This is a genomic window from Leisingera sp. ABM4_060, assembly GCF_056158765.1.
In genome coordinates this window covers 2241195-2298865 of record NZ_JBSWTX010000001.1, presented here as the reverse complement: position 1 = coordinate 2298865, position 57671 = coordinate 2241195, and the positions used below count along the sequence as shown (strand labels likewise).

Annotated in this window: 46 protein-coding genes (2 of these 46 cut by a window edge); 37 read left to right on the top strand and 9 right to left on the bottom strand. The window is 63.7% G+C overall.

Going from position 1 to position 57671, the window contains the following annotated elements; translation table 11 throughout:
• A protein-coding gene (locus ACXAEH_RS11150) for a LysR family transcriptional regulator (RefSeq protein ID WP_475032800.1) crosses the window boundary here: on the bottom strand, nt 1-323 show its beginning. It extends 652 nt beyond the left edge of the window; only the first 323 of its 975 coding nucleotides appear in the window; it begins with the start codon at nt 321-323; its stop codon lies beyond the left edge, outside the window.
• A gap of 182 nt (nt 324-505) precedes the next feature.
• Here ACXAEH_RS11150 and ACXAEH_RS11145 point away from each other — a divergent pair, with 182 nt between their 5' ends.
• The 7 genes from ACXAEH_RS11145 (at nt 506) to ACXAEH_RS11115 (ending at nt 8643) form a co-directional block, all read left to right on the top strand.
• Nucleotides 506-1468: an ABC transporter substrate-binding protein gene (locus ACXAEH_RS11145; RefSeq protein ID WP_475032798.1), complete on the top strand. Its 963-nt coding sequence runs from the start codon at nt 506-508 to the stop codon at nt 1466-1468.
• Nucleotides 1469-1534: 66 nt separating this feature from the next.
• Nucleotides 1535-2563 (top strand): ABC transporter permease, encoded by a 1029-nt coding sequence (locus tag ACXAEH_RS11140; protein WP_475032796.1) that lies wholly within the window; start codon nt 1535-1537, stop codon nt 2561-2563.
• Between the two features lie 9 nt (nt 2564-2572).
• Nucleotides 2573-3637: a quaternary amine ABC transporter ATP-binding protein gene (locus ACXAEH_RS11135; protein ID WP_475032794.1), complete on the top strand. Its 1065-nt coding sequence runs from the start codon at nt 2573-2575 to the stop codon at nt 3635-3637.
• A 387-nt stretch (nt 3638-4024) separates the two neighbouring features.
• Nucleotides 4025-5149, top strand: coding sequence for an extracellular solute-binding protein (locus ACXAEH_RS11130; protein WP_475032792.1), 1125 nt, complete (start codon nt 4025-4027; stop codon nt 5147-5149).
• Nucleotides 5150-5304: 155 nt separating this feature from the next.
• Nucleotides 5305-6417, top strand: a complete 1113-nt coding sequence (locus ACXAEH_RS11125) for an ABC transporter ATP-binding protein (protein WP_475032790.1) — start codon at nt 5305-5307, stop codon at nt 6415-6417.
• Nucleotides 6418-6430: 13 nt separating this feature from the next.
• Nucleotides 6431-7351, top strand: coding sequence for an ABC transporter permease (locus tag ACXAEH_RS11120; protein WP_475032788.1), 921 nt, complete (start codon nt 6431-6433; stop codon nt 7349-7351).
• Entirely contained in the window at nt 7348-8643 is a 1296-nt protein-coding gene (locus ACXAEH_RS11115; RefSeq protein WP_475032786.1) for an ABC transporter permease, read from the top strand. Before ACXAEH_RS11120 ends, ACXAEH_RS11115 begins: the two co-directional genes overlap by 4 nt.
• A gap of 68 nt (nt 8644-8711) precedes the next feature.
• Here ACXAEH_RS11115 and ACXAEH_RS11110 read toward each other — a convergent pair whose 3' ends face one another.
• The 7 genes from ACXAEH_RS11110 to lpdA form a co-directional block, all read right to left on the bottom strand.
• Complete coding sequence (locus tag ACXAEH_RS11110) at nt 8712-9716, bottom strand: helix-turn-helix domain-containing protein (protein WP_475032784.1); 1005 nt, start codon at nt 9714-9716, stop codon at nt 8712-8714.
• 93 nt (nt 9717-9809) lie between these two features.
• Entirely contained in the window at nt 9810-12668 is a 2859-nt protein-coding gene (gene gcvP / locus ACXAEH_RS11105) for an aminomethyl-transferring glycine dehydrogenase (protein WP_475032782.1), read from the bottom strand.
• Nucleotides 12669-12786: 118 nt separating this feature from the next.
• On the bottom strand, nt 12787-13152 hold the full coding sequence (gene gcvH, locus ACXAEH_RS11100; protein ID WP_475032780.1) for a glycine cleavage system protein GcvH: 366 nt from the start codon (nt 13150-13152) through the stop codon (nt 12787-12789).
• A 21-nt stretch (nt 13153-13173) separates the two neighbouring features.
• Nucleotides 13174-14271, bottom strand: a complete 1098-nt coding sequence (gene gcvT, locus ACXAEH_RS11095) for a glycine cleavage system aminomethyltransferase GcvT (protein ID WP_475032778.1) — start codon at nt 14269-14271, stop codon at nt 13174-13176.
• A 68-nt stretch (nt 14272-14339) separates the two neighbouring features.
• Nucleotides 14340-15710 carry an alanine/glycine:cation symporter family protein gene (locus ACXAEH_RS11090; RefSeq protein ID WP_039168471.1) on the bottom strand — a complete coding sequence of 457 codons (1371 nt, stop codon included), beginning with the start codon at nt 15708-15710 and terminating at the stop codon, nt 14340-14342.
• Nucleotides 15711-15735: 25 nt separating this feature from the next.
• Nucleotides 15736-16680, bottom strand: coding sequence for a lipoyl synthase (lipA, locus tag ACXAEH_RS11085; protein ID WP_475032776.1), 945 nt, complete (start codon nt 16678-16680; stop codon nt 15736-15738).
• A gap of 18 nt (nt 16681-16698) precedes the next feature.
• The gene (gene lpdA / locus ACXAEH_RS11080; protein WP_475032774.1) at nt 16699-18081 is read right to left on the bottom strand and encodes a dihydrolipoyl dehydrogenase; all 1383 of its coding nucleotides are present in this window, start codon (nt 18079-18081) and stop codon (nt 16699-16701) included.
• 173 nt (nt 18082-18254) lie between these two features.
• Between lpdA and ACXAEH_RS11075 the strand changes: the two genes are divergently transcribed.
• Nucleotides 18255-18869 carry a helix-turn-helix domain-containing protein gene (locus ACXAEH_RS11075; RefSeq protein WP_475032772.1) on the top strand — a complete coding sequence of 205 codons (615 nt, stop codon included), beginning with the start codon at nt 18255-18257 and terminating at the stop codon, nt 18867-18869.
• An 89-nt stretch (nt 18870-18958) separates the two neighbouring features.
• On the top strand, nt 18959-19627 hold the full coding sequence (locus ACXAEH_RS11070) for a GntR family transcriptional regulator (protein ID WP_475032770.1): 669 nt from the start codon (nt 18959-18961) through the stop codon (nt 19625-19627).
• A gap of 9 nt (nt 19628-19636) precedes the next feature.
• Here ACXAEH_RS11070 and ACXAEH_RS11065 read toward each other — a convergent pair whose 3' ends face one another.
• The gene (locus ACXAEH_RS11065; RefSeq protein WP_475032768.1) at nt 19637-20530 is read right to left on the bottom strand and encodes a LysR substrate-binding domain-containing protein; all 894 of its coding nucleotides are present in this window, start codon (nt 20528-20530) and stop codon (nt 19637-19639) included.
• 108 nt (nt 20531-20638) lie between these two features.
• Between ACXAEH_RS11065 and ACXAEH_RS11060 the strand changes: the two genes are divergently transcribed.
• The 28 genes from ACXAEH_RS11060 to ACXAEH_RS10925 form a co-directional block, all read left to right on the top strand.
• Nucleotides 20639-22183 carry a trimethylamine methyltransferase family protein gene (locus ACXAEH_RS11060; RefSeq protein ID WP_475032767.1) on the top strand — a complete coding sequence of 515 codons (1545 nt, stop codon included), beginning with the start codon at nt 20639-20641 and terminating at the stop codon, nt 22181-22183.
• Nucleotides 22183-23643: an aldehyde dehydrogenase family protein gene (locus ACXAEH_RS11055; protein WP_475032765.1), complete on the top strand. Its 1461-nt coding sequence runs from the start codon at nt 22183-22185 to the stop codon at nt 23641-23643. Before ACXAEH_RS11060 ends, ACXAEH_RS11055 begins: the two co-directional genes overlap by 1 nt.
• Nucleotides 23644-23651: 8 nt before the next feature.
• Entirely contained in the window at nt 23652-24947 is a 1296-nt protein-coding gene (locus tag ACXAEH_RS11050) for an aspartate aminotransferase family protein (protein ID WP_475032763.1), read from the top strand.
• Nucleotides 24944-27370 (top strand): GcvT family protein, encoded by a 2427-nt coding sequence (locus ACXAEH_RS11045; protein WP_475032761.1) that lies wholly within the window; start codon nt 24944-24946, stop codon nt 27368-27370. The genes ACXAEH_RS11050 and ACXAEH_RS11045 overlap by 4 nt, the downstream gene beginning before the upstream one ends.
• A complete protein-coding gene (locus ACXAEH_RS11040; RefSeq protein WP_475032759.1) occupies nt 27363-29774 on the top strand; it encodes a GcvT family protein in 2412 nt (803 codons plus the stop codon). The genes ACXAEH_RS11045 and ACXAEH_RS11040 overlap by 8 nt, the downstream gene beginning before the upstream one ends.
• Nucleotides 29775-29777: 3 nt before the next feature.
• Nucleotides 29778-31442 (top strand): thiamine pyrophosphate-binding protein, encoded by a 1665-nt coding sequence (locus ACXAEH_RS11035; RefSeq protein WP_475032757.1) that lies wholly within the window; start codon nt 29778-29780, stop codon nt 31440-31442.
• 8 nt (nt 31443-31450) lie between these two features.
• Complete coding sequence (tcuA, locus tag ACXAEH_RS11030) at nt 31451-32827, top strand: FAD-dependent tricarballylate dehydrogenase TcuA (protein WP_475032755.1); 1377 nt, start codon at nt 31451-31453, stop codon at nt 32825-32827.
• A complete protein-coding gene (tcuB, locus tag ACXAEH_RS11025; RefSeq protein ID WP_475032753.1) occupies nt 32820-33908 on the top strand; it encodes a tricarballylate utilization 4Fe-4S protein TcuB in 1089 nt (362 codons plus the stop codon). The genes tcuA and tcuB overlap by 8 nt, the downstream gene beginning before the upstream one ends.
• Before the next feature lie 173 nt (nt 33909-34081).
• Nucleotides 34082-35458: an aminotransferase gene (locus ACXAEH_RS11020; RefSeq protein WP_475032752.1), complete on the top strand. Its 1377-nt coding sequence runs from the start codon at nt 34082-34084 to the stop codon at nt 35456-35458.
• A gap of 11 nt (nt 35459-35469) precedes the next feature.
• Nucleotides 35470-36960 (top strand): aldehyde dehydrogenase family protein, encoded by a 1491-nt coding sequence (locus ACXAEH_RS11015; RefSeq protein ID WP_475032750.1) that lies wholly within the window; start codon nt 35470-35472, stop codon nt 36958-36960.
• Nucleotides 36957-38219 (top strand): PLP-dependent aminotransferase family protein, encoded by a 1263-nt coding sequence (locus tag ACXAEH_RS11010; RefSeq protein WP_475032748.1) that lies wholly within the window; start codon nt 36957-36959, stop codon nt 38217-38219. Before ACXAEH_RS11015 ends, ACXAEH_RS11010 begins: the two co-directional genes overlap by 4 nt.
• A gap of 159 nt (nt 38220-38378) precedes the next feature.
• Nucleotides 38379-39392, top strand: coding sequence for a glutamate cyclase domain-containing protein (locus tag ACXAEH_RS11005; RefSeq protein WP_475032746.1), 1014 nt, complete (start codon nt 38379-38381; stop codon nt 39390-39392).
• Nucleotides 39393-39414: 22 nt separating this feature from the next.
• On the top strand, nt 39415-40674 hold the full coding sequence (locus tag ACXAEH_RS11000) for an aminotransferase class V-fold PLP-dependent enzyme (protein ID WP_475032744.1): 1260 nt from the start codon (nt 39415-39417) through the stop codon (nt 40672-40674).
• A 177-nt stretch (nt 40675-40851) separates the two neighbouring features.
• Nucleotides 40852-42279, top strand: a complete 1428-nt coding sequence (locus ACXAEH_RS10995) for an aldehyde dehydrogenase family protein (RefSeq protein ID WP_475032742.1) — start codon at nt 40852-40854, stop codon at nt 42277-42279.
• A gap of 3 nt (nt 42280-42282) precedes the next feature.
• A complete protein-coding gene (locus tag ACXAEH_RS10990) occupies nt 42283-43692 on the top strand; it encodes an FAD-binding oxidoreductase (RefSeq protein ID WP_475032740.1) in 1410 nt (469 codons plus the stop codon).
• Between the two features lie 117 nt (nt 43693-43809).
• Nucleotides 43810-44631, top strand: a complete 822-nt coding sequence (locus tag ACXAEH_RS10985) for a transporter substrate-binding domain-containing protein (RefSeq protein ID WP_475032738.1) — start codon at nt 43810-43812, stop codon at nt 44629-44631.
• Nucleotides 44632-44704: 73 nt separating this feature from the next.
• Entirely contained in the window at nt 44705-45460 is a 756-nt protein-coding gene (locus ACXAEH_RS10980) for an amino acid ABC transporter ATP-binding protein (RefSeq protein ID WP_475032736.1), read from the top strand.
• A 4-nt stretch (nt 45461-45464) separates the two neighbouring features.
• A complete protein-coding gene (locus ACXAEH_RS10975) occupies nt 45465-46136 on the top strand; it encodes an amino acid ABC transporter permease (RefSeq protein ID WP_475032734.1) in 672 nt (223 codons plus the stop codon).
• A 10-nt stretch (nt 46137-46146) separates the two neighbouring features.
• Entirely contained in the window at nt 46147-46812 is a 666-nt protein-coding gene (locus ACXAEH_RS10970) for an amino acid ABC transporter permease (RefSeq protein ID WP_475032732.1), read from the top strand.
• Entirely contained in the window at nt 46809-47543 is a 735-nt protein-coding gene (locus ACXAEH_RS10965; protein WP_475032730.1) for an SDR family oxidoreductase, read from the top strand. The genes ACXAEH_RS10970 and ACXAEH_RS10965 overlap by 4 nt, the downstream gene beginning before the upstream one ends.
• Nucleotide 47544: 1 nt before the next feature.
• The gene (locus tag ACXAEH_RS10960) at nt 47545-48294 is read left to right on the top strand and encodes an SDR family NAD(P)-dependent oxidoreductase (protein WP_475032728.1); all 750 of its coding nucleotides are present in this window, start codon (nt 47545-47547) and stop codon (nt 48292-48294) included.
• 10 nt (nt 48295-48304) lie between these two features.
• Entirely contained in the window at nt 48305-49036 is a 732-nt protein-coding gene (locus ACXAEH_RS10955; RefSeq protein WP_475032726.1) for an aspartate/glutamate racemase family protein, read from the top strand.
• A gap of 105 nt (nt 49037-49141) precedes the next feature.
• A complete protein-coding gene (locus ACXAEH_RS10950) occupies nt 49142-50812 on the top strand; it encodes a thiamine pyrophosphate-binding protein (protein ID WP_475032724.1) in 1671 nt (556 codons plus the stop codon).
• A complete protein-coding gene (locus ACXAEH_RS10945) occupies nt 50809-52896 on the top strand; it encodes a hydantoinase/oxoprolinase family protein (RefSeq protein ID WP_475032722.1) in 2088 nt (695 codons plus the stop codon). Before ACXAEH_RS10950 ends, ACXAEH_RS10945 begins: the two co-directional genes overlap by 4 nt.
• A gap of 3 nt (nt 52897-52899) precedes the next feature.
• A complete protein-coding gene (locus ACXAEH_RS10940; RefSeq protein ID WP_475032720.1) occupies nt 52900-54516 on the top strand; it encodes a hydantoinase B/oxoprolinase family protein in 1617 nt (538 codons plus the stop codon).
• Entirely contained in the window at nt 54513-55715 is a 1203-nt protein-coding gene (locus tag ACXAEH_RS10935; protein WP_475032719.1) for a pyridoxal phosphate-dependent aminotransferase, read from the top strand. Before ACXAEH_RS10940 ends, ACXAEH_RS10935 begins: the two co-directional genes overlap by 4 nt.
• Before the next feature lie 10 nt (nt 55716-55725).
• Nucleotides 55726-56538 (top strand): NAD-dependent epimerase/dehydratase family protein, encoded by an 813-nt coding sequence (locus ACXAEH_RS10930; RefSeq protein ID WP_475032717.1) that lies wholly within the window; start codon nt 55726-55728, stop codon nt 56536-56538.
• Nucleotides 56538-57671, top strand: partial view of an NAD(P)/FAD-dependent oxidoreductase gene (locus ACXAEH_RS10925; RefSeq protein WP_475032715.1) — the 5' portion only. It continues 69 nt past the right edge of the window; 1134 of the gene's 1203 nt are visible here — the first part of the coding sequence; it begins with the start codon at nt 56538-56540; its stop codon lies off the right edge, out of view. The genes ACXAEH_RS10930 and ACXAEH_RS10925 overlap by 1 nt, the downstream gene beginning before the upstream one ends.

Here is a 57671-nt window from a genome sequence, read left to right as displayed (position 1 = left end):
TCGATGGTGCCAAGCCGCAGGTAGCTGGCTTCGGAGATATTGCCGGCTGAGGCTTCCGCCTTGGCCTTGCGGATCGCATGCAGCGCATCATCGATATTGCGCAGGAAGACCTGGCCCTTGGGGGTCAGCACCATTGGGCGGCGGCTGTGGTTGAACAGCTCCACGCCCAGGTGATCCTCAAGATTGCGCAAATGGTGCGAGATGGTGCTGACCGACAGGCCGGTCTCCTCGGCGACGTCCTGCAGCGAGCCCTTGCGGGCGGTAATCTGAAACAGTTCCAGCCCCTTGAGGCTCAGGTCTTTGCGGGCGGTTTGGCTTGGCATGGCGCATCTCTTCCACAGACAAGGGGCTGCGTCATGAGGTTTCGCAAAAATTCTGAATAATGATAGCAAAAACTTGGAGCAGTGCGTTCTGTGTCTGCTGCTGTCGCGAAATGTGGAAGCGTTCCCTCCCATGACAACCTGCCGGGCCGCGGTGCCCCGCCAGCTGTTTCAGGGAGATCAGAATGAAAAGACTGCTGTTATCATCCGCATGCGCCTTGGGCTTTGCGGTGCCTGCCTGGGCCGAAGGCTGCGGCGAGGTGACCATCACGCAGATGGACTGGGCCTCGGCCAATTTGGTGACCTCGGTGTCGAAGTTTCTGATGGAGCAGGGATACGGCTGCAAGGTGACCACGGTGCCGTCCTCGACGCCGACTGCGCTGACCTCGGTGGCAGAGACCGGCACGCCGGATGTGCTGACCGAGCTATGGGTCAACACTGCGCCGGCCTATGCCGAGCTGGTCGCAGAGGGCAAGCTGGTGGAACTGGCCGACGTGCTGTCCGACGGCGGTGTCGAGGGCTGGTGGGTGCCGCAGTATGTGGTGGATGCCAACCCCGAAGCGGCAACGCTGGACGGGATCCTGGCCAATCCGGCGCTGGTTGGCGGCCGGTTCGACAACTGCCCGGACGGCTGGGGCTGCCGCACGGTCAATGACAATATGAACAAGGTGATTGGCCTGGAAGGCAAGGGCATCGAGGTGTTCAACCACGGCTCGGGCGAGACCCTGGCCACCGCGCTGGCCTCTGCCTATGCGGATGAAAAGCCCTGGTTCGGCTTCTACTGGGCGCCGACAGCGGTGCTGGGCAAATATCCGATGGTGCTGGTCGACATGGGCGGGCACGACGCGGAGACCCACACCTGCAACGGCGACAAGGACTGCGCCGCGCCCGGAGTTTCGGCCTATCCCAGCGCGGCGGTGAAGACCGCGGCCACCGCCAGCTTCCAGGAGCGCGAGCCGGAGATTGCTGAACTGATGTCCAAGGTCACGTTCACCAATGCGCAGATGAACGGGATCCTGGCCTGGATGGAGGACAACAACGCCTCGGCCGAGGAGGGGGCGGTGTATTTCCTGACCACCCACAAGGACGTCTGGCCCGCTTGGCTGAGCGACGGCGCGCGGGAAAACGTCTCGGCGCTGCTGAAGTAATTTGACCTCTGGAGAGGCCCTGCTGCGGCGGGGCCTTTTGCAGACGACGGAACGGGCACGGCAGTAATGGCATTTTACGACACCGCAATTGACCGGCTGGGGCTGCGCAGCTGGTGCGACGACGGCGCTGCCGATACACCGATGAGCATGGCGCAGCTGCTGGCCCAGGCAAATGGCAGCGCCGAGAAGGGTGAGGCGCTGCCGTTTCCGTCGCTGGACACTTTGCACGAGGCTTGCGGCGCGATCCCTCAGACCCGGGACATGACCGCAGGTGTCGAAGCGGCCTTCCTGGCGGTGAAGGACGGGCTGAAATTCGTTCTGGATCCGCTGACCCAGCCGTTGTCCTGGCTGCTGGAGGCCGCACTTTATGTCTTTGCCGCGGTGCCATGGTGGGTGCTGATCCCCTTGCTGATATGGGCCACCTGGGCCGCGACCCGGCGCCGGGCGGTGACCGGGTTCGTCGCGGTGGTATTCCTGTTCTTCGGGCTGATCGACCATCTGGATGTGGCGTTGCAAACGCTGTCGATCATCTTTGTCTGCACCGGATTGTGCGTGTTGTTCGGAGTGCCCATCGGCATCCTGATGTCCCGCTCCGACCGCACGCAAAGGGTGATGCTGCCGGTTTTGGACATGCTGCAGACCCTTCCCAGTTTTGTCTATCTGATCCCGTTGATCTTTCTGTTCTCGGTGACCGAGCCGAAGCTCTACGGTATTGCCATCATCCTTTATGCCATCGTGCCGGTGATCCGTCTGACCGATCTGGGCATCCGCCTGGTAGACCGTGATGTGATCGAGGCAGCTGATGCCTTTGGCATGTCCGAGCGGCAGAAACTGTTCGGGGTGCAGCTGCCGCTGGCGCTGCCCAACATTATGGCCGGGGTGAACCAGACCATCATGATGAGCCTGGCAATGGTGGTCATTGCCTCGCTGGTCTCAGCGCCGGGGCTGGGCGTTCTGGTCTTGCGCGGCATCCGCAATCTGGAGCTGGGCGTCGGTCTGGTCGCGGGCTTTGGCATCGTGTTGCTGGCGGTGGTGCTGGACCGCTGCTCCAAGGCGGCGCTGCAACGCATCGACCCAGCTTGCAAGAGCCAATAGGAGCCGGCGATGAGCACACCCAAGATCAGCATACGCAATCTCTACAAGATCTTTGGCGCCCGGCCTTCTGAGGTGCTGCCGCTGGTGCGCGAGCAGGGCCTGGGCAAGACGGCGCTCTTGGAGCAGCATCAGCATGTGCTGGGGCTGCAGGACATCAGCATCGACATGCAGGCGGGCGGGATCACGGTGATCATGGGGCTGTCGGGCTCTGGCAAATCGACCCTGATCCGGCACCTGAACCGGCTCATCGAGCCCACCGCCGGAGAGATCCTGCTGGACGGGCGGGACGTGATGGCGATGGGCGCGGCAGAGCTGCAGGCCTTGCGCCAGAACGCCATGTCGATGGTGTTTCAGAAATTCGCCCTGCTGCCGCACAAGACAGTGCTGGAGAACGCCGCAACCGCCTTGAAAATCCGAAGGCTTCAGCGGGAGGCCTGCGAGGCGGAAGCCCGCAGGTGGCTGGCCCGGGTCGGGCTCGAGGGCTTTGAGAGCCGCTACCCCAGCCAGCTCTCGGGCGGCATGCAGCAGCGCGTCGGGATTGCCCGGGCATTGGCGGCAGACAGCGACATCCTTTTGATGGACGAGGCGTTCTCGGCCCTGGACCCGCTGATCCGCACCGACATGCAGGATTTGCTGCTGGAGTTGCAGACGGAACTGCACAAAACCATCGTCTTTATCACCCACGACCTGGATGAGGCGCTGAAGCTGGCGGATCACCTGGTGATCCTGAAGGACGGCGCCGTGGTGCAGCAAGGCGCACCGCAGCATATCGTGATGACCCCGGCCGATCCCTACATCGAGGCTTTTGTCGGCGACATCAACCGTGCGCGGGTGCTGCGCGCAGGCACCATCGCACGGCAGGATACGCTTGCGAGCCCGGCGACTGGCGAGGTGGACTGGAACGATCCTCTGGAGGTGGTGATCGAGCGGGTGAATGGCCGCCCTGACGCCATCATTTCGGTGACCTGTGAGGGTCGGCCCGCAGGGGTCATCGGTGCACAAGACCTGCTGGCAGCGCTGCTGCCGTACCGCTCCACCCCGGCCGCTGCAGAGAACGCTGCACGCGCCTCCTGACGGCTCTGCACTGCTCTTTGCAGGCGGCAAATCCGGCATCTACCAGTCTTTTCAAATGGCTGCGGACCACCATGCACCAGCCGCGGGAAATTGTGTTTCCCTGGCGGAAACTTTGAGGCTCTCTGCCCGGAACCCGCGGCAGGGACGTTGACGCCTTGCTCTGACGGGCGCACACTGCAGCCACAGCGATGGTTTTCAAAGCACGAGCAAAATTTGCGGATAGTCTTACCTTCTGCCGGAACTGGCACCATGTTGCACAGAATGGCGGGCAATCTGGCCTTATCAATTTTTGAAACTGTCACTGTAGGAGACCGGGAAGCATCCGCAAGGTTTCACAGTTGGAACAACAAGAACAACAAATCACAGTCCAAAGGGAGATAATTACAAATGACTGTAAAGACGAACGTTTCGCGCCGCACGCTGCTGAAGAGCGCCGGTGCTGCTGCGCTGGCGGCGCCGCTTTATTCGAAAGGCGCGCTGGCGTCTTCGGGCGAGATCAACATCCTGATGTGGTCGGACTACCTGCCGCCGGAGTTCATTTCCGGGTTTGAAGCCAAGACCGGGATCAAGGTGAATTACACCGGCATCGGCTCGAACGAGGAAATCATCAACAAGATGAAGGCCACCAAGGGCCAGGGCTTCGACATCGTGTCGCCGACCAACAACCGCTCGCTGCAGTGGGGGCCGCTGGAGCTGCTGAAGCCCTTTGACATGAACAAGGTCAACATCGACGCGGTGAACCCGGCGATGGCGAAGATCGGCACCGATGCCTGGAACTTTGAAGGCGCGGGCGTTCATTGGCTGCCGCATATCTGGGGTACTGAGGGCATCGCCTACAGGACCGACAAATGGCTGCCGGCAGGCGATGCGCCGTCTTATGGCGATGTCTGGTCGGAGGAGAACGCAGGCAAGACCATGGGCCGGGCGCATTCGATGATGCTGGGCGCAGGCCTTTACATGGAAGCCTCGGGCGAGATGGAGCCGGGCTCGATCTGGGCCGCCTATGACGACGAGGAAACCATGCGCAAGGTCTGGGGCCAGGTCACCGATTGGTGTGTGGCGCGCAAGAACCGGATCAAGCTGATCTGGAACGATGCGGACACCCAGAAAAACGGCCTACTGAATGAAGGCGTTGTGGTCGGCCAGACCTGGGACGGCCCGCCGCTGGCGCTGAAGTCCGCAGGCGAGCCGGTGCACTACCAGGCGCCGGTCGAAGGCGCGATGGCCTGGGTCGACGGCATCTCCATGCCCGTGGGCGCGCAGAATGAAGAGCAGGTTTACGCCTTCATTTCCTACGCTTACGAGCAGGAGCCAGCGGGCAAGGCGATCGACAGCCACGGCTATAACTCGCCGGTTCTGGGGGCGGATGGCTTCTCAGGCGATGTCTACAAGAAGAACTTTGCCGAAGCCTATCCTGGCAGCTCGCTGGCCAATCTGAACCCCTGGCCGGCCGAGGCGCCCTGGTATGCGGATGTGCGGACCGAGTTTGTCAACAAGTTCAAGAGCGCCTGATCTGAGCGTTTGAACAAAACCGGCCCCCGGCGGATCTTCCGGGGGCCGGCCGCGTATTTGCGGCGCAATCATAAAAGAACGGAAAACAGGAAGCAGGCCTTGCGGGGCCGGCGCGCGGCGCCGGATTGGGGACCTGTGCCCTGGGGAGAAGCCAAATGAGTGCTGGGGTCGGCGTTGATCTCGAGAATCTGTGGATCCGCTTTGGCGATTTTGTCGCCGTGCGCGATGCCAATGTGAATATCAACGGAGGGGACTTCTTCTCCTTCCTGGGGCCGTCGGGCTGCGGCAAGACCACCATCCTGCGCGCCGTCTCCGGCTTTCTGGAGCCGAGCGGCGGCAAGGTGCTGATCGGCGGCAACGACATGAAAGGCATCGGGCCGAACAAGCGCCCGACGGCGCTGATCTTCCAGAACCTGGCGCTGTTTCCGCTGATGAAGATCTGGGAAAACATCACCTTCTCGATGGAGATCAAGGGCGCCAGCGCCAAGGAACGCCGCAAGCGCGCCGATGAGCTGTTGGACATGATCGCGCTGCCCGGCCAGGGCGACAAGCTGCCGAGCGAGCTGTCGGGCGGCCAGCGCCAGCGGGTGGCCATCGCGCGGGCGCTTTGCGCCGAGCCGGATGTGCTGCTCTTGGATGAGCCGCTGTCGGCGCTGGATCTGAAGCTGCGCCAGCACATGCGCACCGAGCTCAGGGAGATCCAGCAGCGGGTCGGCATCACCTTCATCTACATCACCCACGACCAGGGCGAGGCGCTGACCATGTCCGACAATATCGCGGTGATGAAGGCGGGCGTGATTGACCAGATCGCCGATGGCAAGACCATCTACAACGATCCCTCCACCGCCTTTGCCGCCTCTTTTGTCGGCGAAAACAATGTCTTCCGCGGCCGTGTCAAGCGCGTCATGGGCAATGAGGCGCTGATCGCCACCAACCGCTCAGGGGAGCTGGTGGCGCGGATCTCCTCCGCCAACCAGGGCCGCATGAAAGAAGGCGACGAGGCGATGATGTTCATCCGGCCCGAGGCTTTTGCGCTGGCGCCCCAGGGGGCCTCCGGCGATCATTTCGTGACCGCACGCGTCAACCACGAGGAGTTCGAGGGCAATGTCTTCAACATCTTCATGGAAGGCGAGGGCGGCAAGGAGCTGAAGGTTTCCATCCCCAATCTGGGCCAGTCGTTCGAGGACCACACCGGCCAGACCATCACCCTGGAATATGCGGCGGACAATGCCGTCATCGTGCCGGCCGGTGAGCTGGCCGCGGAATGAGGGAGGCCACGCCATGCCAAGCTTCCTGAGGGAGTTCTTCAAACGCAACGGCACCGGCATGGGCAGCCTGATGCTGGGGCTGGTCCTCTTTTGGACCATCGGCCTCATCATCCTGCCGCAGCTGTCGATGCTCGACTTTTCCTTCCGTCCCAACCTGCCGCCGCCGGAGATCGGCGGCCCCAAGGACGTCTATACGCTGGAGAATTACAAATACCTGATCTACGGCCCCGAAGGCGGCAGCCAGGACTATAACGCGGTCGACCTCAAGGTGTTCTTCCGCACCCTGGTGGCGGCGGTCTGCGTCACCCTCTTCAACCTGATCCTGTGCTATCCGATCGCCTATTACCTGGCCCAGACCAAGGGCAATCACATCCGCATCTTCGCGCTGATGCTGATCATCCCCTACTGGATCAACGAGATCCTGCGCGCCTTCGCCTTGCGGATCATCTTCGGCGAGACCGGGGTGCTCAATAACATGTTTGTCGGCCTTGGCATCTTCGACACGCCCTTTGACTTCATCCGCAATGACATCGCGCTGTATGCGGGCCTGGGCTATGCCTACATCCTCTTGATGATCTTCCCGATCTACAATGTGATCGAGAGCCTGGACCGCAACCAGATCGAGGCGGCGCGCGACATGGGCGCGAGCTGGGCCAAGATCCACCAGCGGGTGGTCATTCCCTACGCCAAGCCGGGGATCTCCTCGGGCTGCACCATGGTGTTCATGCTGTCGGCAGGCGCGCTGGCGGCGCCGCAGATCCTCGGCGGTCCGTCCTCCCTGTGGTTCACCCAGCTGATCTATCAGCAGTTCAATGACAACTCCGACTGGCCGCAGGGCGCAGCCTATGCGGTGGTGCTGCTGGTCACCTGTATCCTCTTGGTTCTGGCGGTGATGCGCCTGTTCAAAGTGAACATGGGGGATATCGGCAAATGAAGAACTTCTCCTTTATGCGCGTAAGCCTCTGGGTCTACCTGGCAATCTTCTTTGCCTACCTCCTGGGGCCGCTGGTGATCATGTCGGCGACCGCCTTCAACTCGCCGTCGTTCCCGCGGATGACCCCCTGGGAGTGCCTGACGTTCGAGTGGTTCTCGGCCCTGTTCCGGGACGAGCGGATCCTGAACGGCATCTGGAACTCGATCCTGGTGGGGGCGGGCACGGTGGTGCTGTCGGTGGCGATGGGCCTCGCGGGCGCCTTGATGCTGACCCAGATCTGGCCCAGGCTGCGCGCCACCTATTACACCATCATCATCGCGCCGATCCTCATTCCCGGCGTGGTGCTGGGGATCTCGACCCTGGTGTTCTGGGACCGGATCAACCGGCTGCTGGGGCTGGGGGCGGACAGCTGGCTGTCCAATGGTTTGTTCCTGACCATCATCGGCCAGTCCACCTTCATCGCCAGCTATTGCATGCTGGTGCTGGTGGCCCGCCTGCAGCGCTATGACATTGCGCTGACCGAGGCGGCGCTGGATCTGGGCGCCACCCATGCCCAGGCCTTCCGCAAGGTGCTGCTGCCGTTCATGCGGCCTGCCATTGCCTCCGCCGCGGTGCTGGCGTTTCTCGCAAGCTTTGAGAACTACAACACCACCACCTTCACCTTCGGCGAATACCCGACGCTGACCATCGAGCTGGCGCAGAAGGTGCGCTACGGCATCACCCCTGCGATCTCGGCCCTGGCCTTCATCATCGTGGTGCTGACGGTGTTTGCCGCCCTTGCCAACGAGGCCTCGATCCGCCGCAAGGAGCTGGTTGCGGCGGCGCGCAAGAAGGCGACGGTGGAAGAGCTGGAAAGCGGCAAGCTGCGGCTGCCCGGTTTCCTCAGCTCCAACGCCGCGGCGGTGGCGCTGGTGGTGGTGGCCTGCGCCACGGTTGCGGTGGTCGGCACCGCCTCGGTCTACAGCCCGCAGCAATGCATTGCGGATGTCCAGGAGCAAAAGCGCCTGGAGACCGAAGAGCGCATCCAGGAGCTCCGCCGCCAGCGCGAAGAGCGCCGCCTGCAGCAGCAAGAGCAGCAGGGCGAGGCCACACCGCAGGCCACCCAGCCCGCAGGCAACAACTCCGGCTTCGGCGGCGTCTTCAACCCCGGCAACCTGTCTGGTGAAGAGGATGATGGCGCTGAGGCGGAGCAGCAGCCTCAGGACAGCAGTCAGGGCAGCAGCTCCGGCTTCGGCAACGTTTTCGATCCCGGCACCCTGTCAGGAGACGGGGAGGAAGGGTCAGGAAACTGATATCCAAGCAAAAAACAGCAAAGGCGGCCAAACGGCCGCCTTGTTCGTTAGATGTGACTGAACCCTTGTCAGGCGGGGGACGCTGCCAGATTCCGGTCAGCGTAATATTGTTTGCGGAAAGCCTGCGGGCTGGTCTTGTATTCCCGCTTGAACCACTCGGTCAGATTGCTGCGTGAGCCGAAACCGGTGGCGGCAACAATTTCGGCCAGCGGCAGAGTAGTGTGCAGCAAGAGCTGGCGCGCCTTTTCGATGCGCAGCTTGCGGTAGGCGGTCAGCGGGCTGGTGCGGGCTTTCTGCTGAAACCGGCGCTCCAGCTTGCGGGGGGAGACGCCGGCCTGCTGGGCGATGTCGCGGATCAAGAGCGGCTCTTCGATGTTGCGCTGCATCAGATCGAGGATCTTGACCACCAGCGCGTCGCCCCCTGCGGCCTGGCGCAATTGCAGCGAGACCTTGGATTGCTCCGCTGCAGGACCCAGGGCGAGGCCGAGGTAGTCGCAAACCGCATCGGCGATGAAGGGGCCGCGGTCGCTGCGCAGGAAATCCACCAGCAGGCGCAAGGCGGCAAAGCTGCTGATCGCTGTGCTGATGCGGCCGGAGGCGGTGGTCAGCGTGCCGGCGGGCGCGCAGGCGAGCTGCTCTTCCTGAGCGGCAGCGGTGAAATTGGAATGGACAGCGGTCTCAAACTCGGCCTGCAGGCCGGTTTCGGGCAGCAGGAAGATGGCGCTGCCGGCAAACAGGCAGCGCGGCGCCTGGCGGCAGATCCGTTGCAGGCTGGCTTTCTCGCCCGCATTGGGCGTCCAGCGGCTGGCGATGCCGCCGAGGAAAATCACGGTATGGGGTTTCCAGCTTGCGGGCGCTGTGCGCATCGTCGAGGCCAGGTTGCGCACGCCGATACGGTAGCCGCTGTCGGGAAACAGGTCATTGGCGGCGCGGAACACATCGCAGATCATCTGGGCCGAGGCGGGCGGTTCGGTCTGCGGCAGGATGACTTCAACATCATGAAAGCGGGCTTGTGCCGCGCTGTCAGCGGATTGCTGGGTAGCTGGCACGGTCAGCGGTTCGAGACGGGACATCATTCTCTCCTCTGAGCGGGTCATGCGGGGGCGCCGCGCGGGGCGGCGGAGGTGCCCCGCCGGAAAACCCGGCGGGGCGGGAGGCCTGAAGGATCAGGCCTCGTTTTCTTCGTAGTCCGACATCGGCGGGCAGGTGCAGATCAGGTGACGGTCGCCATAGGCGTTGTCGACCCGGTTCACGGCCGGCCAGTATTTGTCGACGCCGAGGTTGCCCGGCGGGAAGCAGGCCTGCTCGCGGCTGTAGGGACGGTCCCATTCACCCACCAGGTCGCGCACCGTGTGCGGTGCGTGCTTGAGCGGGTTGTTTTCTGCGTCGATCTTGCCGTCGATCACGTCCTGGGCCTCCTGCCGGATCGACAGCATAGCATCGCAGAAGCGGTCCAGCTCGTCCTTGGGCTCGGATTCGGTCGGCTCCACCATCAGCGTGCCGGCCACCGGCCAGGACATGGTCGGGGCGTGGAAGCCCGAGTCGACCAGGCGCTTGGCGATGTCGTCAACGGTGACGTTGCCTTCATCGGCCAGCGGGCGGGTGTCCAGGATGCACTCATGCGCCACACGGCCCGTTTTCGAAGTGTAGAGGATCTTGTAGCCGTCCTTCAGGCGCGCCGCGATGTAGTTGGCGTTCAGGATCGCAACCTTGGTTGCCTGGGTCAGGCCGGAGCCTCCCATCAGCAGGCAGTAGGCCCAGGAAACCGGCAGGATCGAGGGCGAGCCGAACGGAGCCGCCGAAACCGGGCCTACGGCGGTGCCGTATTCCGGGTGGCCAGGCAGGTGTTCAGCCAGGTGCGCCTTGACGCCGATCGGACCCATGCCGGGGCCGCCGCCGCCATGCGGAATGCAGAAGGTCTTGTGCAGGTTCAGGTGCGAGACGTCGCCGCCGATCTTGCCCGGCTGGGCGAGGCCCACCATGGCGTTCATGTTGGCGCCGTCGATATAGACCTGGCCGCCGTGATCATGAGTGATCTGGCAGACTTCCTGCACAGTTTCCTCGAACACGCCGTGGGTCGACGGGTAGGTGATCATGCAAGCCGCGAGGTTGTCGCTGTGCTGCTCGGCCTTGGCGCGGAAGTCGGCGACGTCGATGTTGCCGCTGTCATCCGATTTCACCGGAACAACCTTGTAGCCCACCATCTGCGCCGACGCCGGGTTGGTGCCGTGTGCAGAGGTCGGGATCAGGCAGATGTTGCGGTGCGCGTCGCCGCGCGATGCATGGTAGTTGCGGATCGTCAGCAGGCCCGCGTATTCGCCCTGGGCGCCGGAGTTCGGCTGCTGGGAGATCGCGTCATAGCCGGTGATCTGGCAAAGCTTGTCGTTCAGATCGTCGATCATCTGGTGGTAGCCCTGCGCCTGGTCTTCCGGGCAGAAGGGGTGCAGGTTGCCGAATTCCGGCCAGGTGACCGGGATCATTTCGATGGTCGCGTTCAGCTTCATGGTGCACGACCCCAGCGGGATCATTGCACGGTCCAGCGCCAGGTCGCGGTCGGCCAGACGGCGCATATAGCGGGTGATTTCTGCCTCGGCCCGGTTCTTGTGGAAGATCGGGTGGGTCAGATACTCGCTTTCACGCAGCGCATAGTCGGGCAGGCGGTAGGCTCGGTTGGCAACGCTGTCGTCTTTCTTGTCGATGCCAAAGGCACCCCAGACGGCTTCGATGGTTTCCGGGCGGGTCTGCTCGTCCAGTGAGATGCCGACATGGGCTTCGCCGATCTTGCGCAGGTTGACGCCGCGGGCAACTGCTGCCTCCATGACGGTCTTCTGCAGCGGGCCGACTTCAACAGTAATGGTGTCGAAGAAGACGTCCGGCTGCACCTTGAAGCCGTGCTCTTCCAGCCCAGCAGCCAGGCGCGAGGTCTTGCGGTGCACCGACTGGGCAATTGCCTTGATGCCGTCGGGGCCGTGATAAACAGCGTACATCGACGCGATCACGGCCAGCAGCGCCTGTGCGGTACAGACGTTGGAGTTGGCTTTTTCGCGGCGGATGTGCTGTTCGCGGGTCTGCAGCGCGAGGCGGTAAGCCTTGTTGCCGCGGGCGTCGACGGACACACCGATGATCCGGCCGGGCATGGCGCGCTTCAGCTTGTCGGTGGTCGCCATATAGGCCGCGTGCGGGCCGCCATAGCCCATCGGAACGCCAAAGCGCTGGGTGGAGCCGATGGCAATATCCGCACCCATCTCGCCGGGCGACTTCAGCAGGGCCAGCGCCAGGATGTCAGCGGCGACAACGGCGATGCCCTTGTGCTCGTGGATGGCTTCGATTTCCTTGGTGAAATCGCGCACATGGCCGTAGGTGCCAGGGTACTGGAAGATGGCGCCAAAGACGGCACCCGGATCCAGATCATCCGGATCGGCAACCACAACGTCGATGCCCAGGGGCTCGGCACGGGTCTGGATCACCGCAATGGTCTGCGGGTGGCAGTTTTTGTCGACGAAGAAAGCGGCGTTGTTGGCCTTGGACCGCGAGCCGCGGTGCGCCATCGACATGGCTTCGGCCGCAGCAGTGGCTTCGTCCAGAAGGGAGGCGTTGGCGATGTCCAGGCCGGTCAGGTCGCTGACCATGGTCTGGTAGTTCAGCAGCGCTTCAAGACGGCCCTGAGAGATTTCCGGCTGATACGGGGTATAGGCGGTGTACCAGGCGGGGTTTTCCAGGATGTTGCGCAGGATCGGCGCCGGGGTGGTGGTGCCATAGTAGCCCTGACCGATCAGCGAGGTCAGAACCTTGTTCTTGGACGCCACTTCTTTCATGTGGAAGAGAGCGTCGCGCTCGGTCATTGCCGGGCCCCAGTCCAGCGCCTCTTTCTGGCGGATGGCGGGCGGCACGGTGGCGTCGATCAGCTCGTCCAGAGTTTTGAAGCCGATCACCTGCAGCATTCCTGCCATCTCCTGCGGAGACGGGCCGATGTGGCGCCGGTTGGCGAAGTCATAGGCTTCGTAATCGGTAAGTTTGAAGGCCATTTACAAGCGCTCCTGTTTGAAGGTCACGCCCGGCCGGAAGTGCGGGAGCCTCCGGCGGGGATATTTTTAGCCAGATGAAGTGCGGATCCGGGCAGCGTGCGGCGGATCCGCAGGAGGTTTAGCCGATCAGGGCTTTGTAGCCGTCCAGGTCCATCAGATCGTCCAGCTGGGAGGCGTCTGCGATCTTGATCTTGTAAATCCAGGCGTCGCCTTCCGGGCTTTCGTTCAGGGCGCCGGGGTTGTCGGCCAGGGCCTCATTTGCCTCGATCACTTCGCCGTCCAGCGGCGCGTAGATTTCTGAGGCTGCTTTCACCAACTCGATGACGCCGATCTCGCCGCCTTTTTCGAACTCGTCGCCGGCTTCGCGCTGCTCGACGAAGACAACTTCGCCCAGCTGGTCGGCGGCGTGCTGGGTAATCCCCAGGGTGGCGGTGTCGCCTTCAACGGTGATCCACTCGTGGTCTTCGGAGTAATAGGTGGCCATTTTGACTCTCCTGATGATGTCTTAGCGTTTGTAGTTCTGGGTGACGAAGGGCAGAGCGACGATCTCAGCCGGCTGCGCCTTGCCGCGGATGATGAGGTTCACTTTTTCGCCCGGCTCGCCGTGGCCTGCCGAGACATAGCCCATGGCGACGGGGCCGCCGACGGTCGGTCCGAAGCTTCCCGAGGTAATCGCGCCAATAGTATTGCCTTCGGCGCATTGGATTTCCACACCCTGGCGGGCCGGGGCGCGGCCTTCGGGCTTGATGCCGACCAGTTTCTTGGCGGCACCTTCGGCCAGTTCCTTCTGGACGCGGGCGGCACCGGGGAAGCCGCCTTCTTCCTTGCGGCGCTTCTGGATTGCCCAGGAGAGCGACGCCTCGATCGGCGAGGTCGACTGGTCGATGTCGTTGCCATAGAGGCAGAGGCCGGCCTCCAGCCGCAGGCTGTCGCGGGCGCCGAGGCCTGCGGGCGCGCAGTCGTCATGGGCCAGGAACAGTTTGGACACACGGATCGCGTCCGCTTCCGGGATCGAGATTTCGTAGCCGTCTTCGCCGGTGTAGCCGAGGCGCGAGATGCGGCATTCGACGCCGCCGATGTCTGCCAGGGTGGTTTCCATGAATTTCAGCTCACGGGCAGCGGGGCACAGCTCGCCCACCACGTCCTCGGCCTTGGGGCCCTGCACGGCAACCAGCGCGCGGTCGAAGATCTCGGTCACTTCGACGCCGTCCAGGTTCGCCTGCATGTGCGGGATGTCCTGGTGGCGCAGCGCGGCGTTCACCACCACGAAATAGTGGTCGCCTGCGTTGGAGACGATCAGGTCGTCCATGATGCCGCCGTCCTCATTGGTGAAGAAGCCGTAGCGCGCCTTGCCCACTTTCAGGGTGGCATAGGCCTGCGGGCAGAGCGTTTCCAGCTTCTCGCCCACGTTGTCGCCGCGCAGGATCACCTGGCCCATGTGGGAGACGTCAAACAGCGCGGCCTTCTCGCGGCACTGCTTGTGCTCGCCCATGATGCCCATGGGATATTGCACCGGCATTTCCCAGCCGGCGAAATCGACCATTTTGCCGCCAAGCTCGACGTGCAGGTCATAAAGCGGGGTGCGTTTGGGTGCGTCGGTCATCCTGTGCAGCCTTTGAATTGGAATGGGTTTGGGAGGGGAGGGCGCGGGAAACGCGCCCTCCGCGGGAGTTATTCAGCGGCGGTGCCAGCTTCTTCCGATTTGCCGCCAGTGGCAAAGAACTCTTTCGTCACTTTGAAGACGATCGGGCTCAGCAGGGCCAGGGCGATCAGGTTCGGGATGGCCATCATCGCGTTCAGCGTATCCGCCAGCAGCCAGATGAAGCCGAGGTCGGCGGTGGCACCGAAGTAGATCGCAACGATCCACAGGATGCGGTAGCCGATCAGCACCTTGGCACCCAGCAGGTAGCCGACGCATTTCTCACCATAGTAGGACCAGCCCAGGATGGTGGTGAAGGCGAAGATCGACAGCGCGATGGCGATCAGGTAGCCGCCGAAGCCGGGCAGCGAGGTCTCGAACGCGAGCGAGGTCAGCGCCGCACCGGATTCACCCGAGGTCCAGGCGCCGGAAGCGATGATTGCCAGGCCGGTGATCGAGCACACGATGATGGTGTCGATGAAGGTGCCCAGCATCGCGATCAGGCCCTGGTTGACCGGACCCTTGGTCTCGGCTGCTGCGTGCGCGATCGGAGCGGAACCCAAGCCCGCTTCGTTCGAGAACACGCCGCGGGCCACACCAAAGCGGATCGCTGCCCAGACTGCCGCGCCGGCAAAACCGCCTTCGGCTGCCGAGGGGGTGAAGGCATGGGTGAACACCAGGCCGATTGCGGTGCCGATGGCATCGGCATTGATAACCAGAACAATCAGGCCGGCGATGATGTAGCTGACCGCCATGAACGGAACCAGCTTACCAGCCACCGCACCGATGCGCGTGATGCCGCCCAGGATCACGGCGCCGGTCAGAACCATCAGGACAATACCGGTGACCGAGGGGTTGAAGCCGAAGTTGGTTTCCAGAACCTGCGCCACGCCGTTTGCCTGCACACCGTTGCCGATGCCGAAGGCTGCGATTGCGCCGAACAGGGCAAAGGCAACGCCCAGCCAGGCCCATTTTGCGCCGAGGCCGTTCTTGATGTAGTACATCGGGCCGCCGACATAGTTGCCTTGTTCGTCACGCTCGCGGAACTTCACGGCGCAGACGGCTTCGGAGTATTTGGTGGCCATGCCGACCAGCGCGGTCATCCACATCCAGAACAGCGCACCAGGGCCGCCGAGGAAGACCGCGGTGGCCACACCTGCGATGTTCCCGGTGCCGATGGTGGCCGACAGAGCCGTCATCAGCGCGTTGAAGGGGCTGATCTGGCCTTCGCCCTGGCCTTCACGGCCCTTGAACAGCAGGCCGAAGCCCACGCCCAGTTTCATAATCGGCATGAACTTCAGGCCGACCTGCAGGAAAAAGCCGACACCAAGTATCATGATGAGCATGGGTACGCCCCACACGATACCATTTAGCCAGCCTACTGCTGTATTTAACGCTTCCATGGGTCTCCTCCCGCTTGCGTTAAGGTTAAATGCCCTTTGCCAAGGCCATCTGACGGGCCTCTTTCAGGGCGGCAAAATCTTCATCCGCGTGGAACGATGAACGGGTCAGCGGCGTCGCCGACACGTGCAGGAACCCTTTTGCGCGGGCGATCTGTTCCAACTGCTCGAATTCTTCCGGCGACCAGAAGCGGTCGATCGGGTGATGTTTGGGGGTGGGCTGCAGGTATTGGCCCACGGTCAGGAAATCGACTTGTGCGGCGCGCAGGTCGTCCATCACCTGGCGCACATCGTCGAGGGACTCGCCCAGGCCGACCATGATGCCGGACTTGGTGAACAGCTGCGGGTTGGCGCGCTTGGCGTCGTCCAGCAGCCGCAGCGAGGTGTAGTAGCGGGCGCCGGGACGCACACGCGGGTAAAGCCGCGGCACGGTCTCCAGGTTGTGGTTGAAAACGTCCGGTGCGGCCTCGAATACCGCATCAGCGGCTGCGCCCTTGCCAAGGAAATCCGGGGTCAGCACCTCAATGGTGGTGCCGGGGTTCTGATGGCGGGTGGCGCGGATGGTCTGGGCGATGTGCTCAGCGCCGCCGTCTTCCAGATCATCCCGGTCCACGCTCGTGATCACCACATGCCGCAGGCCAAGTTTCTTGACCGCCGCCGCAACCCGGCCCGGTTCAAAAGCGTCCAGCGTGTCCGGCCTGCCGGTGGTCACGTTGCAGAAGGAACAGCCGCGGGTGCAGACCTCGCCCATGATCATCATGGTGGCGTGGCGTTTGGACCAGCATTCGCCGATGTTGGGGCAGGCGGCCTCTTCGCAGACGGTGGCCAGATCATGCTCCCGCATCAGCTTGCGGGTTTCATAATACTCGGCGCTTTCGATCTTCTTCTTGCGGATCCACCGCGGTTTGCGCGGGATGGCGCTGTCGGCCTTGTGGGCCTTTTCCGGGTGGCGGGGTCTTAGCTGGATCGTCATCTGGCAGCTCCCTCCAGATCAGGCGTGGATGGCACGGCCAAGCGCATCGAGGCAGGCTTCTTTCACCGCCTCACCCATCGCAGGGTGCGCGTGGCAGGTCCGTGCAACCTCCTCGATAGTAGCACCTTTTGTCATCGCGAGCACCAATTCTGCAATTAAATCACCGCCATGCGCGCCGCAGATATGGGCGCCGAGGATTTTGCCCTCGGGGCTGGCCAGCACTTTGACAGCGCCGTCGGTCTCGCCAATCGAACGGGCACGGGAGTTGGCCATGAAGGCAAACTTGCCAGAGATGTAGTCGGTGCCCGCCTCTTTCAGCGCTTCTTCGGTCTGACCCACCGAGGCGACCTCGGGGTCGGTGTAGACCACGCCGGGCACGGTGTTGTAATCCACATGGCCGTGCTCGCCGGCCATGATTTCCACGCAGGCGACGCCGTCCTCTTCGGCTTTGTGCGCCAGCATCGGACCGGGCACGCAGTCGCCGATGGCAAAGATGCCGGGGATGGAGGTCTGGAAGGTTTCATCCACTTCGATGAAGCCGCGGGCGTTGATGGAGACGCCGAGCTCTTCCAGGCCCAGGCCTTTCGTCACCGGGCGGCGGCCGATGGCGACCAGCACCTTGTCGGCTTCGATCTGCTCTTCCTTGTCCTTGCCGACCCGGTCGAGGGTCAGGGTCAAACCGTTCTCGCCTTTTTCAATGGTCTTCAGCGCGCGGCCCAGCTGGAACTTCAGCCCGCGCTTGCTGAGCGCCCGCTGAGACAGCTTGGCGATTTCGCCATCGATGCCGGGCAGGATGCGGTCGAGGTATTCCACAACCGTCACCTTGGAGCCGAGGCGTGACCAGACCTGACCAAGTTCAAGCCCGATCACGCCCGCGCCGATCACCACCAGATGCTCTGGCGCGGCTTCTAGAGCCAGCGCACCGGTGCTGCTCAGCACGTCCACCTCGTCGGTCTCCACGCCGGGGAGGAGGCTGGGTTCCGAACCGGTGGCGATGAGGATGTTCTTTGCAGTGTAAATGTCGCCGCCCACCTGCACCTGGCCGGGGGCCGGGATGCTGGCCCAGCCTTCGATGTGGTCGACGCCGTTCTTCTTGAACAGGAAGGCGATGCCCTTGGTCAGGTCGCCGACAATCTTGTCCTTGCGCGCCATCATTGCGCCTAGGTCCAGGCTGACCTCCCCGGCCGAAATGCCATGCGAGGAGAGATGGGAGAGTTCGGCATATTTGCCCGAGGAGGTCAGCAGGGCCTTGGAGGGGATGCAGCCAACGTTGAGGCAGGTGCCGCCCAAAGAGCCGCGGCCTTCGACGCAAGCCACCTTCAGGCCCAGCTGCGCAGCCCGGATTGCTGCGACATAACCGCCCGGCCCGGCCCCAATCACGATCAGATCATAAGCGCTCATTTGGTTTCTCCTCCGAAATGCGGTCCAGGACCGGCACGTATGCTGCCGTATACGACGTTGCGTCTCCTATAGGAAACTTTTTCCCTCTTGCAAACAAAAAGTACTGTGATGGAAATTTTGACCCGCAGATGTATCAAAGCTAAGCTGTTTGCAGCACAGGAGAATTCACGCAAATGGAACCAATTCCCTCAGAGGAAACAGGGCTGGGTCCCGAGGCCATGGAGGCTCCGGACGGCGAAATCCTTGGAAAAATGATTCGCGACGCCCGCAAGGAAAAGGGGCTGACGCTGGAGGAAGCGGCCCGCGCCGCGGCTATCGGCCGGTCCACATTGTCGAAGATCGAGAACAACCAGACCCGCCCCAGTTTCGAGATCATCCGCCGCCTGATGCAGACGCTGGAGCTGGAAACGCCGCAGCTGTTTGTGCAGTCGGGGCAAAGCGGTGTGACCGGGCGCCGCGACTTCACCCGCACGGGGCTGGGCGAACACAAGGAAACCTCGACCTATGATCATGAACTTTTGTGCAGTGAGCTGACCAGCAAGCGCATGGTGCCCTATATCAGCACCATTAAGGCCCGCGATGTGACCGAGTTCGACAATTGGGTCCGGCACCGCGGCGAGGAGTTCATGTTTGTCTTGAGCGGCGAGTTGATCCTTTATACTGAGCACTACCGGCCTTTGCGCATGGGTCCGGGAGATTCTGTCTATTATGACAGCGGTATGGGGCATGGCTGCGTGTCGGTCAGCGAGGAAGACGCCAGGGTGCTGTGGGTCTCGCTGGAGGTGTGACTGCATTGCCGGCTGCCTGAATTTCCGGCTCGGCCCGCTTTTCTGCCCGTCCAGGTTCCAATAGACCTGTGGCAAAGGAGGCCTGCGCAATGAATCTGGATCCGGTTGATATCTCCAAAGCGGCTTCGGCCTCTGCCGCCGTGTTTGAGGCTCTGCGCCACGCAATTATTGACGGGCGGCTGGAGGAGGGCGCGCCGCTCCGGCAGGAGGAGATTGCGCGCCGTTTCAACACCAGCCGTATTCCGGTGCGCGAGGCAATCTCGCGGCTGGAGGAATATGGGCTGGTCAAAACCCAGCGGTTCAAGGGCGCGGTGGTAGCCGGGCTATCGGCGGATGAGGCGGCAGAGATCTTCGACTTCCGCGCGCTGCTGGAGCCGGAGATCATCCGTGATGCGGTGCCGCGGATGGGGCAGGAGCTGCTGGCGCAGGCGCGGCAGAACTGCGAGGCCTTTGCCGGCTGCAAGAACCCGATGGAATGGGGCGTCCTGAACCGGGAGTTTCATGGTGCGCTTTACAGTGCCAGCGTGCTGAGTTTCCACCGCGAGGCAGCGCGCGGGGCGATGGACCGCATCGACCGCTATATCCGGGCGCAGCTGGTGATGAGCGACGGCATGGCGCGGGCCGAGCGTGAGCATCTGGAAATCCTGGCGGCCTGCGAAGAGGGCGATGCCCGCCGGGCTGCGGAACTGACACGGGCGCATGTGCTGGAAGCAAAGGCCTCGCTGCTGGCGCATTTTCCGGTGCTGACCCGGACCTGACCAGCCCGGTCAGGCAGCCGAAGCCGGGGATGCCTGCGCCAGCAGCCAATCGCAAATGGCGCTGGTGATACCCTCGTTCGGGCCGCTTTCAGGCCGGACCAGGTAATAGGCGCGGTTTTCGCTGACGGTTGTGTCGAACAGCTGCACCAGAACCCCGCTTTCCAGATCAGTGTCGATCAGCGGAATCCATCCCATCACGATGCCTTGCCCGGCCGCAGCGGCTTGCAGCACCACATTGGTGTCTTCGATGACCGGGCCAGGCAGGGGGCCGGTCAGGCTGACACCGGCCTCCATGAACCAGGCACTCCAGCCCAACGTATCGCGCTGGTGGATCAACGGATAGATCTTGAGGTCCGCGGGCGACTGCGGCTGCCCCAACCGCTGAAGCAGCGCAGGGCTGGCCACCGGGGCGGACAGAACGCTGACCAGCGGCTCTGAGATCATGCCCGGAAAGCGGCCGTCGCCCCATGTGATGAAGATATCGGCATCCACATTCTGTGGCGACACCAGCAAAGGCGTCTGCACCAGTTTCAGCTCCACATCCGGGAAGGCAGTACAGAAATCAGCAAAGCGCGGCAGCAGCCAGCGGGTCGCAAAGCTGGGGCCGAGTGCGATACGGACCGTGGTTTTTTCCGGCCAGCGGGCCACGGAATTCACGGTGGCTTCCAGGATCCGGAACGCCTTGGAGGCACCATCCGCCAGCCGCGCACCCTCGTCTGTCAGATGCACTTGGCGGCCGTCCCGGGTGAACAGCTGAATGTTCAGATAGGCCTCAAGCCCGCGGATGTGGTGGCTGACGGCGGTGGGCGACACGCCGATTGCCTCAGCCGCCGCCCGGAAGCTGCCAAGGCGGGCTGCGGCTTCGAATGCGCGCAAGGCGGGGAGGGAAGGTAGATTGGCCATGCGGAAGTTAAATGAGTTTTTCTCATCAGCAGCAAGAGAAACTTGTTTTTGTGCAACAGGCCGCCCCTGCGTAGCCTTCGCGCAAAGGAAGTCCGTCAGGGGAACACAATGGCTGCCAGATCACGCCGCCGCGGCAGGGAAGCCCGGATCGAAGCCGAGAGCGCACCGGCAGAGGACAACCCGCCGGTTTGGGGCGGTATCGAGGGCGGACGTTTTCGGCCCCTGAGCGATGCGGATGAGGTTGAGGTCAACGAGGCGGTTCTGTCGCTGCTGGAAACGCTTGGGCTGAGCCAGGCAACGCCCTCGATGATCGAAAGGGTCTGCGCGGCGGGCGGCAGCTACACGCAAGACAAGCGCCTGCTGTTTCCGCGCGATCTGGTTCTGAAAACCGTGGAGGCAGCCCGCCGCGACGTGGTGCTTTACGGCCAGGACCCGCGCCATGATCTGGACCTGTCCGGCACGCGGGTGCACATGAGCTCGGGAGGCGGGGCGCCCGGGGTGTTTGACATCGAGGACGGGCGCTACCGGGACGGCACGCTGCAGGACCTCTATGACGCCGCGCGCATCTGCGACGCGATGGAGAATATTCACCATTTCAGCCGCTCGGTGGTTGCCCGCGACATCGAAAACGTGGCGGATATGGACCTGAACACCGCCTATGCCTGCCTGATGGGCACCTCCAAGCATGTGTCGGTGTCGGTCTCCGAGCCTGAGAACGTGCAGCAGCTGGCGGAGATGTGCTATGCGCTGGCCGGGTCCGAAGAAGCCTTTCGCGCGCGCCCCTTCCTGACGGTGATGGTCTGCCACGTGGTGCCGCCGATGCGTTTCGCCGAGGAGGCGCTGGACACGCTGGAGGCTGCGGTTCTGGCAGGCTTTCCGGTGCAGCTGATTTCGGCGGGCCAGGCCGGTGCCACCAGCCCCGCGACCATTGCAGGGTCGCTGGTGCAGGCGGTGGCTGAAACGATTGCGGGCCTTGTGTTTGCCCGGCTGGTTGACCCGAATGTGGCGGCAATCTATGGCGCCAAGCCGCTGATTGCCGATCTGCGCACCGGTTCCATGTGCGCAGGCGGCGGCGAGCAGGCGATCCTGATGGCCGCTGCAGCGCAGATGGGGAGGTTCTACAACCTGCCGGTCACCTCGATTGCCGGCATCACCGACTCCAAGACGCTGGATGCGCAATACGGCAGCGAAAAGAACCTGGCGGTGTCTTCCGCGGCCCATGCCGGCTCCAACCTGATCACCCAGGCCTGCGGCATGCAGGCGAGCCTCTTGGGCGTGTCGCTGGAGGCCTATGTGGTCGACAACGACATGATCGGCAATATCCTGCGAACTCTGCGCGGGGTGGAGGTGAACGCCGAGAACATCGGCGCTGAGGTGATTGCCGAGGTTTGCCGCGGCGAGGGGCATTATCTGGGCCACCGCCACACCTTCAGCCGGATGAAGTCGGACTACTTCTACCCGCACTTCGGCGACCGCCAAACCCCGCGGGAGTGGGAGGAACAGGGTTCGCGCCCGATCGGCGACGTGGCCAAGGACAAGGCGCGGGAGCTGCTGGCTGGTCACTTCCCTGACCACATCGCGGACAGCAAGGACCTGGAACTGCGCGAGCGCTTCAACATCTGCCTGTCGCGCCGGCAGATCGGGCGGGCGTGATGCAGGATCATCCGCTTTACCCCCGGCAGTTGGACCTTATCCCGCATTGCTGGATTGATGGTGCGGGCCAGGCCGGATCGGGTGCCGCACGCAGCTTGATTGACCCGGCGCTGGGGGAGAGTTTTGCCGAGGTTTCGGACGCGGACACCGGTCAGGTGGAGCAAGCCGTCGCCAGCGCAAAGGCAGCGCTGCCGCGCTGGGCGGATACACCTCCGTCAGACCGGGCTGGGGTTCTGTTCCGGCTGGCAGAGCTGCTGGAGAAACATGCTGACCGGCTGGCTGCCGTCGAGAGCCTGAACGCAGGTAAACCCATCAGCCAGGCAAAACGCGACGTCGGCCGGGCGGCGGACTACTTCCGTTTCTATGCCGGCGCCTGTGACAAGCTGAATGGAGAGACCATCCCGCTGGGCCCGGACCAGACCGCCTTTACTGTGCTGGAGCCGGTGGGGGTGACGGCGCATATCCTGCCATGGAATTACCCGGTCTCGACCCTTGCGCGCGGGGCGGCTCCGGCTTTGGCTGCAGGTGCCACAGTCGTCGCCAAACCATCAGAGCTGACGCCGCTTTCCACAATCCTGACCGCTGAGCTGGCCACTGAGGCGGAGCTGCCCGCCGGGGTGTTCAACGTTGTAACCGGCGCAGGCGACATCGGTGAGGCACTGGCCAGCCACAAGGATGTGGCGCATGTGACCTTCACCGGCTCCACCGCGACCGGGCGCAAGATCCTGCAATCCGCTTCTAAGCCCGTTGCCGGCACCACGCTGGAGCTGGGCGGAAAATCCCCGGTGGTTGTTCTGGCGGATGCGGACCTGGAGGCCGCAGCCGCAGGCGTGGCTCGTGGAATATTCTTCAACGCAGGCCAGGTCTGCGCGGCCGGCGCGCGGCTGATTTGCGAGGCCCCGGTGCATGACGTGCTGGTCGAAAAGGTGGCTGCCAAGGCCAAGGCAATGACTATCGGCCATGGGCTGGATGACCCAGACCTGGGGCCGTTGATCTCGGCAGGTCAGCTGGAACGGGTGCAGGGTTTTGTCGACCGTGCCAATGCGGAAGGCTTGACTTGCGTCACCGGCGGGCGGCGGAGTTTCCCGGAAAAGTTGTCGGCTGGCAATTTTTTCGCCCCCACCATCTTTGCCGATGTCCCAGCAGAGGCCGAAATTGCTCAGCAGGAGGTCTTTGGCCCGGTGCTGGTGACGCAGACCTGCCAGTCGCCTGAGGAAGCCCTGGAGCTGGCAAACGGCACGGCCTTTGGCCTCGTCGCCGGGATCTACACCGCGGATACCACCCAGGCTATGCGCTTTGCCCGCAGGGCGGAGGCCGGGCAGGTGTTTGTGAACGGCTTTCTCAAGGGCGGCGATACCCTTCCCTTCGGCGGCGTCAAGGAAAGCGGCATTGGGCGCGAGAAAGGCCTTGCGGGCCTCAGCGCCTATTGCGCCATCAAATCCATCGTTTTGAACCACTAGGAGCGGGCATGAACACCAGCCAATCCCTCGCTGAACGCGCAGGCCGTGTCATGCCGGGCGGGGTCAGCCACGAGCTGCGCTACAAAACCCCGCATCCGGTCTACTTCACCCGCGCCAAGGGCGCCGAGAAATGGGACGCGGACGGCAAGCGCTATATCGACTTCAAGCTGGGCGCCGCCAGCCAGATCCTGGGCCATGCCCATCCCGAGGTGGCCGGGGCCGTCGCCGCTCAGATGCAGCAGATGCCCTATACCGGCGACTGCCACCCGCTGGAGGTGGAATGGGCGGAATGGCTGAACCGCCTGTTCCCATCGGCGGAACGGGTGCGCTTCACCGGATCCGGCACCGAGTCCACAATGCTGGCGTTGCGGCTGGGCCGGGCGTATTCAGGCCGGGACAAGGTGCTGCGCATTGATGGCCATTTCCATGGCTGGCACGACATGCTGATCAAAGGCGCCAAACCCGGCGCCAATACCGCGCCTTCGCTAGGGGTGCCGCAGGCGGTCAGCGATCTGACCATTGTGGCGCCGCCGGATCTGGAGGCCATCGCCGCATTGTTGGACAGCGATGCGCAGATCGGCACGGTGTTTGTCGAGGCCTCGGGCGCCAACTACGGCTCGGTGCCGCTGCCCGAGGGTTTCCTGCAGGGGATCCGCGCCCTGGCCGATCAAAGCGGCCATGTGCTGATCTTTGATGAGGTGATCACCGGCCTGCGCTGGTCGCCCGGCGGACGCCAGGCCCGCGATGGCGTGGTGCCGGACCTGACCACGCTTGCCAAGGTTGTGACGGGCGGCCTGCCCGGCGGCGCCGTGGTTGGAAAGGCCGGGATCATGGACCTGCTGAGCCCGGGCGAGACCCGCGACGGCCTGTCGCCTCCGGTCAGCCACAAGGGCACTTTCAACGCAGCCCCGATGGTGGCGGCAGGCGCCATCAAAGCGATGGAGATCCTCTCTACCGGGGAGGTTCAGACCCATGCCGATGCCATGGCGGCGCGGCTGCGCGACGGTTTCAACGCCGTGTTCCGCGAACAGGACGTGCAGGCGCTGGCCTATGGCGACAGCTCCACCTGCCACATCTATTTCGGCGGCACCTCGATTGACGGGCTGGACGCCGCCGCCATCCGCAAGACCCCGCCCGCCATCGTCAAGGGTCTGCGCGACGGGATGCTGGAGCGGGGGGTGGACTTCATGTCCTTCACCTCCTGCGTCACCGGCCTGCCGCATACCCCCGATCTGATCGACGAGGCCGTGGAACATTTCCGCGGCACGATTTCCGCGCTCATCCGTGACGGAGTACTTCAATGAGCCTCCCTTCCCACGCCCGCACCGTCATCATCGGCGGCGGCGTCATCGGCTGTTCCATCGCCTACCACCTGGCCCGCGAAGGGCGGAAGGATATCGTGGTGCTGGAACGCTCCAAGCTGACCTCCGGCACCACCTGGCACGCCGCCGGTCTGGTGCGCCGCCTGCGGCCCTCGGCGACGCTGACCAAGCTGATCAACTACTCGATCGACCTTTATGGCGAGCTGGAAGTGGAAACCGGCCAGGCCACCGGATGGACCCAGACCGGCTCCCTGACGCTGGCCACCAATCAGGACCGGCTGACCAACATCAAACGCCAGGTCAGCTTGGGCCGTGCCTTCGGGCTGGAGGCCGAGGTGGTGGATGCCAAACGTGCCAAGGAGCTGTGGCCGCTGATCGAAACCGATGATGTGATCGGTGCGGTCTGGTCGCCTGCGGACGGCCGTGTGAATCCCTCTGACGTTGCGCTGGCACTGTCCAAGGGCGCACGGGCGCGTGGTGTGCAGATATTTGAGGATACCGCCGTCACCGGCCTGCAGAAGAAAGGCGGGCGGATCTCTGGCGTCGAGGTCGGCGATCATCTGATCGAGGCCGATGAGGTGGTTATCGCCTGCGGCCTCTGGTCCCGCGAGGTGGCCGCCATGGCGGGCGCTCATATGCCGCTGTACGCCTGCGAGCATTTCTACATCCTGACCAAACCTTTGGAGGAGGTGCAGGCGTTGGGCAAGGGCGCGCATCTGCCGACGCTGAACGACCAAGATGCCTTCCTCTATGCCCGCGACGATGTCGAGGGGCTGCTGGTCGGCTGTTTCGAACCGCACGCCAAGGGCCTGCCCCTGGACCGGCTGCCCAAGGATTTCTCGTTTGATCTGCTGGACGAGGACTGGGACCACTTCATGCCGATGATGGAAAACGCGCTGCGGCGCATCCCGGCACTAGAAAAGGCCGAGGTGCGGATGCTGCTCAATGGCCCCGAAAGCTTCACCCTCGACAGTCAGTTCATGCTGGGTGAAAGCCCCGAGGTGCCGGGGCTGTTCCTGATGGGCGGCATGAACTCCACCGGCATCGCGCTGGCCGGCGGCGCGGGCAAGGCGATGGCGGAATGGATCATCGCCGGTGAGCCGACGATGGAGCTGAACGAGGCCGACATCCGCCGCTTCAGCCCGGAAATGAACGTACTTGGCGCGCTGGAGGCCCGCATTCCCGAGGTGCTGGGCCGCCATTACGACAACCCGTTCCCGGGACGCTCGATGGAGACCGCACGGGGCCAGCGCCGCTCGCCCATCCATGCTGGCCTGGTGGCCGCAGGCGCACGCTTTGAGTCCCGCGGCGGCTGGGAGCGTGCGGTGCATTTCGGCGGTGAAGACGCGCATCTGCCTCTGACCTTCGGCGCGCCGGCCTGGCGTGAACAGGTCGGCAAAGAGGTGCAGGCCTGCCGCACCGGCGCCGCGATCCTGGACCAAAGTGCCTTTGGCAAGATCATGGTGCAGGGGCCGGATGCCTGTGCTTTCCTCAACCACCTCTGCGCGGCGCAGATGGACATACCCGAGGGCCGCATCGCCTATACTCAGATCCTGAACCGCAAGGGCGGGGTGGAAAGCGACATCACTGTGCAGCGCCACGGGCCGGACAGCTATCTGATGATCGTCGGCGCCGGCGAAGTGGTGCGGGACTTGAAGCGGATGCGCGAGACCAAAGGCGCGTTTCTCGTGGAATTCACCGATGTGACCAGCGGTTATGCGATCATCGGCCTCGCTGGGGGCAAGGCGCGCGAGGTGCTGCAAGCCACCTCGAACAGCCTGGTGCCGGACCTGAAACGCTTTCAGTTTGGCCCCGTGGAGATCGGCCTGGCGCGCGGCTGGGCCGGGCGCCTCAGCTTCACCGGCGAGGAGGGCTATGAGCTCTACATCCCCGCCGACATGGCGATGGCCGCCTATGAGGCGCTTGTTGCGGCAGGTGCCACCCATGCCGGACTGTTTGCCAGCGGCTCGCTCAGGATCGAAAGCGGTTTCCGGGCCTTTGGCCATGAGCTGTCGCCGGGAACAACGCCGCAGGAAGCCGGGCTGGGTGCTTTCTGCGCTTTCGGCACCGGTTTCGTGGGCGAAGAAGCCTTGAAGGATCACCTTCCGGTACGCCGCATCGTCTCGATCCTGTTTGACGACCCGGAGGCGATGCCGATCCATGACGAGCCGGTTTATTTCGGCGGCAATGTCGCGGGGCAGATCACCTCTGCGGCCTGGAGTTACCGTTATGGGCGCTCGGTTGCACTGGCGATGATTGACCTTCCGTCCGGTGGTACCGTCGGACAGCCCCCGGCGCTTCTTGAAGGGGGCGTTGTCCCCGGCTTCGAAGTCGAAATCGCCTGCACCCGTTATGGCGCCAAGGCGTCACTGAAATCCGCCAAAGAGGCGTTTGCACATGACTGACATCCCCCGCAGCACGCAGGTCGCCATCATTGGCGGCGGCATTATGGGCGTGGCCGCCCAATTCCAGTTGGCGGAGAACGGCTGGACCGACACCATCCTGTTTGAGAAGGCGGAGCTGACCTCCGGTTCCACCTGGCACGCGGCGGGCCAGATCGCCCATGCAGTGGGCAGCCGCTTGGCGGGCTGGATCAACAAGACTTCGATCGAGACTTATAAGAGGGTCGAAAAGGAAACCGGCCAGAGCATCGGCTGGCATGAGGTCGGCGGTTTCCGGATCGCGACCACCGATGACGAAGTCGACTGGATGAAGTCGATCATGGGCGTCGGCAAGCTCTTGGACCTGCCGATGGAGCTGGTTGGCCCGGAAGAGGTGGCCCGCGTGAATCCCTTCTACAAGGTGGATGACGTCAAGGCGGCGGTGCAGACCTTTGAGGACGGCCATATCGACCCGTCTTCAGTGACAATGGCGCTGGCCGCCGCCACCCGGGCGCGGGGGGCGAAGATCGAACGGCGCAATCAGGTGCTGGGCGCCTCGCGCAAGGGCGATATGTGGCTGCTGCGCACGGAAAAAGGCGATGTGCTGGCCGAACATGTGGTGATTGCCGCGGGCTCCTACGCCAACCAGGTCGGTGAATGGTTCGGGCTGAAAATCCCTTCGGTCTCCTGCCTGCATCATTATCTGGTCACCGACACTGTGCCCGAGTTCCTGGACCGCCCCGAACTGCCGGTAATGCGCGACAACGCCTATGGCGGCTACATCCGGCAGGAGCAGAAATCCGGCCTGATCGGCATTTACGAGGGCCATGTCTGCCCCACGGTTTGGACCATGCCGCAAGGCGCGCCCTGGGCCGCGGAGAATGAGCTGTTCGAGGCGGACTACGACTCTATCGGCGACTTCCTGATGGTGGCGTTTGACAAGATGCCGGTGCTGGCGGAGCTCGGCATCAAACGGGTGGTACGCGGCGCCATCACCCACACGCCGGATGGCGGTATGCTGGTGGGGCCGTCGGGGGCGCCCAATGTCTGGCTGTCCTGCGGCTCCTCCATCGGCCTTGCCTGGGGCGGGGGTGCGGGCAAGGTGCTGGCCGACTGGATGGTACATGGCGAAACCCCGATCAACACCCGCGGAATGGACCCGCGACGCTATGGCAATTTCTCCACCGATCATTTCATCGTCGAGCGCACCAAGGACGAGTTCATGCGGCGGCATGATACTCCGTGTCCAGGCAAACAGTTCGAGAGCCTGCGGCCGCTGAACCGCCACCCGCTTTATGACCGGCTGGCCGCCAAGGGTGCGGTGTTCGGCGAAGTGGCTGGCTGGGAACGCCCGCGCTATTTCGGCGAGGTTGGCGAAGTAGAGCAGATCGGCTGGGGCCACCAGCCCTGGCACGCCAACGCCATGGCCGAGGCCAAGGCGACGCGTGAAGCGGCAGGTGTCATCGACCTCTGCGCCTTTGCCCAGTTCGAGATCACCGGCAAGGACGCAGGCAAGCTGCTGGACCGGCTGTCGGCCAACAAGATCCCGGCCAAAGACGGCCGGATGAGCCTGAACCACCTGCTGACTGAGAAAGGCCGGTTTGAAACCGAGATCACCATCTGGCGCATCGCTGAGGATCGCTATTTCACCGGCTCGCCCATTGCCCGCTGCAACCCGGATTTCGGCTGGATCAAATCGCACATCCGTGACGGCGAAGACGTGCAGATGGTCAATCGCACCCACGATTGTGGCATGCTGGCGCTCTCCGGCCCGGCCTCGCGCCGGATTATGGCAGAGCTGACGGACACGGACCTGTCGAACAATGCGTTCCCCTGGCTGTCAGGACAGGAAATCACAGTGGCGGGCATTCCTTGCTACGCCCTGCGCGTTTCCTTCGTCGGCGAACTTGGCTGGGAGCTGCACGCGCCGCTGGACCGTATGGGCGAACTCTACGACGCGCTGTTTGCCGCCGGGGATAAACACGGTTTGACCGATCTGGGCTCTTATGCCTTCAACGGGATGCGGATGGAAAAGGCCTTCCGGGCCTCTGGCGAGCTGACCACCGATGTGGGGCCGCTGGACGTGGGGCTGGAACGTTTTGTGGCCGCCGAAGGCCGCGAATTTCAGGGCAAGGACGCCCTGCTGGCACGCGATCCGGAGTGGGAGCTGTTTTATGCCGAGCTTCACGCGGACGGGATCGACATCCACGGCGGCGAGCCGGTGCTGCTGGATGGCCAGCCTGTAGGTCTGACCACCTCGGGCGGCTACGGCTACACTGTCGGCAAGTCGCTGGGCTGGCTGTTTGTCCGCAAGGGCACGCCGCAAGAGGGCCTGTCCGTTCAGATCCTGAACCGTGAAATTCCCGTGACCGTCCACCCGGACGCCATCTTTGACCCGCAGAACCTGCGGCCCCGATCCGAGGATTAAGACATGACCACAATCAACGGCGGCGAGGCCGTCTACCGTGTGCTGCAAGCCAATGGCATCGACACTGTGTTCGGCCTCTTGGGCGGTTCGATGCTGGAACTTTACGACGCGATGTATGAGGGCGGCGAAATCGCCTATGTCGGCGCCCGGGATGAGCGCGCGGCGGGCCATATGGCCGATGCCTGGGCGCGGATGACGGGGAAGCCCGGCGTGGTGCTGGGGGCGCAGGCAGGTCCCGGGGTCGTCAATATCGTGACCGCCGTGGCCGAGGCGCAGCTGGCCTATTCGCCGCTGGTGGTGATTGCCGGCGCGATCACCCGGGCCGACCAGTGCAAGGACACCTTTCAGGAAGTTGACCAGGTGGCCCTGTTTGCACCGATCTCGAAACGCTCGGTCATGGTCACCGATCCCGCGCGCCTGGCACCGATGCTGGAGGACGCGATCCGGCTGGCAAACTCGGGCCGCCGCGGGCCGGTGGTGCTGCACGTGCCGCGCGACCTGTTCGCCGACGAAGTGCCCGCCATCGACCCCAAGCCAGTGAACATCGCCCGCCCGGGACCTGCGGCGCCGGAAGACATCAGCGCCATCGCAACCCTGCTGTCGAACGCACAGCGCCCGGTGATCTTTGCGGGCGGCGGTTTCAAATGGGGCAGGGGGCGTGAGGCGCTCACCACTCTGGCCGAAACGCTCGAGGTGCCGGTGGTAGCCTCGACAGGCCATGCCGACGTGATGCGCCATGGGCATCCGTGGTTTGCAGGCCAGGCCGGCCCGCGCGGCAACCGGGTGGCCAGCCGTCTGACCAAGGAAGCGGACGTGATGGTGGTGCTGGGCGCGCGGCTGGGCTTCAATTCGACGTTCCACAGCAACGACTATGTTGGGGCCGATACCCTCATCGCCCATGTGGACATCGACGGCTCCGCCGTGGGCCGCTACTTCCCGGCCGAGATTGCCGTGCAGGCCGATGCAAGGCTGACGGCCGAGGCGCTGTCCACGGCGGCGTCGAAACCGGCGGCGGATGCGTGGCGCGCGAGCTTCAAGGCAGACATGGAGAGCCTTGCTGCGGAACGCGCGGAGGAAGCGCAGATCGCCACCCTGCCGATGCACCCGCGCCGGGCGCTGGGCGAAATCCGCGCGGCACTTCCGGAAAACGCTATCGTCACCCTGGACACCGGCAACACTTGCCTGCAGGCCGCCGACCGGCTGGCGCATTATGAGCCCCTCAGCCTGATTACGCCTTTGGATTTCGGCCTGGTCGGCTTTGGCCTGGCCGCTGCCATCGGCGCCAAGGCCGCAGCGCGGGAGCGCCCGGTGGTGGCAATTATGGGCGACGGCGCTGTCGGCTACACCATGATCGAGATCCAGACCGCCATTCAGCATAAGCTGCCGGTGGTGATCGTGGTCTTGGACAACGAGGCTTGGGGCGCCGAGAAGGCCTATCAGCAGGAGTTCTACGGTGGCCGCCTGCTGGGGGCTGAGATCACCTCGCCGCGCTATGACAAGTTTGCGGAACTCTGCGGCGGCAAGGGCATCTGGGTTGATGGCCCCGGTGAAATGGGGCCGGCGCTGAAGGCAGCTCTTGCCAGCGGGGAAACCACCATCATCCAGGGTAAAATCGACCCCGGCGCGCTGATGACCCTTCGCAAGGACCTGTTCAAGGCGCCAAAGTAATCCAGATGATGAGCAATCCCGATATCGTTGTGGTGGGCGGCGGCAATGCCGCCCTTTGCGCTGCGATCACCGCGGCGGAGGCCGGCAAGCGCGTTCTGATGCTGGAGGCCGCGCCCAAGCCCTACCGCGGCGGCAATTCCCGCCACACCCGCAACTTCCGCTGCATGCATGACGGTCCCTTGTCGGTGCTGACCGGCACCTACGGCGAAGACGAGTATTACAATGACCTGCTTCTGGTGACGAAGGGGAAGACCGACGAGCACCTGGCCCGCATGGCGATCCGCGGCAGCCAGGAAAGCCAGCCCTGGATGGAGGCGCACGGGGTGCGGTTCCAACCCTCGCTGTCGGGCACATTGTCGCTGAGCCGCACCAACGCTTTCTTCCTTGGCGGCGGCAAGGCGCTGGTCAACGCCTATTACCGCACCGCGGAGGCTTTGGGGGTTGAGGTGCTCTATGAGGCGCCAGTCACCCATATCGAACTGGACGGCAAACGGATCACAAGGATCGACTTCACCCATGGCGGCGCACTCCACAGCCTCAGCCCGCCTGCGGTGGTGGTGGCTTCCGGTGGTTTCCAGGGCAATATCGAGCGGCTGGTTGAGGCCTGGGGACCGGAGGCGGAGAACTTCCTGATCCGCGGCACGCCTTACAACCGTGGCGACGTGCTGTTTGATCTGCTGGGGCAGGGGGTGCAGTCCATTGGCGACCCAACCCAGTGCCACGCGGTGGCCATCGACGGCCGCGCACCGAAATTCGACGGCGGCATTGTCACCCGGCTCGACTGCGTGCCGTTTTCGGTGGTGGTGAACCGGGACAGCAAACGGTTTTACAACGAGGGCGAGGACGTCTGGCCCAAGCGCTATGCGATCTGGGGACGGCTGGTGGCCGCTGAACCCGAGCAGGTGGCCTATTCGATCATTGATGCGAAATCCAAGGACCTGTTCATGCCCTCGGTGTTCCCGCCGGTCACCGCGGAAACGATCCCGGAGCTGGCGGGCAAGCTGGGGCTGGATCCGCAGAAGCTCACTGAAACCATCGAGGCCTTCAACGCCGCCTGCCGCCCCGGCACCTTCCACCCGACTGAGCTGGACAGTCTGGCGACCGAGGGCCTGACCCCGCCCAAGACCAACTGGGCCCGTCCGATCACCGAACCGCCGTTCTACGGCTACTCGCTGCGCCCCGGTGTGACCTTTACCTATCTTGGATTCAAGGTGGACGAGACCGCCCAGGTGCAAGGTTCGGATGGTCCGGTGGAAAACCTCTGGGCTGCGGGCGAGACCATGGCCGGGTCGATCCTGGGCCAGGGTTATCTGGCCGGCTTCGGCATGACCATCGGCACCGTGTTTGGCCGTATCGCGGGCCGGGAGGCCGCTCAAAATGTTTGATCAAAGCCAAATGGATAGCAAGCCGTCCACCCGTATCGACGAAGCCCGCCGCCAGATCGAGATCTGCAATGCTTGCCGCTATTGCGAGGGTTACTGTTCGGTCTTCCCGGCGATCATGCGTCAGCGCAGCTTTGCTGACGCCGATATCACCCAATTCGCCAACCTCTGCCACAACTGCCGCGGCTGCTATTACGCCTGCCAATACACCGAGCCGCATGAGTTCGATCTGAATTTGCCAGGCATCCTGGCCGAAGTGCGCACCGACAGCTGGGAGCGTTTTGCCTGGCCCGGCCCCTTGGCCCGTCTGTTCCAGCGCAGCGGCACCGCGCTGGCCTTTGCACTGGTGCTGGGGTTTGCAGCGATGTTCTGGGCGGCGCAGGCATTACGCTCCGAAAGCGGAGAGGGCTTTTACGCAGTGATGAGCCACGGGCTGATGGTCTCAATCTTTTTGCCGGCGTTTGTGCTGCCGCTCTTGGCGCTGTTTGCCTCCCTGCGCGGTTATTGGCGCAATGTGGGGGGCGGGCAAATCCGCCTCTCCCATATCCGCCACGCCTTGGGCCGAGCAGCGCGGATGAAAGACCTGTCTGGCGGCCAGGGGCAAGGCTGCAACTTCGAGGATGAGGACCGTTTCTCCAACGCCCGCCGTTTGGCCCATCAGGCGGTGATGTTGGGTTTTCTGATGTGCTTTGGCGCGACGGCTTCAGGCACCGTCATGCATTATGTGTTCAACTGGCCTGCGCCCTATGGGCTGTTCAGCCTGCCCAAGCTGCTGGGGGTCCCGGGCGGTATTCTGCTTTTTCTGGGGTGCATCGAACTGGCCCGGCTCAAGCTGAAGGCTGATCCGGACTTGGGGGCCAAGCAGATGCAGTCCGGGGAAATGGGGTTTATCCTGCTTTTGGGCTTCGTGTCCCTCAGCGGCTTGCTGCTCTACGCCGCCACGGGGACGGGCTCAGTTGCGGTTCTGCTGCCGTTGCATCTGGGTGCGGTACTGACCTTCTTCCTGCTGACGCCCTATACCAAGATGGCGCATGGTTTCTTCCGCCTCGCTGCATTGCTCAGGGACGCAGCAGACAAGAGGTGAGAGCCTATGGATGTGATATTCAGGCGCCAGGCAGCGTTCTGGCGCCTTTCGTTTTGCGTAGAGGCTTCCCTGTCTTTGCCTGAATTGTTTTCACGAAACAGAGAAAACTTCGAGATTGATGTTCAGTCAAGATGCTTGTGAAATCGCGGCGAAGACGTCTTTTGGAGGCAAATATGAACGCCGATGCGAACCGCTCAATCGAGCAGGACAAAGCCCACCACGTGCACCCGCAGTCGAACCTGCGCCAGCATGCAGAGAACGGGCCCACCATGATCACCCACGGCAAGGGTGTATTCATTTATGACAGCGAGGGCCGCGAGATTATCGACGGGTTTTCGGGTCTGGGCTGCGTGTCGCTGGGCTATCACAACGAACGCCTGGCCAATGCGGCGATGCGGCAGATGAACACGCTGCCATTTGCGCCGACCTTCTACAACCGCTCGCACCCCAAGGTGGCAGAGCTGGGCGAACGGCTGACGGCGATGGCGCCGAACGGCATGACCCGGGCGATGTTCCAGTGCTCGGGCTCGGAAGCCAACGACACCGCGATCAAGCTGTTGTGGTACACCAACACCGCGCGCGGCGAGCCGCAGCGGCGCAAGATCATCGGCCGGGTGCGCGGCTATCACGGAAACACCGTGGCGACGGTGTCCTTGTCGGGCCAGCCGCACATGCACGCGAAGTTCGGCCTGCCGCTGCCGGAGTTCAAACACACCGAGCTGCCGAACTACTACCGCTTCCACATCGACGGCGAGAGCGAAGAAGAGTTCTCGGCGCGGATGGCGGCCAGGTTCGAGGAGCTGATCCTGTCGGAGGGCCCGGAGACGATTGCGGCGTTTTTTGCCGAGCCTGCGATCTCGGGCGGCGGCGCGCTGATGCCGCCGGAGGGCTACTGGGAGCAGATGCAGGCGGTGCTGCGCAAGTACGACATCAAGCTGCTGGCCGACGAAGTGGTCTGCGGCTTCGGGCGCACCGGCAATATGTGGGGCTCGGAAACCTGGGGCATGAAGCCCGACATGGTGACCTGCGCCAAGGCGCTGTCGGCGGCCTTCTTCCCGGTCTCGGCGCTGATGTTCAAGGATGATATGTATGCCGATATGATGAAGAACTCGGATGAGGTCGGTGTCTTCGGCCATGGCTACACCTACGCGGGCCATCCGGTCGGCGCTGCCGTCAGCTTGGAAGCGCTGGACATCTATGACGAGATCGATCTGGTCGGCCATGTGCGTAAGGTGAGCGACCGGTTCCTCAGCCGCTGCCATGCGATGGCGGATCATCCCCTGGTCGCGGAGGTCCGCGGCGTCGGGTTGTTCTGCGGCTTTGAGCTGATGAAGGATGCGAGTGCGCGGGAGCCGTTCGACCCATCCTGGAAGGTGGGCGAATTGGTGCAGAACTTTGCCCATGACCGCGGGTTGTACCTGCGGGCGATCGGCGACCGGATGAGCTTCATGCCGCCGCTGATCATCAATGAGGATGAAATCGACATTGCCACCGAGCGGTTCAAGGGCGCGCTGGATGACGCCTGGGCCGTGGTCAAGGCGAAGATGTGAGGGAGGCGGAAATGGCGGAACTGCTGCAACCAAAGCTGCCCGGGGCGGGGCTGGCCGGGAGCTATATCAACGGCGCCTGGCACTGGCCTGAAAGCGGTGAAACGCTGGCGGTCGAGAACCCCTCCCGCCGCGCGGCTATCTGCGAGGTCGGACGCGGCACGGCACGCGAGGTTGATTTGGCTGCCCGTGCCGCCCGTGCCGCTCTGCCGGCCTGGCGCTCCCTGGCGGCTGCCGAACGCGGCAAGCTGCTCGCGGAACTCGGCCGCCGGCTGGAGGAGAATGCCGAGGAGGTGGCCCGGGTGCTGGCGGCCGAGAGCGGCAATGCGATCAAGACCCAGTCGCGCGGCGAGGCGATGGGCGCGGCGGGCGTGTTGAAATACTACGGCGGCGTGGCGGTGGAGCAGAAGGGCGAGACCCTGCCGCTGGGGCCGGGCCTGCTGAGCTATTCCACCCGTGAGCCGCATGGGGTTGTGGGCGCGATCATCCCCTGGAACTCGCCGCTTCAGCTCGGCGCGGTGAAAATCTCCATGGCGCTCGCCACCGGCAACTGCCTGGTGCTGAAACCCGCCGAGGATGCGCCGCTGGCGATCCTGAAGCTGGCCGAGCTGGCGGACGGGCTGTTCCCGCCGGGTGTGTTCAACGTGGTGACAGGGTTGGGCGAAGAGGCCGGCGCCGCGCTGGCCAGCCATCCCGGCATCGACAAGGTTTCTTTCACCGGCTCGTCGGAAGTGGGCAAGCTGATCGGCAAGGCCACTGCCGACCGCATCGCCAAGCTGACGCTGGAGCTGGGCGGCAAGTCCCCCACGATTGTATTCCCCGATGCCATCGAGAACGGCCGCTTGGAAACCACCGCGCAGCAGGTCGCCAATGCCATGCGCTTTGCCCGCCAGGGGCAGAGCTGCACCGCAGGCTCCCGCCTGTTTGTGCACAAGGACATTTGGGACATGCTGATGCCCAAGGTTGCGGAGAAATCCGCGGCCTTGAAAGTGGGCGATGCGCTGGACCCGGATGTGGATATGGGCGCGGTTGTGAACGCAGAGCGCTACGGCGAGATCCGCGGCTTTGTGGCGGAGGCCGAGGAGCATGGAGCCGAATTCCTGATCGGCGAAACCCCAGCGGAGGATCCGGAAGGCTTCTGCCCCAACCCGACCATTATCACCGGCGTGGACAACAGCTGGCGGATCGCCCGCGAAGAGGTGTTCGGCCCGGTCATGGTGGCGATCCCGTTTGAGACCGAGGCGGAAGCGATCGAAATGGCCAACGACACCCACTACGGGCTGGCGGCCTTCCTCTTTACCCATGATGTCAGCCGGATCACCCGCCTGACGCGTGCCATCGATGCGGGCTGGATCCAGGTGAACCAGGGCGGCGGCCAGATCCCCGGCATGTCCTATGGCGGCACCAAACAGTCGGGCATGGGCAGCGAATACTCGATCGAGGGCGCGCTGGAGGCCTATACTTACCGCAAGTGCGTCACCATCAACATCGAGGCGGATGCATGAGCGTTGACCGGTTCGGCAATGTAATCGACCCGGGCGTGGGCTATGCCCGGGGGTCTCTGCTGGCAGGCTCGGCTGATGAAGTGCGCAGGCTGGCCCAGGCGGGCCGGGTCGCGGCGGGTTTTGTTGAACGCGAAGGGATCGAAAAGATCGCCATCTGCACCGGCAACCTGCGGTTCTATCCCGCCACGCCCGCAGATCTCCCGGAACTCTGCGAGGAATGGGTCGGGCCCGGCCTTTACGGCGAGGAGCTGCGGCAGGCGGCGATTGACCATATGGGCGGCAGCGGCAGTGAGGCGGCCGCGGTGGTGAACCGCACCAGTGCGGGCATCGTCGCCACTGTTCTGGCCCATGCAGGCGGCAAGCCGGTGCTGTCGCTGGTGCCTGAAGGCGACCGCAGCCATGCCTCGGTGACGCGCGGCGCCAGGCTGGCCAATGTGGCGGTGAAGGAAGTTCATGATCTTGCGGGTGTCGAACAGGCGCTGGCGGCGGAGGCGCCATCGCTGATGGTGATCACGCCGGTCACCTCCGAGCTGGCGATGCTGCCTGACGACCTGATCCGCGCGGCTGCGGCGGCAGGCAAGACGGCGGGCTGCGTGGTGTTCATGGATGATGCCTATGGCGCCAGGTTCCGGCCAGTCCTGCATGGCGGCGGCGCGTCGCTTTCGTTCGGGGCCGATCTGGTGATCACCAATGCCGACAAAGCGGGGCTTTCGGGGCCGCGCGCCGGGGTTCTTTGCGGCGACCCGGCAGCACTGGTGCCGGTGCAGGCCAAGGCCAGCGAACTGGGGATGGAGGCGCGGGCGCCGGTGGCTGTGGGCGCCATGCGCAGCCTGCAGGGGTTTACTCCGGACCTGCTGATCCAGGAAGCGCAGGACGGCCAGGACCTGGCTGCGGCGCTGGAAACGGCATTGGGCACAGAGCGGGTGAGCCGCTCGGCGCTGGGGCCGAAGATCGGCGAAGAAGACGCGATGGAGATCGTGCTGGAGATGGCGGGCAAGCCCTCTGCCGCGCGGGTGCCTGCCGAGGTCACCGCCGCCGCGGGCATGCTGATGCTGGGCGCGAAGGGTATTGTCACCGTCAACACCCATGGCCAGCCCGGCGGGCGGGTCTCGATCCGGCTGAAGCCGACCTCTGGCGCTGTGGCGCGGGCAGGCGGGGCTGCGGCGGTGGCAGAATGCCTGGTTGCGGCGCTGAAGGAGGTTGCGGCGCATCTGGACGATGCGGATTGGTTTGCAGACCTGCTGTTCGGGGAGGGGTAAGTGCAGGTTTTGAGGATAGCCAACACCCGGCTGCAGGCCGGGCTGCGCCGTTCCGCCCCCGTCAAACCGAAGGTTTGCCTCCGGCAAAACGGACGGCGCATCTGCGCCATTCCGCGGGACGGCGCAACCCTCCGAGCCAATCAAGATGGGAAGACGTGAATGGCAAACCAAGATCTGATCACCCGGCTCGACAACCGGCTGGACCAGCTGGTGAATATCGACATGGGCGAGCGCGGCGTTGAACACCTGTTCGAAGCAGCCCGCGCGCTGGAAGGCGGTTCCCTTGTGGGCGCTGCCGCCGATGCGCTGATGGCGGTGCCCGAAGGCGGCACCGTGGTGCTGACCACCGGCTCGGTGTCGCGGGCCTGGATCACTCCGGAGCTGGGCGAGAATGACGGACCCTCCGGCGCGGCGGCGATTGCCCGGGCACTGGTGCTGGCGCGCAATGCCACCTGTGTGATGCTGTGCGAGGAAACCCTGCTGCCCGCGATCCGCAACACCTGCCAGGCGGCGGGGCTGTTCCCGGTCTCGCTGGAGCAGGCAGTGGTTGCGCGCGCGGACAAGAGCCTCGCCACCATCGCCATGCTGCCTTATGCCACCGAGGACGAAGCAGGCCAGGTGCAGGCCGTCCAGATGCTGGACGATCTGGAACCCGACCTCTTGTTTTCGACGGAGCGGGTGGGGCGCAATGAATACGGCGTCTACCACTCGATGAAGGGCATCGACTACGGCATGGGCCGGGCGCGGGTGGATATTCTGTTCGACGAAGCCTTGGTCCGGGGCATCCCGGTGGTGGCGGTCGGCGATGGCGGCAATGAGATCGGCATGGGCAAGGTGTCGGACCATGTGAAGGCGCATGTGCCCTATGGCGATACCTGCCAATGCGGCTGCGGCGGCGGCATCGGTGCGGTCACCTCATGTGATGTGCTGGTCACCGCCGCCTGCTCCAACTGGGGCTGCACCGCGATTTCGGCGGCCTTGGCCGTGCGCGCGGGCGATGCCAAGCTGCTGCACCCCCCCGAACGCGAGGCCCTGCTCTTGGACACCATGGTGGCCAATGGCCTCATCAACTCCACCCATGGGATCGTCGATGACAGCGTCGACGGCTTCCCCCGGCAAAGCCATCTTGCGGTGGCCGAGCTGTGCCGTACTATCGTGAGCCGCGCGCTCTGACCTCTGACAGGATTTCAACAACATGATCCAGGACAACCCCGCCCTCATCAAGGCCATCCGCAGCCGCTTTGCCCATGTGGACAGCTGCCCGTTCCAGGGCGAGCGTATCTTCTTTGAAAACGCCGGCGGCGCGCTGACGCTGAAATCAGTAGTGGAGACCTCGGCCTTCTATGCTGCGATCCCCGACAATCCGGGCCGCATCAACCCGGCCGGCCAGGGCACGCAAGGCAAGATCAACAAGGCCAAGGAAGACATGACCGTCTTCATGAACGCCACTTCGGGCCAGTTTTTTGCCGGCGAAAGCGGCACCGAACTGCTGTTCCGGATGATCCGCACCGCCTGTGTGAACGCCCCCAAAGGCGCCAAGGTGATAGGCTCCTCGATCGAGCACCCGGCCACCCGCAGCGCCGCCCGCCGCTGGGCGGAAATTGCCGGACTGGATTATGTGAACGTCGCTCACAATAACGAAACCGGCCTGGTCACCGCCGAAGATTACACGGCGCTGATGACGCCGGATGTGGCGGTGGCGACTATCCTGCATGCCTCGCCGGTGACCGGCATGGGTATGGATGTGGCGGCGATTTCCAAGGCGATCCGCGCGGTGGCGCCGGACTGCCTGATCATCGTCGACGGCATCCAGCACGCCGCCCACGGGCAGCTGGATTTGGCGGCTTATGATGTCGATGGCTATGCGGTGTCGCCCTACAAGGTGTTTTCGCGCCACGGCTACGGCATTGGCTGGATCTCGGACCGCCTGACGGCGCTGCCGCACGACATGCTGATCGGCGCCCCGGCCAATGGCTGGGAGTTCGGCACCCGCGACACCGGCTCTTACGCCACCCTGTCGGATGTGGTCGGCTACTTCGAATGGCTTGGCGGCGAGGTGTCTTCCGAGACCAGCCGCCGTGGTAGGATCGAGGCCGCCGGCCGCGCCATCCACGCCTATGAGACCCATCTGACCAATGCCGCCATCAACGGCACTGGCAACCTGCCGGGACTGCGCGACATGGCGCATGTCACCATCTTGGCCGGTGCTGACAACCCGGCGCGCGAAGGCCTGGTGTCGATCGTGGTCGACGGTACCGCCTCGGAAGAGGTGGTGGAGATCCTCAATGCTCAAGGCATCCGCACCCACACCCGCAAGGCGGATCACTATTCCGGCAATGTTTTGGACCCGCTGGGGCTGCCGGATTGCATCCGCATCTCCTTCTGCCACTACAACACCGAAGCAGAAATCGCCAAGATGCTGGCGGCAGTGAAGGAGCTGGGCAAGGACGGGTAATCCGGCCCAGAAAAAGTCTTTGGAATTAGGGCGCGGCCAGTATGGCTGCGTCCTAATTTTGTCCGCTGTGCCGGGCTTCCAGCGGATCAAGCATTTGTTGGTATTCCGCAGAAATTCTTGCAGGCCCCGCGCTTCGCACTTGCCCATACTTGCAGCAGACAGATCAGTGAGGACGGCATGGCAAAGCAGAACCTGATTGCGGGTCAGTGGACCGGCTCCGGGACGTATTCGGACAACCTGAACCCGGCCAATCCGGATGATGTGGTTGGGCAATTCGCCCGGGGCGATGCTGAGGCGGCGGGTCAGGCTGTGGCCGCCGCGGCAGAGGCGTTCCCGGCATGGGCGGCCGCTTCTCCTCAGGTCCGGGCGGATGTCTTGGACCGGGCAGGCAATATCATTCTGTCCCGTTGCGCCGAATTGGGACGCATCCTGGCGCGGGAGGAGGGCAAGACGCTAGGCGAAGCTACGGGCGAGGCCACGCGCGCGGGCCAGCTGTTCAAATTCTATGCCGGCGAGTCGCTGCGGCTGACGGGCGATGCTATCGACTCGATCCGGCCCGGGGTGGACGTCGAGGTGCGGCGGGAACCGCTGGGGGTGGTTGGCCTGATCACGCCCTGGAATTTTCCGATTGCCATTCCCGCCTGGAAAGCGGCGCCAGCGCTGGCCTTTGGCAATACGGTGGTGATGAAGCCGGCAGAGCTGGCACCGGCTTCGGCCCATCTGTTGGCGGAAATCCTGGTGGAAGCAGGCTGCCCGCCGGGCGTGTTCAACCTGGTGATGGGGCCGGGAGCCGTGATTGGATCAGCGCTGGTGGAGCATCCGGATGTGGCGGCAATATCCTTTACCGGCTCCGAAAGCGTTGGTCAGCGTATTGCCGAAGGCTGCGCACGCAGCCGCAAGAAACTGCAGATGGAGATGGGCGGCAAGAACCCGATGGTGGTGATGGCGGATGCCGATCTGGACGTGGCGGTGCGGGCCTGCATCAACGGGGCGTTCTTTTCGACCGGGCAGCGGTGCACTGCCGCGTCGCGGCTGATTGTCGAAGAGGGCATTCACGATGTCTTTGTTGAGCGGATGCAGCAGGCGATGGGCGAGCTGGTCCTGGGCGACCCGCTGGAAGCGGAAACGCAGATCGGGCCGGTGGCTTCGGAAAACCAACTGCGCGGTAACCTGGGTTACGTCGACCTGGCCCGCCGGGAAGGCGCAGAAGTGATTGGCGGTGAGCAGCTGGACCGGGCGGGTTTCTTCCAGGCTCCGGCGCTGTTTCTCAACGCCTCTAATGACATGCGGATCAGCCGGGAGGAGATCTTTGGCCCCTGCGCCAGTGTGATCAAGGCGCAGGATTTCGATCATGCGGTCGCGCTGGCCAATGATACGGACTTCGGTCTCAGCTCCGGTATCTGCACCACGTCACTGCGCCACGCGCGGGAGTTCAAGCGGCGTTCGGCGGCGGGCATGGTGATGGTGAACCTGCCAACCGCTGGTGTGGATTACCATGTGCCCTTTGGCGGGCGCAAAGGTTCCTCCGTGGGATCGCGTGAGCAGGGGTGTTACGCGGCTGAGTTCTACACGTCGGTCAAAACCGCCTATACGTTTGCGGGCTAGGCCATGGCGCTCACGGACGAACTCGCAGCGCTGCTGGGGCCTAAGGGCTGGTTGACAGAGGATCTGCAAGGCTGGCAGACAGACTGGCTGAAGATGCAGTCGCATACACCCCTGGGCGTTGCGCGGCCTGAGAACACCTGGCAGGTGGCAGCCGTGATGCGGCTGGCTCACGCCGCGAGTGTGCCGGTGACGCCGCAGGGGGGCAATACCAGCCTCTGTGCCGGGGCGGTGCCGGGCGCGGCGGGGCATATCATCCTGTCGCTCACGCGGATGAACCGGATCGGCCCTGTAGACCCCTTGGCCTTTGCCGTCACGGTGGAGGCGGGCGCGGTGCTGGCCTCGGTGCATGCGGCGGTGGCAGAAGCTGATCTGGTCTTCCCGATGCATCTAGGTGCCGAAGGCAGCGCGCAAGTCGGCGGGCTGATTGCCACCAATGCCGGCGGCAGCCATGCGCTGCGTTATGGTATGATGCAGGATCTGGTGCTTGGGCTGGAAGTTGTGCTGCCCGATGGCCGGATCTGGAATGGGCTGCGGCCGCTGATCAAGGACAACGCCGGCTATCAGCTGCGCCGCCTTTTCTGCGGCTCCGAGGGCACGCTGGGCGTGGTCACCCGCGCCGCACTTCGACTGTTCCCGGCGCCGGTGTCGCGGGCAACCGCGCTGCTGGCTGTGGCGGACTTCGAAACCCTCGTCCAACTGGGGGCGCAGCTGCGTCAGGAGCTGGGTGAGTTCGTGTCGGCGTTGGAGTTCTTCAGCGAGACCGGGCTGGAGCTGGCACTGCGCCATGTTTCAGGGGAGGAGTATCCTCTGGACATCCGCGGCGGAGCCTATGTTCTGGTGGAGCTTTCCACGGCGGCGCGTGTTGTTGATCTGGGAGCGATGCTGGAAACTGCGCTGGGGGAGGCGTTCGAAGCCGGGCTGATCCTGGATGGGGCAGTGGCTGCGAATGACGCGCAGCGCGCAGCGATGTGGCGTCTGCGCGAGGAGATGCCAGAAGGCCAGCGGCTGGAGGGCGCGCAAATCAAGCATGACATCGCGGTGCCAGTGGCCGGGCTGGGGGATTTCATATCCCGCATGGCGCCGCGGTTGGACGCGATTCTGCCGGGGGTGCGGATCAACCCTTTCGGGCATCTGGGCGACGGCAACATCCACTATAACCTGAGCCCGCCGGAAGGGGTGCAGGATTTTGGCGGCGCCAAAGCTGCGCTTTCGCAACGGATCTACCAGGAAGCCGAAGCCGCAGGCGGCAGTTTTGCGGCGGAACACGGGCTGGGGCGTTCGAAAATTTCCCATGCGGATCAATTGCGAAGCCCTGAGGAGCGCGAGCTGATGCAGCGTTTGAAACAGGCGGTGGACCCGCAGGGGCAGCTCAATCCCGGCGTGCTGACCGCTCCCCGGGACCCGCAAGAATAACTTACCAAAGCGCGGGATTTCTTGCTGTTTCGGCAGGCGTATCTGCGGCCAGAGTTTTGCCAGGCCGGGGCAGGGGCGCTGCCAGCCCGGCGAGGGGACCCCAAGGGAGGAAACAACATGTCCTTTATGACCAATATGAAGACTTTTGCCGCCGCCGCGGCGCTGGCCGTTGCCGGGCTGGTGCAGCCGGCGGGCGCGCAGGACAAGGAAAACCTGTGGGCCGACGTGCAGGAACGCGGCACCCTGCGCGTGGGCGTGGCCGAAGCGCCGCCGCTTTTGGTGCGCGACCCCAAGACCGGCGACTGGTCGGGTTACTTTCTGGACGTGATGAACGGTTTTGCCAGCTCCATCGACGTTGAGGTCGAGGTGGTCGAGACCACTTGGGGCAACATGGTTGCGGGCCTGCAGGCGGGCAAATGGGACATTTCCTCAGCGCTGAACCGCAAGCCGCAGCGGGCGCTGGCGGTGAATTACTCAATGCCGATCTGGAGCTATGAGATCGGCCTTCTGTACGACACCCGCAACCCCAAGATCAGCGCGGACATGACCTCTCTGGCGGATTTCGACAAGGAAGGCATCACCATCGCGGTGATGCAGGGCGCCGCGGGCGACCTGTCGATCACCCCGCAGGTGCAACACGCCAAGATCATCCGCCTGGACGGCGCCAATGAGGGCCGCCTGGCGATCATCTCCAAGCGCGCGGATGTCTTTGCCACCGACAGCGACATCCATCGTATTACCATCCTGCAGAACCCGGACTGGGCCGCGCAGGTGCTGCCGCAGCCGGCCATTGCCAAGCAGGGCATCGCCTTTGGCCTGCGCAAATCGGTGCCGCTGGAGGACGTGCAAGTGCTCGACATCTACCTGGAGGAGCAGGTCGCAACCGGCAATGTGCAGCGCCTTTATGACGCTGCGGTCGAGGCCATGACCGCAGAGTAACCCCGGCTTTATGTGCCGCCCCGGCTGATTCCGGGGCGGCATTCACAAGCCGGGACGAACAGGGGAGGGCCCGATGGCCTTTGTGGAGATTGACGGGCTGGTCAAACGCTATGGATCGCTTTCGATCTTTGAAGGCTTTGATCTGGATATGGAAAACGCCGACCGGCTGGTGCTGATCGGCCCTTCGGGCTGCGGCAAATCTACCCTGTTGCGCTGCATGATGGGGCTGGAGGACATCGCGGGCGGCACCATCCGCCTAGGCGGCGATGCCTATATCCAGGGCGCCGGCGACGGCCGGATGACGCTGGACAAGCGGGTGCAGAAGGACGTCGGGATGGTGTTCCAGCACTATACCCTGTTCCCGCATCTGTCAGTGCTCGGCAACTTGTGCCTGGCACCGGTGCGGTCGCGCGGGGTGAAGAAGTCTGAAGCGCGCGACAAGGCAATGGGCCTGCTGGAGCGTTTCGGCCTGGCGGACCGTGCAAATTTTTATCCCAGCCAGCTGTCCGGCGGCCAAAAGCAGCGCGTCGCCATCGCCCGCGCCTTGATGCTGGACCCCAAGCTGATGCTGTTTGATGAGGTGACTTCGGCACTGGACCCGGAACTGGTGGTCGAGGTGGAGAACACCATGATGGAGCTGGCCGAGGCCGGCATGCCGATGATGATCGTCACCCACGACATGCATTTTGCCCGCAGCATCGCCACCAAAGTGGTGTTCCAGGAGCGCGGCAAGGTGATTGAGGCCGCCGCGCCCGATGACCTGTTCGGCAACCCCCAAGAGGAGCGCACCAGGGATTTCCTGCGCAACGTGCTGCATATCGAGGGCTGAGGGGATGAGTTACGAATTCGACTGGTTCTACGTCAAAAAGGGCCTCCCGCAGCTAATCGAGGGCCTGTGGCTGACGCTGGAACTGACGCTCTGGGCCAATGCGATTGGCCTGGTGCTGGGCTTTATCGTCGCCATCGGCATGCTGTCCAAGGTCAGGGCCATCGTCTGGCCGCTGACCGCCTATATCGAGTTCTTTCGCTGTACGCCCGCGCTGATCCAGCTGGTCTGGTTCTTCTTCTGCATTCCGATCCTGTTCAACGTCTGGTGGAGTGCCGAGTTCATGGGCATCCTGGCGCTTGGACTGAACCTCGCGGCCTTCAACGCCGAGGCCTACCGGGCTGCTATCCAGGCTATCCCGCATGCCCATACTGACGCCAGCACCGCGCTGGGGCTGAATGTGCTGCAGCGCATCATCCATGTGATCCTGCCGCAGGCGCTGATCCTGGCGCTGCCGGTCTTGATCACCAATGGCATTGGCATCTTCCAGCAGTCGGCACTGGTGGCGCTGATCTCGGTCGAGGATCTGATGTACCAGGGCCGCTACATCTCGACCCAGACCTTCCGCCCGATTGAAACGCTGACCACCGTGGCGCTGATCTATTTCGCGGTGTCCTTCCCGGTGTCGCAGGCTGTCACCCTGATCGAGCGGCGCACCAAGCGCCTGCTGGCGAACTGAGGAGGCTGCTATGGACTTTGATTTCTCCTTCCTTTGGGAATACTCCGGCGTCCTTTGGCGCGGTCTGCTGACCACTCTGCAATTTGTCGGCATTGCCGTGGTGCTGGGGCTGGTCTGGGGCTTTGTCCTCAGCATGGGGCGCACATCTGCCAACAAAGGGATCTACTGGCTGACGACCCTGTATGTGGAGTTCTTCCGCGGCACCCCGGTGCTGGTGCAGCTGTTCTGGATCTTCTTCTGCCTGCCCTTGTTCCTGGGTGTCGAGATGAGCGGGTTCACCTCGGCGGTGATTGCCTTGTCGCTGTACAGCGGGGCGATAACGTCGGAGAGCTTTCGGGCGGCGCTGAAATCCATTGAGGCCAGCCAGTTCGACGCCTGCACGGCGCTGGGTCTGCCGCAGGGCGTGCAGACGGTGTTTGTCATCCTGCCGCAAGCAGTGCTGCGGGCAATCCCGAACCTGCTGTCCAACGTGGTGTCGCTGTTCAAGGAAAGCGCGTTGGTGTCGGCGGTGGGCATGGCGGACCTGATGTATGTCGGCCAGAATATCGCCAATAACGTCGCCCGGCCCATCGAGATCCTGACCGCGATTGCGCTGATCTATTTCGCCATCGGCTTCCCGCTGACCCGCGCGGTCAGCCTGGTCGAGGGCCGCCTTTTGAAGGTTGTGAAAGCATGACACAGAAGCCCCTTGCCCTCGTCACCGGCGCCACCAGCGGCATTGGCAAGGCGATTACCTTCGCTCTGGCCGAAGCCGGGCATGAGGTCATCGCCCTTGGCCGCAGTGCCGCCACGCTGGAAAAGATGCAAAGCACCGCAGGCGTGCGCCCCTTGGCGCTGGATCTGACCGACCGCGAGGCGCTGGCCACGGCGCTGGACGGCGAAGAGATTGATGTGCTGGTCAACAATGCGGGCATCATCCCCCCGGTCGTGGGGTTCGCCGATATGGCGCAGTCCGACATCGACGCGACGCTGGAAGTGAATCTGAGCGCCGCCATCGCCGTCACCCGGCTGGTGCTGCCGGGGATGATGGCACGCAAGCGCGGGCATTTGTTCTTTACCGGCTCCACCGCCGGCCAGGCGCCGTTTCCCAACATGGCGGTCTATGGCGCCTCCAAGGCGGCGATCTCCAGCTTTGCCGCCGCGCTGCGCTGCGATCTGTCCGGATCAGGCGTGCGGGTGACAGAGATCGTCGCGGGCCGGGTCGAAACCGCGCTCTACCGCGATGTGCTGAGCGATCAGGCACGCGGGGACATGTATCAGGCCTTTGACGCGGTACAGCCCGGGGACGTGGCCGCGATGCTGCTGTCAGTGCTGCAGATGCCTGCGCATGTCGACGTGACCCGCTTTGATATTCTGCCTACCGCCCAGTTTGTCGGCGGCGGGGGCTTTGCCAAAAAGGAAGACTGAAATGGACGGATTGTCTGTTGTGATCGTCGGCGGCGGCGCCGGGCTGGGCCTGCTGCTGGCGGAAATGGCGGTAGAGGGCGGGGCAGCCAGCCTTGGCATCATCGACATCGATGCAGAAGCTGCCGAAGCGGCGCTGGCTCCCGCCAAGGCCGCGGGGCTGAAAACGGCCTTTGCGGCCTGCGATATCCGCACTTCGGACGCGGCCCACGCCGCATTTGCGCAAGTTTCTGAAGGCCTGGGCCAGGTCGACACCGTGATCAACTCCGCCGCGATCTATCCGCGCAAACCGATGCTTGAGATCACCGACGCCGACTGGGACGCCTCTAACGCGGTCAACATCAAGGGCACCTTCCACATGTGCGTTGCCGCCATCAAGCAGTTCCGCGCACAGGAAACTGACGGCGTGGTCAAGGGGCGGATCGTCAACATCACCTCGGTCGACGCCTTCAAGGCGCACCCGCAGAACGCCCATTACGCCGCCACCAAGGCAGCAGTGGTCAGCCTGACCAAGAGCTTCGCGCATGAGGTCGCGCCGGATAACATCCTGGTGAACTCGGTGGCACCGGCGGGCATGGCCACGGAAAAGGCGCGCGAGGCCGGGTTCCTCGGCGAACTGGCCGCCGCCAGCCCGCTGGGCCGCGGTGGCGAGCCGCGCGAGATGGCGGAATGGGTGATGATGGCGGGCGGCCCGAAAAACACTTACATGACCGGCGAGAACATCATCGTCTCCGGCGGCTATATCTACGCGTAAGGGGCAGCAGATGATCTACAAATCACGGCTGAAAAGCCAGAGCTGGTCAGGTGAGACCATCGGTATCCTGGTGCTCGACTGCTACTACCCCTTCCTGCCGGGCAATGTCGCCAACGCCACCACCTATGACTTCCCGGTCCGCTATGCGGTGGTCGAGGGCGCCACCGCCGACCGGCTGCTCTATCAGGCCGACCCGACACTGATCGAGCCTTTCATTGCGGCCGCCCGCAAGCTGCAGGACGAGGGTGTGAAGGCAATCACCGGCGCTTGCGGCTTCATGGCGCTGTTCCAGAAAGAGATCGCGGCAGCAGTGGACATCCCGGTCTTTGCCTCCTCGCTGCTGCAGGTGCCCTTTGTGCATCAGATCACCGGCAAGCGGGTGGGTATCATTACTGCGGACAGCACCTGCCTTAAACCTGCGCATTTCTCCGGCACCGGCATCTCCGAAGACATCCCGCTTGCCATTGGGGGCATGGAGAGCAAGGAAGCCTTCATGCAGGGCATCATCGCCAATATCGGCGAGCTGGATGACGATGGCATCCGCAAGGGCGTGGTCGAGGTGGCGCAGCAGCTGCAGGCAGAGCATGACGATCTGGGCGCGATCCTGCTCGAATGCTCGGACCTGCCGCCATATGCCCATGCGGTGCAGGCGGCTACCGGCCTGCCGGTCTTCGATTTCATCACCATGATCAACTACGTGCACGAAACCCTTGCACGCAAACCCTACTATGGCGTGATCTAGCCAGAGGTGCAGAATTTCTTGGCCTTGGCAAGATTTTCTGCACCGACACATGCGCCCCGGGCGGCTAGCCTCAATCAAGAAACCGACATTGCGACAGGTCCGAACATGCAACAGAGAAACGGCGGCCAGCTGCTGGTAGAGTGCCTCAAGGCTTTGGGCGCGACCCAAAGCTTCGGCGTCCCGGGCGAGAGCTACCTGGCGGTGCTGGACGCGCTGCACGACACCCGCGGGCAACTGGATTTCACCCTGTGCCGCAACGAGGGCGGCGCCTCTTTCATGGCCGCCGCCTATGGCAAGCTGACCGGCTCCCCCGGCATCTGTTTTGTCACCCGCGGGCCGGGTGCCACCAATGCCTCGATCGGGGTGCATACGGCGATGCAGGACAGCGCGCCGATGATCCTGTTCGTGGGCCAGGTCGGCACAGACATGAAGGGCCGCGAGGCGTTTCAGGAGATCGATTACCGCGCGGCCTTCGGCACCGTTGCCAAATGGGCCGCCGAGATCGACGATGCAAACCGCATTCCCGAAATCCTGATGCGCGCCTGGACCACTGCCGTCTCGGGCCGCCCGGGCCCGGTGGTTGTGGCGCTGCCAGAGGACATGCTGACCGATACCACGGCCGTGCCTGCTCTCACCGGCCCGGTATCCGTGTTTGAGGCCGCCCCTGCGCCTGACGCGGCGGGGGCGGTTCTCGATGCGCTGGCTGCTGCGGAGCGGCCGCTGATCCTGATGGGCGGCGGCGGCTGGACTGCCGAAGGCAGCCAAGCGCTGCAAGGCTTTGCCGAAGCCTCGGACATCCCAGTGCTGGCAGCGTTCCGCTATCAGGATCTCTATGACAACCACAGCGCCACCTATGCAGGCGACGCCGGTGTAGGCATGACAGCCGCCACCAAGGCGCTGATAAAAGACGCCGATGTGATCCTGGCCATCAATGTGCGCTTTGGCGAGATGACGACGGATGGCTTCACCCTGCTGAAGGTGCCGGTCCCGGTGCAAAAACTGATCCACGTCCATGCCTCCGACCGCGAGCTGGGCAAGGTCTATCAGCCTGATCTGGCCATTCACGCAGGCCCCAACGCCTTTACCGCCGCCCTGGCAGGGCAAAGCGTTTCCGGCCCCTGGGCTGATTGGCGGGCCAAGGCGCGGGCCGATTACGAGGCGGCGTTTGACCTGCCGGACCTGCCCAGCCCGGTGGATATGGGCAAGGTCACGGAATACCTGCGCGAACGCCTGCCGGACAACGCGGTGCTGACCAATGGCGCCGGCAATTTCACTGTCTGGCCCAACAAGTTCTTCAAATTTGGCCCCGGCCAGCGCCTGCTGGCACCGCAGTCGGGCGCCATGGGGTACGGTCTGCCTGCGGCCATCGCCGCCAAGGCCGCCTGCCCGGAGCGCACCGTCGTCTGCTTTGCCGGTGACGGTGACTTCCAGATGAACTGCCAGGAACTGGGCACCGCCATGCAGGCAGGCGCGCAGCCGATCGTGCTGATCCTGAACAACGGCGTCTACGGCACCATCCGCATGCATCAGGAAAAGACCTATCCCGAACGCGTCTCCGGCACCTCGCTGGAGAACCCCGATTTTGTGATGCTGGCCAAATCCTATGGCTATCACGCCGAACTGGTGGAAAGGACCGGAGATTTTGCCGCTGCTTTCGAGCGCGCGATGGCGTCGGAGACCGGTGCGGTGCTGGAACTGGTGATCTCGCCCGAGGCACTGACACCGCGCCAGACCCTCAGCCAGATGCGCGCCGCCGCCAAGGGAGAGCAAGCATGAGCCAGCAGGACATCCGCCTTGGTGCTGATATCGGCGGCACCTTCACAGACATCGCGCTGGATATGCGCGGCGAGATTTTCTCGACCAAAGTGCTGACTAACTACACCGCGCCCGAGCAGGCCATTCTGGACGGTATCACCATTGTCACCGAAAAGGCAGGTATCGGGTTTGCCGATCTGGATATCATCATCCACGGCACCACTCTGGCCACCAACGCGCTGATCGAACGGCGCGGCGCCAAGACGGCACTGGTCACCACCGAAGGTTTCCGGGACGTGATCGAGATGCGGACCGAGAACCGGTTCGAGCAGTATGATCTGAACCTGAAGCTGCCGGCACCCTTGATCCCGCGCCAGGACCGTTTCCCTGTCAGAGGCCGGATCGACGCCCAAGGCAACGAATTGCAAGCGCTGGACGAGGCCCGGCTGAAAGAACTGGCTGAGGAAATCCGCGCAGGGGGGTTCGGGGCAGTGGCTATCGGCTTTATCCATTCTTACCAGAACCCGGAGCATGAAGAGCGCGCCCGCGAAATCCTGGCGGCGAAACTGCCCGGCCTGCCGATCTCGATTTCAGCCGAGGTCAGCCCGCAGATGCGCGAGTTTGAGCGCTTCAATACCGTCTGCGCCAACGCCTATGTCCGTCCGCAGATGGAGGATTACCTGACCCGGCTGCAATCCCGCTTGAAAGAGCAGGGCGCCGGTTGCCCGGTCTTCATGATCCACTCCGGCGGCGGGCTGATCTCGGTGGAGACCGCCATCGAATTCCCGGTGCGGCTGGTGGAGAGCGGCCCTGCTGGTGGTGCGATCTTTGCCGCCGATGTGGCAGCGCGGTTCGGGCTGGAAAAGGTTGTCAGCTACGACATGGGCGGCACCACCGCCAAGATCTGCCTGATCGAGGATTACGAGCCGCAGACCGCCCGCACCTTCGAGGTCGCCCGCACCTACCGGTTCTGCAAGGGTTCCGGCATGCCGATTTCGATCCCGGTGATCGAGATGATCGAGATCGGGGCAGGCGGCGGCTCTATCGCTTGGGTCGATGCCATGGGCCGCATTCAGACGGGGCCGGAAAGTGCGGCGTCGGAACCCGGGCCCGCCTGTTACCAGCGCGGCGGTGAACGGCCGGCAATTACCGATGCCGACGTGATGCTGGGCAAGATCGACCCGGACAATTTTGCCGGCGGTGCGATCCAACTTTCCAAGGATGCCTCTGCCACTGCGATTGCCAGGGATGTTGGCGATAAACTGTCGCTTGAGCCGCTAGAAGCCGCCTTTGGCATCTGCGAGGTGGTGGACGAGAACATGGCCAACGCCGCCCGCGTGCATGCGGTGGAGAACGGCAAGAACATTTCGGACAACGTGATGATCGCCTTTGGCGGTGCGGCGCCGCTGCATGCCGCACGGCTGTGCGAAAAGCTGGGCGTGGACCAATGCCTGATTCCGCCGGGGGCCGGCGTGGGCTCCGCCATCGGCTTCCTCAAGGCGCCGTTTGGCTATGAGGCGCTGGCCTCGCGCCTGGTACGCCTTTCGGAATTCGATGTGGACGCAGTGAACGTCATGCTGGCAGAGCTGTGCGAGACCGCCGAGGGTTTTGTCCGCGCGGGCACCGATGGGGCCATCAAGCGCGAGGTGATCGCCTTCATGCGTTACCAGGGGCAGGGCTGGGAAATCCCGGTGGCGATCCCGAACCGGGCGCTGACCGGCGATGACGTGACTCTGATCCGCGAGCGGTTCCGCGAAAATTATGCCCGTTTCTTTGGCCGTGCAATTGATGGGTTGGACGGGTTGGAGATTGAGATCGTGACCTGGTCGATGAAAGCCAGCGACGAGCGTCCTGCACCAGCCCCGCAAGACCTGTTGTCTGGCGGAAAAACCGCGAACACCGGCAGCACCCGGGCGGTGTTCGATCCTTCTTCGAACGGGATGCTGGACAGCCGCATTGTTGACCGCAGCACGCTTAACCCAGGCACCCGTGTGACCGGCCCGGCAGTGATTGTGGAACGCGAAACCTCCACCGTTGTCACAGCGCTCTTTGAAGCGGTGATGCAGGGCGACGGCACCATCCTTTTGACCCGGAAGGAGGGTTAAACCATGGCAGGACTTTCAGAAATCCGCATGCAGGTGATGTGGAACCGGCTGATCTCGGTGGTTGAGGAACAAGCGCTGACGTTGCTGCGCACGGCCTTCTCCACCTCGGTCCGCGAGGCGGGCGATCTGTCGGCCGGTGTCTTCAACCCCGAAGGGCTGATGCTGGCGCAGGCGGTGACCGGCACCCCTGGCCACGTCAACACCATGGCCGAGGCGGTGCTGCACTTCCTGGCTGAAATCCCGCGCGAGGAGATGTTCGAGGGCGACTGCTATGTGACCAACGACCCGTGGAAGGGCACCGGCCACCTGCACAACATCACCATGGTCGCGCCCTCCTTCAAGGACGGCAAGCTGGTCGCCTTTTTCGCCTGCACGGCCCATGTGGTGGACGTCGGCGGGCGCGGCTTTGGCGCGGATGGCAAGTCGGTCTATGAGGAAGGCATCCTGATCCCGATCATGAAATTCGCGGATCAGGGCAAGGTGAACCGGGACTTGATCAACATCCTGCGCAACAACGTGCGCGAACCCAACCAGGTGGTGGGTGATTTCTATTCGCTGGCGGCCTGCAACGAGGTCGGCCACCGCCGCCTGATCGACATGATGGCAGAGACCGGCATGGACAGTCTGGATGAACTGGGGGCGTTCATCTTCTCGCGCTCCCGTGCGGCTACTCTGGAGCGTATCGCGGGTTTGCCCAAGGGCTGCTGGCAGAATGGCATGACCGTCGACGGATATGACGAACCGGTGAAACTTGCCACAACCCTGTCAGTCAAGGACGGCGAGGTGAATGTGGATTTCACCGGCACGGACGGGATCAGCAAATGGGGCATCAACTGCCCGCTGATCTATTCCAAGGCTTATGCCTGCTATGCCGTGAAATGCGTTGTGGCACCGGATATCCCGAACAATTCTGCGTCGTTGGAGCCGTTCACGGTGACCTCGCCGGTCAACATTCTGAACGCCGCACGTCCTGCACCGGTCAGCCTGCGCCATGTGATGGGCCATATGGTGCCGGATCTGGTGTTGGGTGCCTTGGCCAAGGCGCTGCCGGGCCAGATCATGGCCGAAGGTGCCGCTGCGCTGTGGAACATCCATATCTCTGCCCGTCCCGCAATGGGGCAGGAGGGACACCGCGCCGAGGTTCTGATGTTCAACTCTGGCGGCACCGGCGCGCGGCCGGGGCTGGACGGTCTGGCAGCCACCGCGTTCCCCTCGGGCGTGCACACGATGCCGATCGAGGCCACCGAACACACCGGCCCCATAGTGGTCTGGCGCAAGGAGCTGCGCCCGGACAGCGGCGGCGAAGGCCGCTTGCGCGGCGGCCTTGGCCAGGTGATCGAGATTGCGCCTGCCGAAGGCCATGAGTTCGACTTTTCCGCAATGTTCGACCGGGTGAACCACCCGGCCCGGGGCCGCGACGGCGGCGGTGAGGGCGCGCCCGGTGTGGTGGCGCTGGACGACGGCACGCAGCTGCGCCCCAAGGGCTGGCAGCATGTGCCCGCCGGTAAACGATTGATTCTAAAGGCCCCCGGAGGCGGCGGCTTTGGCCCGGCTGAAGAGCGCAGTGACGAAGACTGCGCCGCCGACCTGCTGGCCGGATATGTGACGGAAGACAAATGACCATGCTGGCAAAACGTATGTCTGTAGTGAAGCCCTCGCCCTCGATGGCGGTCAGCCAAGCGGCCAGGGCGCTGGCGGCGCAAGGGGTCGAAGTTGCCGATCTCGGTCTCGGCGAGCCCGATTTCAACACGCCGGATCACATCATTGCGGCAGCCCACACTGCGGCGATGGAGGGCGACACCCGCTACACGGCCACCGGCGGCGCGCCTGCCACCAAGCAGGCCGTGATCGAAAAATTCCGCCGCGAAAACGGACTCGAATTCGCGCCGGATGAAATCGTCGTCGCCAATGGTGCCAAGCAGATCATCTTCAACGCGTTGATGGCAACGCTGGAGGAGGGCGACGAGGTGATCCTGGCCGCGCCTTATTTCGTCTCCTACCCGGACATGGCGCTGATGCTCGGCGGCACGCCCGTTGTGGTCGAATGCACCCGCGCCGATGGCTTCAAGCTGACGCCTGAGGCGCTGCGGGCCGCGATCACACCCAGGTCGAAATGGCTGATCCTGAACATGCCCGGCAACCCCTCCGGGGCGGTCTATTCCGAAGGTGAACTGCAGGCGCTTGGCGCAGTCCTGGCCGATCACCCAAACCTGCTGATCCTGTCGGACGAGATTTATGAGCACATCCTGTTCGACGGGCTGCAGTTCACCTCCTTCGGCAAGGCCTGCCCCGGGCTGCGTGACCGCACGCTGATCGTCAATGGCGTCTCCAAAGCCTATGCGATGACCGGCTGGCGGATTGGCTACGGGGCCGGGCCGACCGGGCTGATCAAGGGCATGACCACGGTGCAAAGCCAGTCCACCACCAATGCCGGTTCCATTGCACAGGCGGCCACGGTGGCCGCGCTGACCGGGCCGCAGGATGAGGTCGCCCGCTTCCAGGAAGCCTTCGAACGCCGCCGTGATCTGGTGGTGGAAGGCATCAACGCCATTGACGGCCTGGTGCTGGACGCGCCGCAAGGAGCGTTCTATGCCTATATCGACTGTTCGGGCATCATGGGTAAAACCGCACCCGATGGCACGGTGCTGGAGACCGATCCGCAGGTGACGAAATACCTGCTGGATGAGGCCCGTGTCGCGGCGGTACCTGGCGCTGCCTACGGGCTGTCACCCTTCTTCCGTCTTTCCACCGCCACAGCTGATGAAGTGCTCCTGGCAGCCATTGCCCGTATCCGTGACGCCGTCGGGCGTCTGCGCTGAGGAAAACACCATGACTCAATTCAACCGTATTCTGATTACCGGCGCTGCCGGCCGCCTGGGCTCCGAGCTGCGCAAAGGGCTGGCGCATCTGGCCGAGCATGTGCGCATCTCTGACCGTGTCGAAATGGCGGATGTGCAGAGCCATGAAGAAGCCGTGGTCTGCGAGCTGGGCGATTACGAGGCTGTCATGGCGCTGACCAAGGACGTCGACGCCATCGTGCATTTCGGCGGTGCGCCGCTGGAGGTGGAATTCGAAACCATCCTCGACAGCAACATCCGCGGCTCCTACCACATTTACGAAGGCGCCCGGAAGCATGGTGCCAAGCGGGTGATCTATGCGTCCTCGGTCCACGCCATAGGCTATCACGAAATGGAAGCGCATATCGACGCCGACAGCCCAGTGCGCCCCGACAGCCTGTATGGCGTCTCGAAGAATTTTGTCGAAAGCCTGTCGCGCCTTTACTGGGACAAATTCGGAATCGAAAGCCTGTGCCTGCGCATCTTCTCTTCTTTCCCGGAGCCTGCCGACCGGCGGATGCTGTGGAGCTGGCTGTCGTTTCGTGACTGTGTGCAATATGTCGAACGTGGCCTGACCGCGCCGCGGCTGGGGCACACCATCGGCCACGGCCTCTCGGACAACCGCCTGAAGGTGGTGGATGACAGCAAGGCGGGCCACATCGGCTATCACCCGCAGGACAGCGCCGACCCCTTCCGCGAAGCGATGGAGGCGAAAACAGAAATTCCCAACCCGAACGCCCCCGGCGTCAAATACATCGGCGGCTGGTTCTGCGAGCTGGGCCACCCGGCAGACGAGGCAAAGTGATGCGTGACTCTTATGACGTGGTGATCATCGGCGGTGCGGTGATCGGTTCGGCGGTGGCTTATTTCCTGACCGCAAACCCGGATTTCAACGGCTCGGTGCTGATCATCGAGCGCGACCCGACATTTGCCCAGGCCTCGACCTCGCTCAGTTCCTCCTCGATCCGAAATCAGTTCTCCAACCCGGTGAACGTCAGGATCGGCCAGTTCGGAACTGAGTTCATCCGCAATTTCGCCGAAGCCATGGAAGTGGACGGCGACAAGCCTGACCTGGGCTTTCACGAGGGCGGATATCTGTTCCTGGCGTCGACGGACGAGCAGGTGCAGATCCTGCGCGAAAACCACGCGGTGCAGAAATCCCTCGGCGCTGACGTGGTATTGTGGGAACCGGACCAGATCAAACAGGCCTTCCCGCACCTGCGGGTGGATGATCTGCAACTGGCCAGCTATGGCCAGTCGGGGGAGGGCTGGTTTTCCAACACCGGGCTGATGAACGGCTTCCGCAAAAAGGCGCGCGCCCAGGGCGTTGACTACCTGATTGACGAGGTGACAGGCATCACCCGCGAAGGGGACCGCATCACCGGCGTTACCCTGAAATCCGGCCAGACCATTGCCTGCGGCACCCTGGTCAATGCCTCCGGCCCACGTGCGGCACAGACTGCAGCGATGGCGGGGCTCACGATCCCGGTCGAGCCGCGCAAACGCTCGCTATTTGTGTTTGACTGCGCCAAAACGCCCGAAGGCACCGCCAATGTGAACAACGGCCGGCTGCCGCTGATGATCGACCCTTCCGGCAGTTTCTGCCGCCCGGAAGGCAAGTATTTCCTCTCCGGCACCGTTCCGTCCGAGGATCCGGCGGTGGATTGGGACGACTTCGAGCCGCGCCACGAGGAGTTCGAGCGGATCTGGATGGACCTGGCCGGGCGCTCGCAGGCGTTTGAGGCGATCAAGCTGGTGAATTTCTGGGCCGGACACTATGCTTTTAACACGCTGGACCACAACGTGATCGCCGGGCCCCATAACGAGGTGGAGAACTTCATCTTTGCCAACGGCTTCTCCGGCCACGGGCTGCAGCAGTCGCCGGCAGTCGGGCGCGGGGTGGCGGAATGGATCGCCTATGGCGAGTTCCGCGCGCTC

Excerpts from the sequence above, each read along its gene's own strand:
- ACXAEH_RS11145 (WP_475032798.1), top strand. The coding sequence starts at position 506 with ATGAAAAGACTGCTGTTATCATCCGCATGCGCCTTGGGCTTTGCGGTG.
- ACXAEH_RS11140 (WP_475032796.1), top strand. The coding sequence starts at position 1,535 with ATGGCATTTTACGACACCGCAATTGACCGGCTGGGGCTGCGCAGCTGG.
- ACXAEH_RS11135 (WP_475032794.1), top strand. The coding sequence starts at position 2,573 with ATGAGCACACCCAAGATCAGCATACGCAATCTCTACAAGATCTTTGGC.
- ACXAEH_RS11130 (WP_475032792.1), top strand. The coding sequence starts at position 4,025 with ATGACTGTAAAGACGAACGTTTCGCGCCGCACGCTGCTGAAGAGCGCC.
- ACXAEH_RS11125 (WP_475032790.1), top strand. The coding sequence starts at position 5,305 with ATGAGTGCTGGGGTCGGCGTTGATCTCGAGAATCTGTGGATCCGCTTT.
- ACXAEH_RS11120 (WP_475032788.1), top strand. The coding sequence starts at position 6,431 with ATGCCAAGCTTCCTGAGGGAGTTCTTCAAACGCAACGGCACCGGCATG.
- ACXAEH_RS11115 (WP_475032786.1), top strand. The coding sequence starts at position 7,348 with ATGAAGAACTTCTCCTTTATGCGCGTAAGCCTCTGGGTCTACCTGGCA.
- ACXAEH_RS11110 (WP_475032784.1), bottom strand. The coding sequence starts at position 9,716 with ATGTCCCGTCTCGAACCGCTGACCGTGCCAGCTACCCAGCAATCCGCT.
- gcvP (WP_475032782.1), bottom strand. The coding sequence starts at position 12,668 with ATGGCCTTCAAACTTACCGATTACGAAGCCTATGACTTCGCCAACCGG.
- gcvH (WP_475032780.1), bottom strand. The coding sequence starts at position 13,152 with ATGGCCACCTATTACTCCGAAGACCACGAGTGGATCACCGTTGAAGGC.
- gcvT (WP_475032778.1), bottom strand. The coding sequence starts at position 14,271 with ATGACCGACGCACCCAAACGCACCCCGCTTTATGACCTGCACGTCGAG.
- ACXAEH_RS11090 (WP_039168471.1), bottom strand. The coding sequence starts at position 15,710 with ATGGAAGCGTTAAATACAGCAGTAGGCTGGCTAAATGGTATCGTGTGG.
- lipA (WP_475032776.1), bottom strand. The coding sequence starts at position 16,680 with ATGACGATCCAGCTAAGACCCCGCCACCCGGAAAAGGCCCACAAGGCC.
- lpdA (WP_475032774.1), bottom strand. The coding sequence starts at position 18,081 with ATGAGCGCTTATGATCTGATCGTGATTGGGGCCGGGCCGGGCGGTTAT.
- ACXAEH_RS11075 (WP_475032772.1), top strand. The coding sequence starts at position 18,255 with ATGGAACCAATTCCCTCAGAGGAAACAGGGCTGGGTCCCGAGGCCATG.
- ACXAEH_RS11070 (WP_475032770.1), top strand. The coding sequence starts at position 18,959 with ATGAATCTGGATCCGGTTGATATCTCCAAAGCGGCTTCGGCCTCTGCC.
- ACXAEH_RS11065 (WP_475032768.1), bottom strand. The coding sequence starts at position 20,530 with ATGGCCAATCTACCTTCCCTCCCCGCCTTGCGCGCATTCGAAGCCGCA.
- ACXAEH_RS11060 (WP_475032767.1), top strand. The coding sequence starts at position 20,639 with ATGGCTGCCAGATCACGCCGCCGCGGCAGGGAAGCCCGGATCGAAGCC.
- ACXAEH_RS11055 (WP_475032765.1), top strand. The coding sequence starts at position 22,183 with ATGCAGGATCATCCGCTTTACCCCCGGCAGTTGGACCTTATCCCGCAT.
- ACXAEH_RS11050 (WP_475032763.1), top strand. The coding sequence starts at position 23,652 with ATGAACACCAGCCAATCCCTCGCTGAACGCGCAGGCCGTGTCATGCCG.
- ACXAEH_RS11045 (WP_475032761.1), top strand. The coding sequence starts at position 24,944 with ATGAGCCTCCCTTCCCACGCCCGCACCGTCATCATCGGCGGCGGCGTC.
- ACXAEH_RS11040 (WP_475032759.1), top strand. The coding sequence starts at position 27,363 with ATGACTGACATCCCCCGCAGCACGCAGGTCGCCATCATTGGCGGCGGC.
- ACXAEH_RS11035 (WP_475032757.1), top strand. The coding sequence starts at position 29,778 with ATGACCACAATCAACGGCGGCGAGGCCGTCTACCGTGTGCTGCAAGCC.
- tcuA (WP_475032755.1), top strand. The coding sequence starts at position 31,451 with ATGAGCAATCCCGATATCGTTGTGGTGGGCGGCGGCAATGCCGCCCTT.
- tcuB (WP_475032753.1), top strand. The coding sequence starts at position 32,820 with ATGTTTGATCAAAGCCAAATGGATAGCAAGCCGTCCACCCGTATCGAC.
- ACXAEH_RS11020 (WP_475032752.1), top strand. The coding sequence starts at position 34,082 with ATGAACGCCGATGCGAACCGCTCAATCGAGCAGGACAAAGCCCACCAC.
- ACXAEH_RS11015 (WP_475032750.1), top strand. The coding sequence starts at position 35,470 with ATGGCGGAACTGCTGCAACCAAAGCTGCCCGGGGCGGGGCTGGCCGGG.
- ACXAEH_RS11010 (WP_475032748.1), top strand. The coding sequence starts at position 36,957 with ATGAGCGTTGACCGGTTCGGCAATGTAATCGACCCGGGCGTGGGCTAT.
- ACXAEH_RS11005 (WP_475032746.1), top strand. The coding sequence starts at position 38,379 with ATGGCAAACCAAGATCTGATCACCCGGCTCGACAACCGGCTGGACCAG.
- ACXAEH_RS11000 (WP_475032744.1), top strand. The coding sequence starts at position 39,415 with ATGATCCAGGACAACCCCGCCCTCATCAAGGCCATCCGCAGCCGCTTT.
- ACXAEH_RS10995 (WP_475032742.1), top strand. The coding sequence starts at position 40,852 with ATGGCAAAGCAGAACCTGATTGCGGGTCAGTGGACCGGCTCCGGGACG.
- ACXAEH_RS10990 (WP_475032740.1), top strand. The coding sequence starts at position 42,283 with ATGGCGCTCACGGACGAACTCGCAGCGCTGCTGGGGCCTAAGGGCTGG.
- ACXAEH_RS10985 (WP_475032738.1), top strand. The coding sequence starts at position 43,810 with ATGTCCTTTATGACCAATATGAAGACTTTTGCCGCCGCCGCGGCGCTG.
- ACXAEH_RS10980 (WP_475032736.1), top strand. The coding sequence starts at position 44,705 with ATGGCCTTTGTGGAGATTGACGGGCTGGTCAAACGCTATGGATCGCTT.
- ACXAEH_RS10975 (WP_475032734.1), top strand. The coding sequence starts at position 45,465 with ATGAGTTACGAATTCGACTGGTTCTACGTCAAAAAGGGCCTCCCGCAG.
- ACXAEH_RS10970 (WP_475032732.1), top strand. The coding sequence starts at position 46,147 with ATGGACTTTGATTTCTCCTTCCTTTGGGAATACTCCGGCGTCCTTTGG.
- ACXAEH_RS10965 (WP_475032730.1), top strand. The coding sequence starts at position 46,809 with ATGACACAGAAGCCCCTTGCCCTCGTCACCGGCGCCACCAGCGGCATT.
- ACXAEH_RS10960 (WP_475032728.1), top strand. The coding sequence starts at position 47,545 with ATGGACGGATTGTCTGTTGTGATCGTCGGCGGCGGCGCCGGGCTGGGC.
- ACXAEH_RS10955 (WP_475032726.1), top strand. The coding sequence starts at position 48,305 with ATGATCTACAAATCACGGCTGAAAAGCCAGAGCTGGTCAGGTGAGACC.
- ACXAEH_RS10950 (WP_475032724.1), top strand. The coding sequence starts at position 49,142 with ATGCAACAGAGAAACGGCGGCCAGCTGCTGGTAGAGTGCCTCAAGGCT.
- ACXAEH_RS10945 (WP_475032722.1), top strand. The coding sequence starts at position 50,809 with ATGAGCCAGCAGGACATCCGCCTTGGTGCTGATATCGGCGGCACCTTC.
- ACXAEH_RS10940 (WP_475032720.1), top strand. The coding sequence starts at position 52,900 with ATGGCAGGACTTTCAGAAATCCGCATGCAGGTGATGTGGAACCGGCTG.
- ACXAEH_RS10935 (WP_475032719.1), top strand. The coding sequence starts at position 54,513 with ATGACCATGCTGGCAAAACGTATGTCTGTAGTGAAGCCCTCGCCCTCG.
- ACXAEH_RS10930 (WP_475032717.1), top strand. The coding sequence starts at position 55,726 with ATGACTCAATTCAACCGTATTCTGATTACCGGCGCTGCCGGCCGCCTG.